Here is a 55456-nt window from a genome sequence, read left to right as displayed (position 1 = left end):
TGTGGCCGCAGACGGGATCCTGGCGGCGGTGGACGCGGACAGGGCCGAGGTTGAGGCATGTCTCGCGGGACTTGTTGCCGATGGAACGGTCCGGAAGGATGATCAGGGATATCTCCTCTCCACCGAGGGAAAGCGCGTTGCCGAAGCGGTCCTCAGAAAACATCGCGTCCTTGAGTGTTTCCTCTGCGAAATGCTTGGTATGGACACCGGGGCCGCTTCAAAAGAGGCCTGTGTCCTCGAGCACGAGATCTCTGACGAGGCCATCGACCGCCTCTCCAGGTACATCGAGCGGCCCGGCCACGGCCCGAGGCGGCATTGTGCCGGCCGTTGCCGCGAACACAGCCTGCTGGAGTTTGCCGAGGGCGATCTCCTCGAGATCACCCTGATCCGCTGCCTCAGCCGGAATCGCCGTCTGATCGACCTCGGCCTCATACCGGGCGAGCAGATCACGATCAGGCGCAAACTCTATAACGATGCCGTTGTGGTCAGGGTGAAGGGTGCGGATATCGCCCTCTCTCCTGAGATCGCATCGACCATCTTCGCGGAGCCGGTCAGATGAGGTGCGCGCTCATCGGCAACCCGAGCGTCGGCAAATCCCTGATCTTCAACCAGCTCACCGGCCTTGGCGTCGAGGTGAGCAACTACCCGGGGACGACGGTCGAACTGATGCAGGGAAAACTCTGTCACCAGGGTTCGACCCTGCAGATCGTCGATCTTCCCGGGATCTATTCGATGGACGGCGACTCGGCCGAGGAAGAACTCGTCCGGACCTACCTTCTTTCAGAACCCCCTGATGCGGTGATCGCCGTCCTTGACGCCACCAGGATGGAGCGGAACCTCTACCTCCTCCTCCAGCTCGCCGAATACGGGATCCCGATGGTCGTCGTCATCAACATGATCGACGAGGCGGCGCAGCAGGGGATCATCATCGACAGCGGGCGCCTCTCCTCGGTCCTGGGAGCGCCGGTGATCGAGACCGCCGCATCCCTGGGAAAAAACATCGGCGAGATCATCCCGACGGTCCTCTCTTCGGCGCGGCCGGCCGGGATCGCCGTCCCCTATACCCCGCAGATCGAGGCCGCTATCAGGAGCCTTGGTAAACTCTACGGCGCCACCCGCCTTCAGGCCCTTCACGCCCTTCAGGGTATCGGCAGTGCGAGCGAACTCGTCGAAGGGGCGCGAACGATCGCCGGGGAAATCGAGGCCCTCAACCACATGTCGGCCCACCAGATCATCGGCGCAAACCGGCACCTCTGTGCCCGCCGGATCGCCGCCGACGTCGTCGGGGCTCAGGAACCTGACCGGCGCTTCTCGGCCGACCGTCTGCTCACAAAGGCGATCCCCGGCATTCCTATCCTTGCCGTGGTCCTCCTCTCGATGCTGCTCACCGTCTTTATCGCCGGCTCGTTTCTGGAAGAACTCATCGTCGAGATCTTTACCCTCCTGGTGATCGAGCCGTTTCAGACCCTTTCCCTCCCGCCCCTTGCCACCGCCCTCGGGATGGCGGTCCTCCTTGCCATCGTTGCCGGCCTCGGCATCGCCTTTCCCTTTGTCCTCATCTTCTATATCCTCCTCTCCATCGTTGAGGATACCGGCTACCTGACGCGGGCGGCGTTCCTTGCCGACCGGTTGATGCACGGCCTCGGCCTCCACGGCGGCGCCATCATCCCGATGGTAATGGCCTTCGGCTGCAATGTGCCCGCGGTGATGGCGGCAAGCCAGCTCCGGACGGTGCGAGAACGGACGATCGCCGCCTTTCTGGTCACCATGGTCCCCTGCTCGGCCAGGACGGTGATCATCACCGGGATCGTGGCGGCGTTTGTCGGGTTGTGGGCGGCCCTCTCCATTTACCTGATCGTCCTCGTCCTGATCATTCTCACCGGCGTGTTTCTGGCACGGAATATCCCGGGCGGGCAGTATGGTATGATCCTGGAGATGGCGCCGTTGCGGATGCCCGATCCCGTGCTGGTCATGAAAAAATCGTGGGGGCGTATCCAGGAGTTTCTCTTTATCGCCATGCCCCTGCTGCTCGCGGGCAGCGTCGTCCTCGGCGCCCTCGACTACTACGGTGTGGTGGACGCGTTCTCCCTCATCGTCGCTCCGGTCTCCGAGGGATACCTCGGGCTCCCTGCCTATGTCACGACAGCCCTCCTCTTCGGGATCCTGCGCAAGGAGATGGCGTTTGAAACCCTGGCCGTGCTCTCCGGCACTGCCGATCTCGGTTCGGTGCTGACCGGCGTCCAGCTCTATACGTTTGCGGTGATCAGCGTGCTGTTTGTCCCCTGTATCTCGACAATCGCCGTGATACTCCGTCAGATTGGGATAAGGGTGACGCTGGCCGTCTCGGCCTACACGATTACGCTCGGCTTTTTAATAGGGGGACTCATACACTTTATCGCAGGATAAAGATGGACCCGTTCAGGACCGGCATCAGGAAGATCGATGAGAAGACGGGCGGCATTCTGCCCGGATCCAATCTCCTCCTTCTTGCGCCTCCGTTTGCCGATGCCGAACGGCTTGCCATGTACCTGGGGCAACCCGGCGACTCGGATTATACGGTCGTCATTTCCACCGATCAGGACGCGCAGGAGCTTGTGACGGCCTTTGGCCTTCCCGAGTCTGAGCGCGATCGCCTCTGGATCATCGATTGCATCACAAAGACCCTGGTCCCGGTCATCGCTGACGAAGATCAGGTGAAATATGTCGGGAGCCCGGTGGACCTGACCGGCATGGGGATCAAGTTTACGAAGATCCTCGACGGCATCCAGAGGGCGGAAGCGGCACAAAACGACCTCTCAGGCACGCCGAGAGTGCGCGTATGCATCCTTTCTCTCTCAAGTTTTCTGATCTATACCAGACTTGAGGTGATCTACCGCTTTTTCCATATCCTCTCTGCCAGGATCAGGCGGATGAACGGGATCGGCATTTATCTTCTCAATCCTGAGGGCGTCGACGAGAAGACGATCTCGACCCTGAAACAACTGATGAACGGCATGATCGAGGTGAAGGAGGATGCGGCCGATCCGACGGTGCGGATCCTCCGCTGCCAGATGATGAACGGGGAGTGCGTGCCTTCTGTCCGGTACCGCTTCTCAGGCAGCGACCTTGTGGAGGAGCCATGATCTATACCGGCATCACGGCTCTGGACGAGATGATCGGTGGGGGCGTACCGCGAGGAAAGCGGGTGCTCTTCTCCCTTGCGCCGGGTGTCGAGGGGCAGCAGTTCATGTTCAGCGCCCTGAAATGCGCGCACCGTATGGGGAAGCGCTGCCTTGTGGTCGTCCCGCACACCTCCGCCGAGGCTTTCCTCGCCGACCTCTCGGCAACACCCTATGGCATGGAGGCCGATGACCGGTTGATCTTCCTGGACTCGTTGTCGTTCGAGGAGATCGAAGCGAATTCCCGTACGCCCGAGGCCGAGTGTGCGGCCTGGAAAGAACAGATCGATACGATCTGCAGGAATGGCCCTATCAATGCGATCTTTCTCTACTGCAACCGCCTCTGTGATGAAATCGGGACGGAACATGCCCTCGCCCTCTTCTTCGGGCGGTCTCTGAAGGGGGGGGCGACGCTTTTTGTGGAGTATCTCAATCTCTATGACGAGGAGCATCTGGATGATCTGACGGCGTCCTGCCTCTTCGATCTTGTCCTCTCCATCGGCGAGGGCTATGGCAACATCCTTTTTTTCAACCATTTTATGGTCAGGCATGTGACCTGGACGTCCCTCCCGCCCCGCCAGATCCCCTATATGATCCGCGAAGACGGTTCTGTCGCGCCGCAGATCCCAAAAATCGTCGTCACCGGTCCGACTGATGCCGGGAAGACCACGTTTATCCAGACAGTCTCGGAAAACTGGGTATCTTCGGACAGGATAGGAATATCCGGGTCTGCGACAACGGTGGCGATGGATTTCGGTCATCCTCTGGTTTCCTGCCGGGGTTTCGAGATCACGCTTGTAGGGACCCCGGGGCAGGAGCACTTCGGTCCGATCATCACCCATCTGCTCACCAATGCGACCGGCGTGATCTTCGTCGTCGACGGCACGCGTGCTGAATCCCTGAGCCGGGGCCTGGATATCCTGGGAATGGTCAGGCGTATGAGGATCCCCTTTGTCGTTGCGGTGAACAAGAGAGAGCTGCCGGGCCAGATCTCAGATGCGACGCTGCGCACCCTGCTGCGCCTTTCGGAGCGCATCCCCCTCCACCACATCTCAGCCCTCAACAGGGAGGAGGCGATGGGCGTGATCGACGCTCTCATCATGCTTATTACACGTGAAACCTTTCTGGAGTAGGAGACGATGCTGACATTTATCGGGCTTGGCCTCTATGACGAGACAGATATTTCGATCAAAGGGCTCGACCGCATCAGGCGGTCTGACCATGTGTTTCTCGAATGCTACACCTCGGTGCTGACCGGGACGACGCCTGAACAGATGACCGAACTCTTCGGGAAGGAGGTCGGCATGCTCTACCGGGAGGACGTCGAAGGGCACCCTGAGACCTTTCTTGAACTGGCAAAGGAGTCCGACGTGGCGTTTCTCACGGCGGGCGACCCGATGGTATCGACCACGCATATCGACCTTCGTATCAGGGCCGCCGCAATGGGGATCAGGACAGAGATCGTCCATGGCGCCTCGATCGTGAGCGCGGTCTGCGGGCTGACCGGGCTGCAGAACTACCGTTTCGGCAAGTCCTGCTCTCTTCCGTTTCCCTATGGCAAATGGGCCCCCACGACACCGATCGAGGTAATCGAACAGAATATCGCCGACAAACTCCACACCCTCGTCTATCTTGACATCCAGCCTGACCGCTATATGCGCATCCCCGAAGCGGTCAGGATGCTCGAAGAGATGGCCGCGGCGCGGGGCGTCTCGATCCCGGTCTATGTCGGCGTGGCCAGAGCCGGGTCAGGCTCGCCCGTGGTGGCGGCCGGCACCGCCGCCGCTCTTGCCGGGGTGGACTTCGGCGGCCCCCTGCATATTCTGGTCGTGCCCGGCGACCTCCATCTGATGGAGCGCGAGTACCTCGAAACCTTCGCCGGGCTATGACGCCGCTTCTCGCCGCCCTTGCCGCCGCTCTCGATTCGATCGAGCCGCTCCCGCCTGAAGGGACTCCTCTCGGGGCGGTCTCGGCCGTCATTATGCGGATGGCCCGCTCTTATCTCTCTGATGGGATGGTTTTTTGTGAGCGGGGCGACGATGTCAACGCCCACGCAAGCGCCGCCTATGCATTCGGCTGGCTGGACGCCGGGTCATATATCGGCTTTTTTTCAGGTCTGAATGCTGAAGAGACTCGCTCCTTTGACGGTGCGATCCCGGAGGCGCAGCAGCATCGGCTCCTGGAGAAGACCGGCCGGTATGAACGCCTGCTCTGCGAGGCGACCTGCTCACTCTCGCCGGCGCCTGATCCCGAGACCCCGATGTATGCGGCGGCCGGGCATCTCCTCTTTGAGGGGCAGGGAGCCCTTGAACGCGGGAGAAGGCTCTCTGATGAGGGCAGAACCGCCGCTGCCCTCGGGTGGTTTTCCTATGGTTTTGGCTGGCTCGATGCAGGCGTGCAGGCCGGTCTTTTCTCTGTTGTCGGATCGCGGGAGATCTTTACGGTCTGATTGCCCGGCAACGCCTCTTTTTCCCGCTCTCAATCCTCAAAGGGTTTATAGTATGCTCTATAATCTTATGGAACAGAAAGTGCGTGCCGTCTGGATCAGGCATGCTCGAGGACTGCATGAAGAGGTCTCAATGGAAATGGCTCGGGGTCTCCCTCGGGTTCAGCAGTATTGTGCTCGCACTCGTCCTGTACTTTACCTTTGACGAGTCGACCATTGAGTACATCCTGAGACTCAATCCCTGGTACCTCGCCCTTGCCCTTGCCGGGCATGTTGTCGCCCTCGGCTTCTGGGCGCTGCGCCTGAAGACGATGTCCCGCTCCCTCGGGTATACCGTCGGCTTCCTCCACTGTCTCAATGCCGTCTTTGCAAACCTGCTCATCGCCGCCATCACCCCCTCGCAGGCCGGGGGCGAACCGATCAGGATCCATGAACTCTACCGTGCCGGCGTCAGACTCGGCGATGCCACCGGGGTGGTGATCATGGAGCGGATCCTGGACGGCGCCGTGCTCGTCGGCATCAGCATGATCACCATGCTCCTCCTCGGCCAGCAGTGGCAGAGCATCGCCCCGGGCATGGCGGCGTTCATATACATCTCCTGGGGTCTGATCGCCGTTCTGGTCCTGTTCTTCATATACTCGGTGAAGAAACCCGGGGTGCTCAAGGGTCTCCTCCACCGGATATCGCTCTGGCTCGACCGCAGAAAACGCCGCCGCAACGTCGAGAAACTGAACGCCCTTCTCGACCGCATCGACGCCGAGGTGGACAATTTTCATGGGAGCCTCGCCCGTTTTGTGAGCCATGGAATCGCCGGACTGATCTGGGGGACGTTCTGCACCGTGATGTTCTGGTGCATTGAGTTTGCGATCGCCTCGGTGATCCTGATGGGTCTGGGATCGCAGCCGTTCTTTGTCGAGTCGTTCATCGCCCAGATCATCATCGCCCTTTTGATGATGGTCCCCCTGACCCCGGGCGGTTCGGGGATCGCCGAGGTCCTGGCCACCTCGCTCTACGGCATTTTTGTGACCTCCTCGGTTCTCGGCGTGTTTGTGCTGCTGTGGCGGATGGTCTTTTATTATTTCAATATCGTTCTCGGGCTTGCGGCGAGCGTCGGTATCCTCAGGCGCGAGGTGGTGAGGACCGACCGTCGCCGCAACCCTTAACTCCCATGAGGATATCTCCTACCTATGGCTGCCGTGGATGCGGTTGTTCGGGGAGTCTTTTTCACCGCTGCGTCGGGAGGAGCGGTTCCTGCTGTTCTGCTCGATCTTTCCAGCGGCAGGTCGCTTCCGATTTATATCGGTCTATGGGAAGCGATCTCAATAAACAACGCACTGAATCACGATCTTCTCCCGAGGCCGGGTACGCATGACCTTTTTGTGGCCATGCTCGATTCCTTCGGGATCAGGGTGACCGGCCTCCTGATCGACGACCTGAGAGACGGCGTTTTTTACGGGCGGCTCATCTCGGTCAGGAGCGATACCGAGGAAAGCCTGGACTGCCGGCCGAGCGACGGGATCGCCATCGCTCTTCGCTCAGGCGCCCCGATCAGCGTGGACCTTGAGGTGGCCGAACAGGCAGGGGTGGATGAGGGATCCCTCCCTGACTGCGTCGATCTCGCCACCTATCTCTCCTGAAGAAAAAGGGTTATTTTCGCCGCGCCGCCAGCTCGGTGAGGATCTCCTCGAACTCGATGCCGGCCGCCCTGAGGGCGATCATGAAGTGAAAGAGGACGTCCGCGCCCTCCTCGATGGTCCGCTGGTCCACGCCGTTCTTGACGGCAAGGATAAACTCGGTCGCCTCCTCTCCGAATTTTTCGAGGGACTTGTCGATCCCTTTCCGGTGGGTGAGAACAGAACTCACGTAGGAGTCGGGGGAGGGGTGGTCGGCCCGATCATTGATGGTCGTCCAGAGTTCTTCGATCATTTCTATGTCCTTCATGCTTCGCTCGCCTCCTCGTGTGCCAGCACGACATCGCCGATTTCATGGCCAAAGAAACGTTTTACCAGTAACCTGGCCTTCTCTATAGTGCTCCCCCCTTTGCCGATAGCGATCCCGAGGTCACTTCTTTTTCCGACGACGACATTGATTTTACCTCCTGGTTCCGCCTCCAGGGATGTCAGCACCTCGGCAGGCCTGAAGATGTTTGCAATGAATGTTTTCTCGTCCTCGGCGTACTCGACCATCTCGATCCTTCTTCCCAGGACTTTCTGCATCTTTCTGATATTTTCACCCTTTTTGCCGATGGCGAGGCCCATATCGCCGGGCTTAATTACATAGATCACGCGGTCGAACCGCTCGTCGATGAGGCAGTCCACTGCTACCGATTTGGTGAGGATCCGCAGCTCCTCGATATATCTCCTCTCTTTAAAGCCGATATTTCTGTACATTTCAATATCCCTTTTTATTACGTTTAAGACGCCTTTTTTTCAGGTTTCATGTATGCGCTCGAAACGCTGTTTCATGAGCGATGTGAATATCTATGCGTTAATCTGTGGTTACTCTGTCAGGTATTCTATATAGTATGTGCAGGTTCGGAAAAAAAGGTTGGCAGGATTTCCCTACAGGTATCTCTGCACTGGCAGGACATTATGAATGAGGGTTGGATGGAGTCGAAATGGCATGGGGTCGGTGATATCCCGACGAAGGGTGAGGTTCGGCCGCCCGCCGGATACCACTGGACCGACATATATTTTTATATTATATATATATTCCGGTGCTGTTCAGGGCAGGATATGTTGTATGCCCGCGCCTCCTGGGTGGATCCTCCCGCTGTTCTCCTTCACGATGACCTCCAGGTCCTCGGTGCAGTGAGAGGGGGCAAGATAGGCGAGAGTTTTCAGCGCCGCACGGTCGGCTTCAGATATGGTGTGGAATCCTCCTATCGCCCCAAAGACCGGTCCGTGCCCTTTGACAATCTCGATGATCCTGCTGATGTGAGGGTGTGCGCAGCCCGCGACGATCAGGAAGCCCTCTGGTGTGCTGATGGCGAGGGACTGCTCGGGTATGGAACCGCCGCACGGGCCTGTCGATGCGATGCCGTCTTCTATCTCCCGCCACTCTCCGGTGACCGTTGCTCTGGCCTGTTCCCTGATGGCGGCCAGTTTCTCCTCTGAAAACCCGGCCGGGACGAAGACCTCGAGGTCGGGATTTTTTCCGAGGACGGCGGAGATTCCGCCGACGTGGTCCCAGTGGTCATGGGAGAGGACGAGCGTTTTGATCTCTGCCAGATCGATGTCGAGCGTCCTGAGGTTTGCGGCGAGCACCGCAGCGTCCCCGCCGGTGTCGAAGAGCAGCGATGCTTCGGGGATATAGCAGGAAAACCCTTTTGCAGGGGTGAGGGCCGGATCGAAGGGGATGTTGTTGTAGGTCTCGATGATCGTATACATCGAGAAGAGAAGTTCCTGGCCCTGAATAATGGTATCGTTTGAGGAAAAAAAAGGGTTCACCGGCAGAGGTAGGTGATGCTCACCGATGCCGTGACTTTCACCTCGCCGGACTCGATCGGGGTACGCGCCGCCCCGCCCATCTCCATGGTGTCGGCCTTGAGGTAACTGCTGTACATCGGGACATAGGTGCTCCCGATCGAGATGTCTTTGACGCCGGTGACGGTCACGCCTGCTGCTGCGGCGACGACGTCGGCATCGGTGCGAGCCTGTCCGACGGCTCTGGTGAGGGCTTCACCCCTGAACTGCTGCTCTTTTTCCGGGCTGAGCGTGAAGTAGAGGCTGTTTACCCTGTTTGCACCGTTTGCAACGGCAATGTCGATAATTTCTCCTGCCCTGGTGACGTCGGCGAGGGTCACCTGCAGGGTGTTGGTGACATGGTAGATCGTCTTCTGGCTGCCGAAGGGTCTGTCGCCCTCAGACGTCTCTGCCCAGATGTTGTAACCGGTGGTCTTCATGTCTTCGGCGGCGATGCCGGCCGCCTTGAGGGCGCTGTTCACGGTGTCCATGATCTGTGCGTTTACTGCCTGGGCGACCTTCGGATCGGTGTCCTGGGTCTCGACGGCAAAGGAGATTACGGCGCGGTCAGGGGTGGTGGTGATCTCGCCGGTCCCTGATGCGTGGATCAAACGCTCGTCGGTGGTGTCTGTGGCGGCACTGGCGCTCCAGACGCCTGCGGCCAGCAGCACCATCAGAGCGGCGCAGAGAATGAGTGTTCTGGTTCTCATGGTTATCATGTTGTATTCTGCTTGCACTATACAAATATCTTCTCTTGACTTCAAAATAATTCGCAGTTATTGTGGCTCTGATTGTTAATACGGGTGATTATATGCGTTTTTATTCGGTGTGCTCTCCCGATGAAGAGCGAGTGCCCTGATCGTTCTGGAGATGCGGACTACCCCGCACCTGGTGGCCCTGGTCTCCCTGCCCGATTCTGATGAAGGTACCCCGGGTTCTGCCCGGGCGAATCCCTATATTTGTGTCGGCGGCAGGAGATCTGATGGTTTTTTCTTTCGTTCCCGGGGTTTTTGCCCGTCCCGCCCTGCTGCCATACAAAAACCTTAATGATGCGGAAAATTCGAGATGTACATGGGAAATATGGCGAGAAAATCACGCTCGATGGCTGGTGCCGGTAGTGTTTCAGATCTTCTGTAATTCGTCTGAGCCCTGTCTCCTTGTTTGATCATTCCCCCTCCATCGTCAAATATCTTCTGCCGGTCACCCACTCCTCATTGATGTCCATCAGGATGGATCCTGCCAGCCTGAGGAGTGACTCTTCATTGGGAAAGGCCCCTACAACTTTGGTTCTCCGTTTCAGTTCCTTGTTGACTCTTTCCATCATGTTCGTCGTTCGGATCCGCTTTGCGTGCTCTTTCGGGAACGCCGTGTAACTCATAAGTCCCGGGATGAATCTCTCGATCGTATTGGCCGCTTTCCGATATCCTCGTTCGTTCAGATCATCTGCAAGCTGCTGAAGTCTTTCCTCGTCCCCATATGCCTCCTTCAAGGACTCAGCAACTTCTTTCTGATGTTTCCGTGGAATATTCTTTAAAACCGCCCGGGTGCAATGGACCGAGCACATCTGCCACGATGCGCCGAGGAAGGCGGCTTCCGCCGCCTTCTGGATCCCGGCATGACCATCTGAGACAACCATCTTGACACCCACCAATCCTCGTTCTTTGAGGTCTTCGAACAATCCCGACCAGAACATCTCATTTTCACAATCAGTGATTCTAGCTCCCAGGATTTCCCGGTAGCCATCCATTCGAACACCGGCGATCACCAGAAGAGCTTTGGTGATGTAGCGTGGTCCCTCTCTGACTTTGTAGTACGAAGCATCCACAAAGAGATAGGGAATCTCCTGTTCAATAGGCCTCTGAAGGAATGCATGGACCTGTTCATCGAGGTCCTTTGCTATCCTGGATACTGAAGCAGGAGAGAGTTGTTCGATGCCAAAATGAGCAACAATCTCCTGGATCCGGCGGGTTGAGACTCCCTGAAGGTAGGATTCAAAGATAGCATTCTCAAGAGCCTTCTCAACCCGGGAATAGCGTCCAAATACCTGTGTTTCGAAGGGGAACTCTCGGAATTGTGGTTTCTGGAGGATCGTTTCTCCATATCGGGTTTTTAGAGAGCGCTTCTTGTAGCCGTTTCGGTGAGCATTCCGCGCATCGGTTCGTTCATACTGCTCGGCTCCCGCCTGGTGGAGGGCTTCGAGCAGCATCACCTGGTTGAGGAACCAGGTGATGAGGGTCTTCATGCCATTCTCATTATCGGAAAGATAATCTTCGATTAACGCTAAGGGATCCATGGCCCTGTTTCTCCTTTCTGCAAATCTAGGTTGGATTCAGGGCCAAATTATTTTTACAGAAGATTCGTTACACTGTCCTGGTGCCGGTGTCTCCTCCTGCGAAACGACGGCCGGGGATGACGGCCGCATTGGGGGAGGGGAGCCTGTCCGGCGTGAGGTGTGCGAACTCTGCGGTGACCTTTATGCGGTGACCGCCGGGGAGGGTGTGATCACCGGACTCTGTCCGGCATGCCGCCGGAAGGCGGTGCGGATCTGTCCGTACTGCGAACGGCCCTATCGGACCGATGCATGGCCGCACGACTTCTGCCCCGAGTGCTATGAGGAGCAGGAGTGGCGGCAGGGCGCTGAGGGCGACGAATGCGAAGATAATTTCGACCGTCTGGACGACTACTGATCGGGCGCCTTCTTTTTTTCCTGGGGCGTGAAGACCAGCCTCAGGTTTGGAAGGATGATATATACGGTGAATGCGCCGCCCAGGCGGTGACGTTCGGGCTGGTACATACTCAGCCGCATGAACTGCCGCTTGAGTTCGTCCAGATCCTCACATACGTCAGCTCCCTCCTCGGCCGCTCTCTTTTCAAGGGCTTGTGCAGCCGGGAGCATCTGGTTTTTGAGGATGTTCTGGCGCCCCCTGATGACGCCGGTCAGAAGGATCTGCGAATATTTCCCCTGCAGGTAGCGCACGGTGAAGATCTGGGCCAGCAGAAGCGGGACCACCGGCAGGAAGATCTGGAGCAGGCTGATCCCTTCGAGGTCCATGAGTCGATTGAAGGTCATCCCGGGCAGGAGCATGGCGGCGACGACCAGGGTGCCGGCGATGGCGGCGCCGACACCGATGATCAGGAGGATCGTCACCGCCGACCTGATCCCGCCCCTGATCCCGGCGCTCACGTCATGGCGCAGGTCGATGACGCTCCTGAAAAAGCCCGGCGAGTAGGGTTTCATCCGCCAGATTGCTGCATAAAATGCGATGATCGCAAGGGACTGGACCGCCACCAGCAGGGCGACCCTGAGCCCGAACCTGCCGGTCGCCGCGCCTGCAAGGGCGATGACAATGTCGACCGAGTAGATCAGCCAGAACGCCGGGGCGAGGGGCTGGCTGTTGATGAAGAAGAGGTTCCAGAATACTTCGGCGATACCGCTGGTGTTGGAGGTGACGGTCCCCTTTAACGCTCCGATCTCCTTCAGCTTCCGGGTGTAGGCCAGAATCTCCTCCTTATTCGGGAGCGGCGACCCGCTCCAGCCGGAGGGGATGAACATCACGAACGGGTTGACCATGTAGAGGAGGAAACTCGCGACGATCCAGAAGAGGAAAAAATCCGGGAGGATGAGGGCGGGGATGAGGATCGCCATCGCCGCACCAGTGAGGACGATGCGCTCGACCATCCCGGTCTTCAGGTTTTCATTGAGGGTATTTTCATAGGTTTCAGTCTGCCCGAGCGCCTCTGTGATCATGGTGCAGAACGATCTCACCTCGCCGGTGCAGCCTGCTTGCATGCCAGAAAAGAGGCGCATGTTTCCGGATAAGTGTTTCCATCCACCTTTTCACTCATCCGGGGAGAAAGAGAGGGCTGCCGAGTTCATGCAGTAGCGCATCCCGGTCGGCGGGGGGCCGTCGTTGAAGACGTGTCCGAGATGGGCATCGCACCGGGCGCAGAGCACCTCGGTTCTGAGCATGCCAGATCCCCTGTCGGTCCGCGTCCTGATATTGAGGCCTGAGACCGGCGAGGTGAAACTGGGCCAGCCGGTGCCTGAGTCGAATTTGTCCCGCGATGAGAAGAGGTCGGTCCCGCAGCAGACGCAGCGGTAGATCCCTGCCTCATGATGGTCGTGGTATTTCCCGGTGAATGGCGGCTCGGTGCCGGCCTGCCGTGCCACCCTGTATGCCCCGGGCGAGAGGCGCCTTTTCCACTCTTCGTCGCTTTTGCGGCAGGGCTTGACCTCGATCGTCTCGCCGGTCCCGGCGATGAAGATCCTGATCTGCTCAACATGGTTCATGCGTCCCCCTCCGCGTTTTCGGGGATAAGCGTTTGCTTCACCCGCTCTTCTGCCTGCAGATCTCCACGAGGGTGATCGCAAAGGTCAGGTCTTTTCCTGCAAGGGGGTGGTTTGCATCCACGGTGACCGTCTTCCTATCGGCCTTCAGCACGGTGACAAGGGTGGACGTCCCGCCCTTCAGGCTGATGCGTGCGGTACCGCCGGGCACCGGCTCTTCAGGGAGATGGAGATCCCGACGCTTCAGCCTGAAGACGAGGTTCTTCCTGTAGGGGCCGTAGGCCCTCTCCGCGGGGAGGACGACCTTCTTTGTCTCGCCCGGGGCCATGCCGACAAGCGCCTCCTCGAAGGCCTGGTTGATCTCCCCGGCCCCGATGGTGACCTGCCGCGGCTCTTCTGGCCGGTCGAAGATGGTGCCGTCCTCAAGGGTGCCGGTGTAGATGACCGCGACGGTGTCGCCTGTTCCTGCCCGATCCATGCAGACAGGGTGCAGCGGGGAGAGACATAAAAGGTTGGGAAAAAAAGGGTTTCAGGTGGAGAGCGCGGCCTTTTCTGCTGCAGGTGCTGCACCTCTCTCTTTTCCGGTGAGGGCCAGGATTGCCGGCATGATGATGATCGCCCCGGCCAGGGAGAAGGCGACCGAGATCACGGTGAGCACCCCGAAGTTGCTGATGATCCCGAATGCCGAGAGCATCAGGGCCGAGAAACCGAAGACGGTCGTCAGCCCGGAGACGGTGATCGCCGTCCCTATCTTCTGTACGCTCTGCCTGATCGCTTCGAGCAGCGGGGCTCCGTTTGCCTGCTCTTCGTAGCACCGCTCCATGATCAGGATCGTGTACTCCGAGGCCACGCCGATGGTCATCGAACCGAGTGTGGCCGTCATCGGCGTGTAATCGATGCCGAGCACGTACATGATCAGGGCGTTCCAGCCGACGATGAGGGCGATGGGCACGAGCGGTGTTACGGCCTTTTTGATCCGGCGATAGACCAGGAAGAGGAAGCCGAAGATCATCGCAAAGCCCAGCAGGGTCATCGTCGTCTTGCCCCCCCTGATCTCCTGGATCAGGTTCGTAAACATCTCGCCCTCCCCTGTGATCGTGGCGGTGATCCCGGGCGGAGGCGCGATCCATGCGATGTCCTGCTGCATCTTCTCGATGAAGGACATCCCGACATCGTTCTCCATTGCGATCGTGGAAAACTCGATCAGCGCCATGGAGTTCCCGCTCAGGTAGCGGTCGCGCCTCGCTTCGGGTATGCGGGCGAGAGCACGGTCGACCTCCGCGTCGCTCTGCGGCATTTTTCCGTCGTTATACTGCAGGATCTCGTCCACGATGGAGTGTGAACCCGTGATGCGGTAGTCCCGCTCCTCGTATTCCTGGAACGCTCTTATCCAGGCGAGGCCGTCGATGGTGGCAACGCCGTCTCCCCGGACAAAGATCGGCGTGGACGAGGACGGCCCCATCACCCGCGTGACCTTGTCGAGGTCGACCTTGGCGGGCATGCCGGGCGGCACGAAGGTCTTCTCGTTGGTGTTCACCTTGATGAACCCGTCGACCTGCATGCCGCCGAAGGCGATGAGGGCGCACGCGATCAGCACCGGCACCGGATGACGGGCGACTTTTCCCACAAGGGCTCCGATGGCGGCATCGTAGCGCTCCACCATGCCCGGGCCGCGGCCGGCCGGCACCTCGACCGGGCGATAGTGCACGATCGTCGCGAAGGTCGGGACGATCAGGATCGCTGCGATGTAGCAGGAGAAGACGCCGATGACGCAGACCTGTCCGAAACTCCGGATCATCGGCAGGGGCGAGATCCACATCGCAATGAATCCCATGGAGGTGGCGAGCATCGCATAGAGGATCGAGGGCCCGGACTTCGTGATCGTCGTCCTGATCGCCACGGGGAGGGGCGAGGTCCGCACCTCCTCGTCAAGGCGGGAGTGGAACTGGATTGCATAGTCGATCCCGATGCCGATGAGCACCGGGAAGGCGGCGATGGTGACCATGCTGATCTTCATGCCGGCGAGTCCCATTACCCCGAAGGTGAGGATGAGCCCGGAAGCGACGATGCCCACGGAGAGGAGGCGGTAACGGACGCTGCCAAAGAGGATGCCAACAGCGATGACCATCAGGACCATCGCTGCAAGGATCAGGGTGCCCATCGATGCCCCCATCTCGTCTGACATCTGCTGGGAGAAGGCGGCGTTGCCCGTGATCTTTACCGAGACGCCGGGGGGTGCCCAGGAGTGCTCGCAGATCGATGCGATCGCATTGATGATGCCGAACTCAGAGGACTCTGAGAGGCCGGGCTCAAGGGTGATCACGCCGATGGTCATCATCTGCGACGGGACCATGGAGGAGAGCACGCTCTCAGGCACCTGTTCCCCGGCCCGGCTGATCTCTGCCCGGGATCGTGGCAGCGTCCCGCCATTCGCCCCGGTCAGGACGTCGGCGATCGTGCTGACGCTGCTCACGTAACGCTCGTTCCTGATGTCGTCCCCGAGTATGGCGAGATATTCGAGCACGTCCGGGGAGAGGACGTCATCCCCTTCCACCAGGAGCATGATGGTGCTGGACTGGAAGGTGTCGGCGTACTGGTTGAGGAGGATGGATCGGCCTGTGTCCTTATCGACATAGGTGTCGGTGCCCGTCTCCATGCTCGTCAGCGTTGTCCCGTAGAAGGCGATTATAACTGCACAGATAATTATTCCGGCAACGAGGGCAGGTCTGCGGTTGATCGCCGCTGCCACCCCTTCATACGGGGATATCATCTATTTTTCCCTCTCTTCACCTGCATCAGGGCCTCCTGCGCAGGCGGAAGGTCCAGGCGCCGTAGCCGATGCAGCCCAGAAGGGAGAGGCCCAGCAGGGCCGGGAGCAGCGGGAGATCGCCGCCTGTCTGCCTGACTTCGATGTCCACCTTCATGGTGTCGGAGACCTGCGTGTTGCCGAGGGCGTCGCGGTACCTGACCTCGGCGTCGAGGCCATAGATCTTCTCCGTCGCTCCGGCATCAACGCTCACGGTGAAGCGTGCGCTTTTGCTTTCGCCGGGTGCGATCTCCCCGAGGTATGCGGTATCGTCATCGCTCGTAAAGGGGTCTACGGCGCTGACCCTGGCCTGGGCGCTGTGCGCGGTGGCGCTGCCCGTGTTTTTGAATGTGACGTCCAGCACTGCCTTCTGGCCTGGCGCTACCGGTGCAGGCGATGCCACGACTGCGAAATCGATCTTTCCGCCGACCGGGATCCCGATCGTCACGCCGTCTGCCGTGGCGGTCTGGTGGTCGCTGTTCTCGTATTCGAGGAGGATGGTGAGCGGATAGGTCTGTGCCTCTGCGCCTTTTGAAACCGACGCCTTGAAGGTGGCCTCGGCTTCCTGACCGGGCATGAGATCTCCGATGAAGACCGAATCATCGGTCGGTATCACCGGTGACATGCCCGAGCGGGCGATCTTCAGGACGGCCGCATGTGCAGTTTCAAAGCCGTTGTTTCTCACCTTGAGATGGACAAAGCCCTCGGTGCCGACGTTGAGGGATTCGACCCCGACATCGGAGACGGCGATCGTCACGATCTCTTTCACCCTGATCTCGAGCTGGAGAGTCTCGGTCTTTTCGGCCCAGGAATAGGTGGTGAGATCGCTGCCCTGCTGATCGGTGGCGTACAGGCGGGTGTAGGTGACCTGAAGCGGAAGGGAGTATACTCCTGGCTCTGCGTCTCTTTCGACCTTGAGCACAAAGGATGCCGGTGCTGTCGCACCGCCGGCGATGTCGCCGATCATCTGGGGATCGGTCTTCACCCTGACCGGGGTATCTCCCGGTAGCAGGGCGACGCTCGTGAGCCTGGCCGTATTCGGCAGTACGTCGCCGTTGATGATCCCTGGCTGAACGATCTTGACCGTGTTGAGGCCGCTGTTCTCGATCATGACCGTGATCTGACGTTCATCCCCGGGCTCAAACTCGTTCGACCCTGCGATCGCTGCTGAGAGTTTGGGCTCGCCATAGAGGTATTTTTCACCCGCCGAGGCCGGGGTTATGATACACCCTGCGAGCAGGGCGATCGCGGTCATGAGGGTTGCCGCACGCACCGCTGTCGCTCTCCGCCTGGAGAAAAGGTTGGATATTCCGGTATTGTGTTGAATCATCGATATGCTCCGGATCTCTCGGCCGCCCCGGGGGCAGCCCGTATGATCACGGATGCGATTATAGTATTTAAATATATGTGGTATTTGTTCCCATTAGTTGTTTCAATCAATTGATTCATATGATGGACTCCCATGGTTGTTTCCGATAGGTGCAGTATTAAATATCCGGGCTGACAACGCTGTGTATATGGACGCGTATCGGGAAGAGTTCGCACGTATCAAGGATCTCCTGAAGAAAAACCCGCAGGGGATGAGTGTTACCGAGATCGCGCGCGAGCTGGATCGCAACAAGCATTCGGTGGGGCGGTACCTCGATATTCTCAATGCCCTCGGGGATGTCGAGATGCGGACCTATGGGATGGCCAAGGTGTACTCTCTTTCCTGCCGCGTTCCGTTTTCGGCCTTTCTCTCTACTCTCGGCGATGCGTTCTTTGTGCTCGATGGAGACCGGCGGATCAGCCAGGCAAACGCCATTTTTTTTGACCTGATCGGCCTTGAAAAAGGGGAGGTGATCGGCAGATCGCTCTCCTACCTTGAGGTGCCTCGTCCTGATGTACAGGAGGTGCTCGCCGTTATCGCGGAGCATATCGGTGGGGTGGAGCAGATCTTTGATGTTGCGCTCGGTACGGGTGAGGAGAGGAGGGACTTTACGGTTCGTGTCATACCGACGCTCTTCGATGACGGGAGCAATGGGTCTGCGGTGATCGCCGTCGATGTCACCGAAAAAATGCGCGCATACCGCGCCCTGGAAGAAAGCGAGAGAAAATACCGGGAACTGGTCGAAAATGCCAATTCCATCATTCTGAAGATGGATACCCGGGGAAATATCGTCTTTTTCAATGAATTTGCCGAACAGTTCTTCGGCTACCGGAAGGAAGAGGTTCTCGGCAAAAATGTGATCGGCACCATTGTGCCGCCCACCGAGGCCTCGGGGCGGGACCTGCGCGGGCTGATCCGGAGAATATGTGCGGGGAACGGCAACTATTCCTCGAACGAGAATGCCAATATCACAAAAGACGGCCATACGGTCTGGATCCGCTGGACAAATCGGTCGATCGAGGATCGCGATGGGAATCTGGTCGGTGTTCTCTCTGTCGGGAACGATATCACCGATCGCAAGATGATGGAGGAGGAGCTCGCCGCAAAGGCGTCCGAGCTCGAGAGGCGAGTGGGGGAGTTGAGGTGCCTGTTTGCGATGTCTGATCTCGTCGGGACGGACCGGCCCCTCTCTGAGGTTTTGCAGGTGGTTGTTGACCTGGTCCCCGGGGCGATGAGGTGGCCTGATCGTGCGGCGGCCCGGATCACCCTGCGGGGGAAGGTCTGCTCCACTGCCGGTTTTGACGGTTCGGGCAGCGGGATTTCCTCTCCGATCGTTGTCGGCGGTGTTCAGGAGGGCTCTGTGGAGGCTGCATATCCCGGGCATGCCCCTTCGGGTGGGGACACGCCTTTTGATGACGATGAACTCAAGTTGATCCAGACGATCGCTGACCGCCTGGGCTGGATGATCGGGTGGATGGATGCCGAGCGCGCTCTTGTGGCCGAGCGGGATTTTGCCAGTGCGGTCCTCGATACGGTCGGTGCAGCCGTGGTCGTGCTCGATCCCGAGGGAAGGATCCTGCGTCTCAACCGGGCCGGCGAGGAGATGTCCGGCCATCTCGCCGCGCAGGCGGTCGGCAAAATGTTCTGGGATCTCTTTGTCTTCCCTGAGGAGGCAGAGCGGGTGAAAGAAGTGTTTTCTGCCTCGCTCGAGGGGAGTGATCATGGCCGGGTAGGAATACGATCGGGCAGATCGTGGCATGCGGGGGATGGCACCGCCCGGTATATCGACTGGTCGCATATGGTGCTCCGCACCGCAGACGGTGCGGTCGAGTACATGATCGTCACCGGAATCGATGTCACCCGGGAGAAAACAGCAGCTGAGAACCTTCGGCGATGCCAGGCGCTCCTCGACCGTCTTCTGGAGGCGCCGGACAGCAAGGGGCTCGAGGGATGATCGTCGATCGGGCCGGTATTACAGGCGGATCAGGCGGGTTTCTTTTCGTTCTGTGTCAAGCAGGACCGCCGTGGCGATTCCGCTCAGGTATCCGCAGGCCTCGCCCGGATTGATCGCAAGCGTCCGGCCGTATCGGCCGATCAGCGGGCGGTGGGTGTGACCGGTGACAAGCACATCGAGGGTGCCTCCATCGAGGAGGGAGATATGGGGTCCGGCGTTGCTGCCATGGAGCAGCCCGAAGGTGAGGCCGCCGGCCTCGAACTCTGCGACGTCGCCTCGAATGTCCACCCGACCGGTCTCGGCAGCAGTCTTTGCAAGCAGGGCCCGGTCCCCGTCATTGTTCCCGAAAACGCCGACAACATCAGCATTAAAATCGTTCATCGCCCTGAGCGCGAAGGGGGCGACGAAGTCGCCGGCGTGAAGGATGAGTTCGACGTTCTCCCTGTTGAGCGCTCTGACGGCCCGTCTGATCATGGGCAGGCAGTCGTGGGTATCTGCGATGATGCCGACGAGCATATGTCCCCCCTATGAGCTATGGGGATGATAGGTTTTTCCCTCTCGTCCCTTTTCCCGGTCGGCGGTATCATGTCGCTTATGCTGTGTTGCATAACTCTCTCCTGTACTCTTCCTCCCTCTTTTCTCCGCCGTCTCGCTCACTTCACCATTGTAAGCAGCATATTGTAGCAGTTCATTTTCATCTTCACCTCCCGGATCATTCCCTCCTTCGAAGTCGCCCTCACCGTTTCGCCGAATATTCGTTTTCCACTGGAAAACACTCCTTCAGCCTTCCATCTCATCCCATAGTCGATATCCTGTGCCCACTCTCTATATCCCCCCAATCGTACTCGCTCCCGTACGCATTCGGCGCGATAGGGCGATCCGGTGGATCTGGTCGCTGCATCTGTTCGCGTCTTGATTCCCGATAGGATCCCGCGTTTTTCGAGCGTATTGAAGATCTCGTTCCGGTCATAGGCCCCATCTGCAAGAAGACGGCGTATGGTATGCTCCCTGCCACAGTGCTGCTGGACCTGATCCAGGAGGGGAATACACCGTGCATCATCCTGAACCGATTCGTCGGTGACCTCTAGACCAAGGATCTGATTGGTTTCGATGTCGATCATCGCATGGACCTTGATCCATCCGCGCCGGACCCTCCACTTCTCCCGCATCCATTCCCCGCGGTTGGTGACTTTGATCCCGGTGCTATCGACAGCAATGATGACATTGCGTGAGAGGATCGTTGGATCAACCCGAAGGGAGATATCAAGACGCTTGATCCGGCGGAAAAGGGTTGTATAATCTGCTGAAACAAGGGAAGGAATAAAGATAGAGAGTTTCCGGGTAAAACCCTCCATCTGGCGATAGGGCATCTGCAGGAAGACGTGAATGAAAGCCATCCAGGTGATGAAGGGTTCGGGATAGTGAAAAGGACGACCGGGCTTGCCGGTGTTCATCCGGGAAACGAGATCAGTCCAGTGGTCGATGAAATCAAGGGAGAGGTAGAATTCGCCGCGGCGAACCAGACGTTCATTATATATACTCCAATCACGAGTGTCGGTGTACGGACGGCCCCATCGTTTGTTCTTTGGCATGAGGGAATGACGGGGCCTCCGGCATATTCTATCTTTGGGTGCGGTAGTGGCACTTATGCAACACAGCAGTCGCTTAAAAATTTATTTAATCTATTGGGTGGAAAATTCCTTCCATATATGGCCCCGCATCAGAAAGGTGCAGTCCGGACATGTGGAATCCCGCTCGATGGGGGTGAAAGAACGCCGCCGAGAAGGCCCCTGTTGCCCGAAACCGGGACATCTCCCCTCGCCGATCTCCTTGATGATGGCATCTGCCTCATCGACGCCGGGGGGCGGGTCCGCTGGATCAATCGGGCGCTGGAAGAATTCTTCGGTGTTGGCAGGGACACGGTCGAGGGTATGCCGATCGCCGACTTTCTGGTGCAGGTGGTCTCGCCAGCGCTCATAGAGCCTCAGGGCGGCATTCCAAAAGATTTCCACCATGCATCTCCTCCCTCCGACCTTCTGGAGATCAGGATTGCCTCCCACCTTGAGGGCCCCCTCTGGATAGAATACTCGGGCAGGCCCTTTCCTGGAGAAGACGGTCGTGTCTGGAGGATGGATCTGTTCAGGCGGATCAACCGCTGGAAAGTTGCCGAGCATCATTTCATGGAGAGCGAAGAGCGATACCGCCTTCTCTTCAACAAAGGAAATGATGCCGTTCTTGTCTTTTCCCTCTCTGCTGATCGTGTCCCTGACCGTTTGCTCGAAGTCAATGATATTGCATGCAGCCGGTTTGGCTATACCCGGCAGGAACTCCTGGAACTCTCTCCGCTCAGCCTCGTCCCATCAGACATGATCGGTGCCGTCCTCAGGATCCTCAAAAGAGGACTTCGATCAACCCCCTCATTTTTCAAAAGATCGGTCTTCACCCCCCGATTCCTCGTTGAATTCCCGCGATTTTTACGTCACACCTCTCAATTCACTTTATTATCCCTCCTTTTTCTCTCACGAAAGATAGCTACCGCTCAAGCAGTCTGTCGTTCAATTGTCAGCAGTTGTTTCAGGTTGAATGAAAGACACGAGAAGAGACATTTGACATGCGCTCGTGCGCAGGTTGTCACCCGGACATAACCTGCACGAAATTCCGTTTTGATCACGGCAAAGGGTCGCTCCACCAGGGATCGCGTCCTGCTGATTGCCTTGTTTCTGCGTTTCTCCTTGAGGGAAAGCGGATGATTTCGGACGGCGCGGTGCATGGTCTTGTCCATGGATGCTCGGGGCTTCACGCCGAAATATCCCTTGTCCCGGTAGACCGTCTCCCCCTTCTCTGAGAGGTCGATCTGGCTGTCGTGGAGAGCAGCGGTCGTTGTTGTGATCCGTCTGATGAGTTGATGATCTTTGTCCAGGAGAATATGGAGTTTGTATCCGAAATACGATTTCGAACCCTTCTTCGTCCAGGTGCCATCGCGGCTTCGCCGCGTTTTTGCCTGGTCTCCGCGAGGGGTATCTGCACGCGCATGACCGGGATCTGAGGTGATGAAACTTGCGTCCTGGATCACGCCTCGCCGGATCGTCAATCCTTTCTGGTCGATCTGACGTTGCAACTCCCCCCAGATGGCCGTATCTTTTCCCGTTGCGATCAGGCGTTCGCGGAAGAGCCAGATCGTCGAATTATCAGGGATTTTTGTCGGGTACCCGAGAAAGTGGCGGAAAGAAAGGCGATCATATGCTTCACGTTCGAGCTGCGGATCAGAAAGACCATACCACTGCTGAAGAACGAGAAGTTTGATCATGAAGACAACATCATAGTTCGGACGGCCGCCTTTTCCCTCGTCATTTGTGTACAGATCAGAAAGGAGGGGGCGGAAGGCATCCCAGTCGATCAAAGAGGAGACTTCACCCAGGGTGTTCCCGAGTTCAGATAGTTTGGCATATTCGTCCCGAATTGCAAAATTGAAGAATGTGCTCATTGAAAAAGGATCGATCCGAGAATACATAGTACTTTCGGAGGGAGGTATTTCGAAATCCTCAAAAGTCTGAGCATCGATCGCTCTGTCGTCTATACCTCCCGCCAGATCACGAAGGGCGGTCTGATCATCCCGGTCGAGATCAACTCCTCTCTCTTCTCCATGGACGGCGAGCAGGTCGTCATCTCGATCTCCCGGGATATTTCCGAGAGAGAACGGCTTGAATCTCTCAAAAAGAATGCCTTACAACAGATAGGGCATAATATCGAGCAGTTCGCCACACTGGGCGATCATATCAGAAACCCGCTCGCCGTCATTGTGGGGCTCGCCTCCCTTGAGGAGACGGCATCGTCCGTACAGATCCTGGAGGCCGCCGGGCTGATCGACGCCCTTGTAACAGAACTCGATCGTGGCTGGATCGAGTCGGAGAACGTGCGGGCATTCCTCAGAAAACACTATGGATGAGGAGGTGCCGTCGATCTGATCAGATTAATGTTTATCACTATTCATTTCCTTTGAACCCCTATATTCCTGACATTTGACAAGAGTTATATAGTGTCATAGGGAGAACCATCTTTTATGAATTCACGGATTCTTATTGCCGCGCTTACCGGCCTCATGGTTCTTGCCATCGCCATATCCGGCTGCACCAGTAGTTCACCCTCGGGTGAGCCGACCACGACCGCTCCTGCCGAAAAGCCCCTGTACATTGTGGGTATCGACGGGGCCTATCCGCCCTACTCATGGATCGACGATAAAGGCGTCGCCACCGGCTTCGATGTCGAGTCGATCGAGTGGATTGCCGCAGAGCAGGGCTTTGAAGTGAAGGTCCAGGCGATGGACTGGGACAGCATCATACCGTCCCTGCTCCAGAAGAAGATCGACATGGTCTATTCGGGCATGACCATCACGCCCGAGCGGCTCGAGCAGGTGAACTTCTCCATGACCTACTGGATCGTCAACCAGTCTGTCGCCGTCCGCGAGGACTCGACCCTGACCCTGGACGATGTGAAGGACGGAAAGGTCGTCATGGGCACCCAGAGCGGATGCACCGCCTATGACTGGATCGAGGAGAACCTGGTCGCCACCGGCAAGCTCCCTGAAGAGAACGTAAAGGTCTATAAAAACATCCAGCTCGCGCTCACCGACCTCCAGAACGGCCGGGTCGACGCCGTGATGTACGATGTGCCGGTGATCAGGACGTCCATCGAGGGCAAGCCCTTAAAGGTGCTCGGGACCATCCCGACCGGCGAGGAGTACGGTGTCGCCGTCAGGAAGGAAGATACCGCCCTTCTGGCCGACATCAACGAGGGGCTCACCAAACTGATGGCCTCCGAGAAATGGGACGAACTGAAAGAGAAATACGAGATGGAATAGAGTGCGAGGCCGCCTGACGACCTCCCCTCTATCTATTTCAATGATCATGCACAATTTTACTGAGACGTGAATCCTGCTGACATATCACGGGCGCCCTTTCCTCTCAGGCCGGGTGGTGAGACCGGGTGACAGATACGGTCGCTCTTGTATTCCAGGCTGTACCCTATCTGTTGTCGGGCGCAGGAATTACCCTCGGGCTTGTCGTCGTCTCTCTCCTTGTCGGCCTCCTGATGGGCGTGCCGATGGCCGTGGCACAGGTCTATGGCCCGCGATCGGTCAGAGGTGTCATCGCGATCTATGTATGGATCTTCAGGGGCCTGCCGAACCTCGTTCTCCTTTTCTTATTTTACTTCGGGATCTATCCTCTTCTCGGCCTTGACGTTCCCCCGTTTCTCGTGGCGGTCACCGTGCTCGGGTTGAGGTCAGGCGCCTACCAGTCGCAGATCTTCAGGGGGGCGATCCAGTCGATCGGCGAGGGGCAGATGACGGCGGCCCGCTCCCTCGGGATGAGCACGCCCCAGGCGATCACCAGCATCGTCCTGCCGCAGGCGATGCGGATCGCCCTGCCCGGATGGTCGAACGAGTACCCGATCCTGCTGACCGACTCGGCCGTCTGTTATGCGATCGGGGTGATGGAGATCCTGACGCGCGCCGACCAGATCGTGGCGCTCACTGCCGAACCGATGACGATCTATCTTGTGGCGGCGGCGATCTTCATCCTCCTCAACTACGGTGGCGTGTGGATCTTTGCATGGATTGAAAAGAGGGTTAATATCCCGGGATTCGGAAAAGGAGCTCTGTAGGTATATGGAATCAGATGAATACATAGTACAGGTCGAAGATATCCACAAGGCGTATGGCGACCGTGAGGTGCTCCGCGGTGTCTCTTTTTCTGTGCGCAAAGGTGAGACAAAGGTGTTCATCGGCCCCTCGGGCACCGGGAAGAGCACCCTCCTGCGGTGCATCAACCAGCTGACGGTGCCAGACCAGGGCCGCGTCTTCCTGCACGGTGAGGAGGTGACGAACTCGGGTTCCCGTATCAATTATTTCCGGCAGCGCATGGGGATGGTCTTCCAGAACTTCTATCTCTTCGATCACCTGACGGCGGTGCGGAACGTCGAGGTCGCCCTGCTGAAGGTGAAGCGGATGGATCCGAAGGCCGCCCGTGAAAAGGCGCTGTATGAGTTGCGGCAGGTCGGGATGGAGGACTGGGCCGACCATTACCCTGCCGAACTCTCCGGCGGTCAGGCGCAGCGGGTCTCGATCGCCCGTGCGCTTGCGATGGACCCTGACGTGATCCTCTTCGACGAGCCGACCTCTGCGCTCGACCCCGAGCTGACGCGCGAGGTGCTCGAGGTGATGAAGAAACTCTCGAACGAGGGGATGACGATGCTGGTGGTGACGCACGAGATGGGGTTTGCCCTTTCGGCGGCGAGCGAGGTGCTGTTCATGGAGCACGGGCTGATCGTGGAGAGAGGACCGCCCTCGGAGATCCCGGCGAGCCCGGCCTTCGAGCGGACGAGGAAATTCGTGGGGAGATTCACCGAATATAGCGGAGATTCCGGAACAAAGAATGATTGAGGCATCTTTTTTTACCGAAGTCCTCCTCCCGCCCCTGATCAAAGGCGGGATCATCTCCCTGGAACTGATCGCCCTCGCCGCACCTTTTGGTCTGCTCATGGGTATTGCCATCGCCGTCGGGCGGACCTACGGCGGCAGACTGGTCTCCCAGGTCTGCAGGCTCTATGTCATATTCATAAAGGGCTGCCCCCTGCTCCTCCTCCTCTTTATCATCTACTTCGGCCTTCCCTCGCTTGGCATCGTCTTCACCCCGTTTATCGCTGCCGTTCTCGGTTTTATCCTCTGCAACGGGGCCTATAACTCTGAATATATCAGGGGCGCCCTCCTCTCGATCAAGGAGGGGCAGATGATCGCCGCCTCGGCACTCGGCATGACCCGTGCCCAGGCGATCCGGCACATTATCCTCCCGCAGGCGCTCCGCCGGGCGATTCCCGGCATTTCAAACGAGTTCATCTACCTGATCAAGTACTCCTCCCTCGCCTACATGATCACGGTGATCGAGATCACCGGGGCGGGCAAGCTCGTTGCAGCGAAGTACTTCGCCTTCTTTGAGACCTTCACGGTCATCGGCCTCTTCTACCTGGCCCTGGTCAGCATCGCCACCATCGCCCTCGGCTTCCTGGAGCGCAAACTTGCGATACCCGGACTCGTCTCGAAGTGAGCCGCCCTTGCAATCTCGTGGGGCGGCAGTTCTCCTTCCACAGGGTAGTATGCCCCTCGTTTCAGTGACCTGAAAGGGGGCTCTGCTCTTCTCGGACAGCATTCTTCCGGGGAGGTTGAAGGTTTCATGCATGCCTGCACAGGATCACGAACCCACATTCCGCACCACTTTTTTCATGAGTAGTAATTTTCATACTCCTTCCCAAGCAACCGGAGTATCTTCCACAATTCCGGGGTCATATTGGTAACAAGCACTTTTACCCCATCTATTGCCCCAAACCTCAGTTCCCTGACTCCCCGAAAGAGGAAGAAGGTCCATTTCAGGGTTGGGTTCTGGGTCTGCTTCTTCGTCTGTCCGGTCACCGTTTCGCTGGCGTTCTGCAGTTCCCTGCGCAGCCGAAACTCTGTCATCGCATAGATGAACAGGCAGAGCACCATGATCATCGCCAGTGCCTGGATCCTGGACGGCTTCTTCAGAAAGATCTCCGCCACCCTGAACGAGGGATCCTTGAGAAACCGGAACCCCCGCTCCACCGCGCCCTGCTCCTTGTAGTTCGTCAGGAGTTCATCGGGAGAGAGATCCCGGTCATTCGTCGCCAGGATAAACCTCCCGAGTTTCTGCCGCTTCTCTTCAACAGCACGGGGGTCGTGCTCAATCTCTGCAACGACCGTATAGGCCAACTCCACCGGCTCATCTGCCTTCGGCCTACCCGGTTTCTTCTCTTTCTTCCGGGTGATCGTCCTGATGTCCAGAGAGCTGAAGCAGAATTGTTGGTGCTCCTGCAGCCACTTCTCGGCGGCCATGCGGGCGTCCGGTTCGCAGGCGAACTCCCGTGCACCGAGTTTCCGCAGCGACGTTTCTGCCTGTTTCTTCTCTTTTTCCAGCCGTTTTTCAAACGTCTTCTCCTGCCGTTCCTGCATCGGTGCCGAGTGATATACCACCCACTTCTGAGGGATGCCGGCATATTCGGATGTATGCTCCGCATATTGGTAGCGCTCGTCCGCGCACGGCTGCAGGGCGAGGTCCTCTGCGGCAACAAGCTCCTTGACCTCGTTCAGGGTCGCCGGAACCCGACTGATCCAGAAGGTATGGGTGCCGAGGGTGGTGAGATTCTCGGCGGTATAGAACGCTGCGTCAGCGATATGGTAGACCTTGCCCGGATGCTGCAGGTTTTCGGTGAGCTGGGTGATGATCGCCATCAGCGTTTTCTTATCCGACTCGTTCCCGGAGAACGTCTGCACGAAGAGGGGAATGCCATGCTGATCGGTTGCCATCCCGAGAACGAACTGTTTGAGGTCCCACCGGCCGTCCTTTGGACGGCCGTAGGTGATATTCATGTCACGGGAATCGAAATCAACGTCATAGTCGCCGCTGACGCTGAACGCGGTGGTATCGACGTGGATGCAGTGCGTACCGTAATCGCTGGCAAGCAGGCACTCCGCGACGATTTGGTTGAAGAGTTCGGTCGGGCCAAATAAGGCGATCGCGTCGAGCGTCCGGCCCAGGACGTCATCGTTAAGATGCGCGGTGGTCACGCCTTCGCCAAGAAGACGTTCAATGGCGATATCCGAGAAGAATGCCGGATAGAGATAGAGGCGCCGTTCGACGAACCCGAGACCGTTGAGCACCATGGCCTTGACGATATCTCCATGGGTGAGATGATGCTGCCGCGTTTTGGGGATGGCACGGTCGATAACCGGGGCGATGCCGAGGGTGTCGAAGGCACCGGCAACGAGCCCGAGATGGCCGATCGAGATGTTGGAGCCTTCGATGAAGTCAGCAGAGGAGGGCACAGGAGAGGTTTTTCCTGAAAGTACAAGGATCTTGCGGTTTGATAATTAGGGGAAGTGGATGGGCTCCTGCGAAAGGTGGGATTAACCATTGGGATACGGACAAAAAAAGGAAATGTTTCGGCCGCACTCAGGTGAGGGCGGCAAGCCCGTTGAAGTCGATCAGGTTGCCGAAAACCGTCAGATAGTCCTTTTTGCCGTTTGAAACGTCGATGAATACCATGATCCGGTCGTTGATCCCGACATACAGAGTGTACTCGTCTGAGGTCTTGTCGGCAAACTCCCATGCCGGATAGCCTTTGATAGTCGTCGACTTCCAGGAGAAGTCGGGCGTGTCGACAACCGTCGCCGTATCCCAGATCGTCCAGTAGCCCTCGGTCATCCCGGCCGTGTCCTGAATGACGACGGTCACTGTGGTGTCGGGGTTTGTCGTCTGGGTATAGGTAACCTCGGCCCAGCTCCATGCCCCTTCACTGCTTGACATCGTCCCGCCGTTTTTATCGCCAGTTTCCCAGTTGGCCGTTGCCGAAGGGAGGTATTTTATCAGCTCGCTGTAGTGGACCGCGGAGACCGAAACGCTCGCGGGGGCGCCCCCTGCGGCGGTCGGAGTAGGGGCCTGGGTCGTTGGGGTCGCGCCCGAGTCGGAGCCAGTACAGCCTGCCATGCAGGCGATCGCAACGAGAAGCACAAAAAGCCCGGAGAGGAGGGCTGTGGATCTACTAAAGTGTTTTTCGGACATTGCTATCACGCATCCCGGCTTTTGTTAAAAAACTATTTAAATATATCTAAAATTATCCGGGACTTTTTTTAAGACCGCATCACTTTTATTCGTGAGAATGGGATGTCACCGGGATAGCATTGCGGCGAGTACGGAGGAGCAAAACCTTAATATTTCAGGAGTCGAGCGAAGACTGGGAAGAAGGATGCCGAGAGCAGAATGGAAAGGACAGGTCCTCGCCGAGAGCGGGGATGTGAGGATGGTGGAGGGAAATGTCTATTTCCCTCCGGAATCTGTACGATTTGAGTATCTGAAGGAGTCTCACACGCGGACAACATGTACCTGGAAGGGAGAGGCGCACTACTATACCGTTGTCGTGGAGGGTCAGGAAAACAGGGACGCTGCATGGCATTATCCCGATCCCAAACCGGCGGCCAGAGAAATTCGTAATTATGTGGCCTTCTGGAAGGGTGTGAAGGTGACAGACTGAGGGACAAATGAAAAGGTATTTAATTGGATGAACAGAAAAGGCGATCAGGAGAGCATACATGGAGATTGTCAAAATCCCAAAGATGGAAAAGGGGGAGTACGATACACTCATTGCCGAGGGCTATATCGCACGGATCGCCTTTCAGGGTGACAAGTATCCCTACATCGCCCCGTTCCTCTATGTCTTCGACGGCCGGTTTCTCTACTTCCTTTCCACAAAGTACGGCAGAAAGAATGAGCTCTTCAGGAAAAGTCCGTACGTCTCGGTTGAGGTGGAAAAATACACAAAAGACCTGTCATGTTACACATTTGTAACCATGCAGGGATATCTCAGGCAGGAGGAGGACTCCATCCAGAAAAAGGTCGTCCGGGAGAAATTTGTGAACATGATCAAGGAAAAGAACCTCTCGATGAATATCCTTGCAGCCCTGGGCCACAAACCCGGCGACCGGATCGAGTCGATCGCATCGGAAGAGCGCTCCAACATCTGGAAGCTGACCGGCGTCGTCGATATTGTGGCCTTAAAAAACCTGTAACCTCATTTTTTCTTTTCAAGGCGCCTCTCCATGACTGAAAGGGCACGGTCCACCGTCAGGGCGATCAGGATCGCCGGCACCGCCCCGGAGAGCAGTTTTGTGACGTTGCTCCCTGCAATCCCCTCGAGGATCAGGCCGCCAAGACCGCCGCTCCCGATGATCGCCGTTAAGACCGCCACGCTGTTTGTCAGGATCGCGGCAAACCTGATCCCGGCGAAGATCGCCGGGTAGGCGAGAGGAAACCTGATATACCGTGTGATCTGCCACCCGGTCAGGCCGATGCCCTCTGCGGCGGCGATCATCCCCCGATCGACGGTGGAAAGCCCGATCCAGGTGTTCTTGACGATCGGGAGGAGGGCCCTGAAGACGAGGACGATGAGTGCCGGGTAATACCCGATGCCGAGGAGGGGGACCACGAAAGCGACGACCGCAAGGCTCGGTATTGCCTGGACGAGGTTTGCGGCGGTCATGACCGCCGATGCCAGCGGGCGGGAGTGGAGTGAGGCGACGGCCAGGGGGACGGCGATGGCGATCGAGAGGAGGAGGGCCGAGTACGCAAGAAGGACGTGCTGGGCGGTGGCAGAGAGGACGATCGTGCTTGCTACCACCCGCCGTACCTCCGGTGAAGCATCTTTTCTATCAGCCCTGCCGCACCGTCGAGGACGACGGCCAGGAGGCTCACCCAGAGCCCTGCGAGGAGGACGATCTCGGGGATGTTGTTGAAGATCCCGGTCTGGAGCGGGACGCCAAGCCCACCGGCCCCGATCAGGCCGCCGAGGGTGACGATCCCCATCGTGAAGACGACGGCGATCCGTACGCCTCCGGCGATGAGGGGGAGGGCGAGCGGCACCCTGACCCGCAGGAGCGTCTCGCGTTCGGTCAGGCCGAGCGCCGCGGCGACCTCGAGGTGTTCGGCGCTGACGCTCGCAAGCCCGGTGTAGGCGTTCCGTGCGATGGGCAGGATTGAGTACAGGATGCACGCGATAACCGTCGGAGCGGCGCCGATGCCCACGAGCGGGATCAGGAGGGCGAGCAGTGCGAGATCAGGGAATGTCTCAAGGGTGTTGAGCGATGCAAAGACGTACCCGGAGGTGTGTTCCCGCCTGTACAGGAGCATGCCGAGGACAACCCCGATGACGACCGAGAGGGCGAGCGCCCAGGCAAACATCGAGAGGTGCTCGACCGTGCGTGCGGTGATATCGTAGCGCTGCCAGAGGGCGAGGGTGGCGGCCCAGAGGTCCATCAGATCAGCCTCATCAGCACTTCGTCGGAGAGAAACAGGCCGACCGGCTTTTTATCGTCGACGACCAGGCCGAACGAGTGCCCCGAGTGCTTCAGTTCGGCGAGCGCCGCCGACCCGGCGTCATGCGGGGAGAAGGTGAGGGGCATCGCCGCAATCTCTCCCATCGTGAGTTCTTCGTGCCGCCGGGTATATGCCTCCCTCCGCCTCACCGCCCCGACCACCTCCTCCCCGTCCGTGACGATCGCCACGCCGATGTCAGAGGCCATCATCGTCTCAAGACCGGAGTGCACCCCGGTCGCCGCGGGAAAGAGGTGGCGCCTGAGGACCGGCGTCATCAGGTCCCTGACACTGAGGGTATCGATGTGTCTGAACTTCCGGTCGGCGTCGACCATATGCGCCACGACGTCTGAAGCCGGGTTGAAGATCAGGTCTTCAGGGGTGCCGACCTGCACCAGTCTGGCATCGTGCATGATCGCGATCCGGTCTCCGAGCTTGAAGGCTTCGTCGATGTCATGGGTGACGAAGACGATCGTCCGGCCGAGGTCGGCTTTGATCCTGGAAAACTCGTCCTGCAACTGTTTCCTGAGGATCGGATCAAGGGCGCCGAACGGTTCGTCCATCAGGAGGAGGGGCGGGTCCATCGCAAGGGCCCGCGCCAGGCCGACCCGCTGCTGCTGGCCGCCGGAAAGCTCGCGCGGGAAGCGGGCGTAATAGGTCTCGGGGGGGAGGTCGACGAGGTCGAGGAGGCGTTCTACCTGCGCCCTGATCCTGCCTCTCTCCCATCCCTCGATGGTGGGGACGAGGCCGACGTTCTCGCCGACGCTCATATGGGGAAAGAGCCCGATCTGCTGGATCACGTAGCCCGTGTTCCGCCTGAGGGCGACGGGATCGATCTCACGCGTATCGGTGCCGTTGATCGTGACCCGCCCCTCGTCGGGCTCGATCAGCCGGTTGATCATCCGCAGCGTCGTCGTCTTCCCTGACCCGCTCGCCCCGATCAGGATGACCAGTTCTCCCCCCTCGATCCTGAGGTCGAGGCAGTCCACGGCGACGTCATCGCCGTAGCGTTTTGTGACCCCGGCGAGTTCGATCGCACTGATCCGGTCAAAAAGCCGTTCTGTCGCCATAAGGGGGGAGATCAGCCGGCAATCAGCCCCTCAGAGACGAGGTAGCCGCGCGCGATATCGCGGGCCTCCTTTTTCTCAACGTCGAACTGGTAGTTGAGTGAACGCATCGTCCCGGAGTCGATCCGTTCTGAAAGGACGCTGAGCGCCTCTACCGCCTTCTGATCGCCGGCGATCTTCTCGTTCGCCACGACGATGGCGTGGTACGGCGGAAAGGCGGAGCGGTCGTCGTCAAGGATCCTGAGGTTGTAGAGGTCGACCCTGGTATCGGTGGTGTACGGCGTGATCGCGTCCACCTCCCCGCTTTTGATCACCTCGTACATCAGGGTCGGGGACATCTGCCGCACCCTGCCGAAACTGAAGTTATAGACCCGCCCCAGCTGCGGCAGGCCGTCTTCGCGGTCTGGAAAGACGTAGTCGGTCCCGAGGTCCATCGCCGCTGCATGGGGCGCAAGGTCGGAGATCGCCGTCACGTTCAGTTCAGCCGCCCAGGCCTCGGGGACGGCGATGGTGTAGTCGTCTCTGAACCCGACCCCGTACAGGACGGTGATCGCCTCGCCGGCAAGCCCCTCTTCCACCTTCAGATAGACTTCGTCAGGGTCCCAGACGGTCATGGGCGGGAGTTTGAGGAGCTGCGAATACGCCGTCCCGGTGTACTCCACATAGACGTCCACCTGCCCCTTCTTTATCCCCTCAAAGAGGGTGGCGTCGTTGAGGTTCGCCTTCACCTCGGCCGCATACCCCTCCTCTTCGAGGAGGAGGGCGATCATCTCGGCAAGGATATACTGCTCGTTGAACGTCTTTCCCCCGACCACGACGGTCTGTCCTGAGGTCCCGGTGCACCCGGAGGCGCAGAGTGCAACGGTGATCAGCACGACCCAGAAAACGGGTAACCATTTCATATACTTCCCCCGGAGAGGGATGCCGTTCATGAATGTTAAAGGTTATTCTCCGGCAAGGCGGCGGGCCGCGGCGAGCATCGCCCTGATCGCCTCCTCCCCTGCATACCCCTCGCCCCTCAGGCGCACGATTCCCTGCTGGTCGAGGAGGAAGGCCGATGCCGTTGAATGGTCTGCTATTCCCAGGGCGTCCATGATGGTGCGGGCGCTCCCGTAGACCGTGACCACCGATCCATGCACTGCAGGCGGGATGCCGGCCCGCATGCCCGCATCGATCATGCCCGAGAGAAAAAACCCGATCTTCCGGTCGATCACCGGGACTTCGTACCATGCATACCCCTCCAGCCCTGCAAAGGCATCCCTGAACGGGGAGATCCAGGAGTCCACCATCGGCTGCGCCGAGCGCTCCATGGCGACGACGACGAGCGTCACCTTCCCGGAGAGATCGTCCGGGAATTTCACCTCATTTCCTGCGAGGGACCGCCCGCTGATCGCCGGAAAACGCTGATTGACGAGGGCGGCAGATATCTGCGCCATGCATACCGATAAACCGCACCCTATATCTCTCTGGCGGTGGCTGCTGAGGGAAACTATTTATGATATTCTCATGAATAGAGGATCTATTATGCCGGAATTTACCAACCCGTTCTCCGGGAACGCATATGGCAGGAAACTGACCGACATGGAACTTGTGCGGGCAATCAGGTTCCAGATCGCCGCTGAATACGAAGCGGTCCAGATCTACCAGCAGCTCGCCGAGTCGATCGACAACGAGCTCGCAAAGGAAGTCCTCTACGACATCGCAGAGGAGGAACTCGTCCATGCCGGAGAGTTCCTCAGGCTCCTGAAGGAACTCTACCCCGAAGAGGAGAAGTTCTACCAGGAAGGCGCAAAGGAAGTCGAAGAAGAGATTGAAAAACTGAAAAAATAATCTTTCCCATCACTTTTTTTCTACGCCCGGCGGGCGTAGTGCTCGATCTCGCCGTATGTGACGAGTGTTCCTTCCTCGATCACCGAGACCGCACCGTGGCCGCCGCAGATCAGGCAGCGCCTGCCGGTGCCGGCAAGGGCGGCGTCCACGCCGGCGGCAATCTCCTGGAGGGCGCGGCGCTCCTGCTTTGCCACCCCGGAGTCGACGTTGACTGAGGTGACCAGGAAATCGGCAAGAGAGTTGTATTTCTTCCGCGCCTCGGTGAGGCTGCCGAAGTTGATCACGGTGTCGCTGGTCATGAGCAGACCGGCCTCAGGGCAGAAGAGATAGACCAGGCCCTGAATATGCCCGCCCAGGGCCTCCAGCACCTCAAAGGTCAGGCCCCCGAACGAGAAGCGGCCGAGGACCGGGAAGATCCCCCGCCTCTCCCCTGAAGGCCGGTCGAAGAGAGTGTAGTTCTCAGGCGGGTTGAACCTGGAGAAGAGATTGATGATCGTGGTGTAGACCGCTTCAAGGATGGAAGACTCGGACGGCGACCCGGTGGCGCGGTTCTGGCTCCTGATGATCGCCTCGGTCCCCCGGTGCATGAAGGCCGGGATGTCATAGAACCCGCCGGCACCGCAGTGGTCGGCGTCGGCGTGGGTGATGACGATCCGCTTCAGTCTGGTGCCGTCGCCGATGCCGTAGTTGCGGAACATCTCGATCACGTCGGGATAGTAGATGCCGTAGCCGGTGTCCACCATCATCGCCTCGTCCGGCGTCTCGAAGAGGAAGATGTTCCCGCCGCCGGGGAGCTGGAAGCAGAAGAGGGTCACCCCGGGCGTGACCTCGATTTTCTGGATGTCGGCGTAGAAACCCTCGCCCGAGGTCCGGTTCAGCGTCTCCCCGACCTCGATGATGCTTGCAAAGACCTGCAGGGGGTCTTCGCCCCGGTTTGTCAGTTCCTGGACGATGTGGTTGATCTCCTGGAGGAGGGTGAGGAGGAAGGGGTCTTCGGCCGACCCGATCATCGTTCTGAGGCGCTGGGCAAAGCAGATGTAAAAAACCGTCTCGTCGAGGGTGTTGCCGGTGGTGTCGTAGTCCAGGATCTCGAGGGGGTAGCGCGACTTCAGGGCGTTGAGGAGGGCCTCGACCTTCCCGCTCTCTTCGAGGCTGAGGCTGACCGTGAGGCGGTCGGGGTGTTTTCCCGCGTCGTCGAAGTCGATATGGGCGATGTTCGCCCCGGCCTCTGTCGTCAGGGCGAGAAAGTCCGAGAGCGCTCCCGGCGTGTGCGGGAGGTGGGCGTGGAACTTGAGGAAACTGATCGCGGGGAGGCCGGTCTGGAGGTAGCCGATGGCCGAGAGTTCGTACTGCACGGCGATATAGTCCTGGGGCAGGGCCGTGACCTCAAAGAAGACCGTCGAGGGGTCGATGCACCGGCTGAACTGGATCCGGTTGATATTGCCGCCATAGCGCTTGATGATCTCTGCCGCACGCTGGAGGGAGCCCGGGCGGTCGGGCATGCGTGCAATAAAGGAGTATTTCTCTTCCTGTGACTCCATAGGCGGTTTAGCGTTGGACAGACGCCCTCATATAGTTCGTGATGGTTCAGGCAGGGACGAGGACGTAGAGGGCGAACCCCATGTACTCGCGGCCGTAGCCCGCATACTCGTCCTGGATCCGGTGGAGGTACTCCCGCACCTCGTCGGTCCCGGGATCGTCCGGGTGCTCCTCGAGCCACTGGAGGAGCCCGCCCCAGTTCGAGGACTCGTAGGCGTCCCAGTCCTCGGGCGACGCCCTGAAGGCGCCCCTGACCTCGAACCCGGCCTCTCGCGCCGCGGAGAAGATCTCGTACTCGGTGAGCACCTCTGGCCACTCGCGCGAGAACGATGGCGGGACCGACTCTTTTGCCCAGTAGCGTTCGCCGATGACGATCCTTCCCGCAGGAGCGAGCCATGCTGCCATGGCGGCGAGGGCCGCAGAAAAGCCGCCCCAGATATGGGACGAACCCACGCAGGCTGCAAGGTCGTACAGACGATCGGGCGTCTCATCCAGGAGATCGGCGCAGGAGATCTCGATCTCTCCGGCGAGGCCGGCGTTTCTGAGGCTCTCTTCTGCCCGCTCGCAGGCGTCCTCCCTGATATCGATGCCGCGGCCAGCGATCCCGAACCGCTCTCCCCAGAGGGCGAGGACGGCGGCATAGCCGCACCCGAACTCGATCACCTCCTCCCCGGCGGTGAGGCAGGCCATCTCCCCGGCCATGACCACCTTCTCAGGCGTCGTCGGGTTCATGATCGCCCTGTTTCTGGTGGAGATCGAGATGAGATCGAAGTAGTCCATGTGAAGAAGAAAGGATGGGGGCGGATATAGGTCATTCGAGTGAAAGAGGAAAATTGACGGGGGGCCACCCCGTCAGAGTCTGTTCGACTTGGTGCTCTTCTTGACCGGCGCATTCTCCTTTGCGGCCGGGGCAGCCTTTCCCGCGGGTGAGGCTTTCTTCTGGTTTTCTTTCGACATAGAAGGTTCACCTCCTTTCCTGATCGGATGATCTCTGGGTCTGCAGGTCAGGGCATAAATCTATCTCTGATATCTCGAAGATCCAGGGAGTATGCCGGAATCCGGAGGATTTAAGGAGGATTTATGGGCCGGTCTGGGGGGCCGGCGCACCGCCCCTTCAGGGTTCGATCTCGATCCCGATCGGGCAGTGGTCTGAGCCCATGACATCGGGGAGGATGAAGGCATCTTTTACCGCCGGGGCGAGGTTGCGGCTCACGAAGAAGTAGTCGATCCGCCACCCGACGTTCCGGTCGCGGGCCCGGGTCTTGAGGTCCCAGTAGGTGTAGTGCCCCCCTTCCCCGGTGAAGAGGCGGAAGGTGTCGACGAGCCCGCTCTCGGTCCAGAGGTCGAGGGCGGCGCGCTCTTCCGGGAGGAACCCGGAAATTTTTGCGTTCTCTTTCGGGCGGGCGAGGTCGATCGCCTGGTGGGCGGTGTTCACGTCGCCGCAGACCACGACCGATTGCCCCTCCTCGATCATGACCCGGACAGAGGAGAGGAAGGCGTCGTAGAACGCCATCTTGTATGCAAGCCTCTCCCCTGATGACTTGCCGTTCGGGAAGTAGATGTCAAAGAGGGTGAACGCCGGGTACTCGGCGATGATGATGCGTCCCTCGTCCCCGAACCGCCCCCCGAAGTCTCTTGTGATAGAAAGGGGCTCTTCGCGGCTGAAGAGGGCGACGCCGCTGTAGCCTTTACGCTTGGCCGAGGAGAAGTAGGCGTGATAGCCCGGAGGGGACTGGATCTCCGGCGGGATCTGCTCCTCCTGCGCCTTTGTCTCCTGGATGCAGAGGATGTCAGGTGATTCCCGACCGAACCATTCGCAGAACCCTTTCTTGTGGACCGATCTGATCCCGTTCACGTTCCAGGAGAGGAGCCTCATCAGAAAGAGTGGGGGCAGGAGGGTAAAAAAAGGAGGGGTTTAGAGTTTGACGCCGCGTTTTCTGAGTTCCTCGGACTTCTTCCGGGAGCACTCCTCGCACCGAAACTCCGGCTCCCTATCGTCGGTCTTGTCGTAGTTCGGCGTCTTTACCAGGCGGTATCCCCGGCAGACCTTACCGCAGTCGACGCAGGCGATGTTGTCCTTTACTTCCCACTGGGCGTCGAGCACTTTCGAGGTGAAGATGAAGCGGTCGACCCAGAAGAAGATGAGACCGCCGATGAGGTTGGCAATGATGGTGGCGATGAGGGCATCCATGGTGGCGAGAATGATGAGCACGCCGGCGAGGATGGGGGTGGAGAGCTGCCACCTGACCAGGTAGAGCCCGTAGCGCTTGAAATTTACATCCATATATCACTATAAAATTTCAGAGCCGGGATGATAAACGTGAGGATGGGGGTAGGCCGCCACCTTCATCTCCCTGGAGTGCGATCTCTCACTACTGCAATGGAACCGGAAAAAGAACTCTGCATTGAGCGGCCGGCGATCTACGTCGGCCTCACCGCGGGGCGCGGCCGCGGCGTCTTTGCCGCACGGGCGTATGCGCCGGGCGAGGAGATCGAGGTCTGCCCGGTGATCGTCTGCGGCGGGGCTGAGGCGGCGACCCTCCTGGACCGGACCGAACTCTTCAACTACTATTTTGCCTGGGGAGAGGGGGACGATGGGTGCGCGATCGCCCTCGGGTTCGGGTCGCTCTACAACCACTCTTACCGTCCAAACGCCGACCACGTGCGCAATTTTGCCGCGGGGACGGTCATGGTCACGGCGTGCCGCCCGATCGCGGCAGGCGAGGAGATCACGATCAACTATATGGGGGAGATCGACTGCAGGGACCCGGTCTGGTTCGAGATGAGAGAAAAAGCGTGAGTGTTTATGCCACGACCTCGGCCGTGACGATCGCAACCTCGGTGCGCGGCCGGTCCTGGCGGCCGGTCGGCACCTTGCCGATGGCATCGACGACGTCCATGCCCGCGATCACCCTGCCGAAGACCGGGTGCTGGCGGTCGAGGTAGTTGTTGTCCACCAGGTTGATGAAGAACTGGGAGCCGCCGGTGTTCGGGCCGGCGTTCGCCATCGAGATCGTGCCGCGGTCGTTCCGGTTGGAGGAGGAGAACTCGTCCCTGATCGCATAGCCGGGTCCGCCCGTGCCGGTGCCGGTCGGGTCGCCGCCCTGGATCATGAAATTCGGGATGACGCGGTGGAAGATGACGCCGTTGTAAAAGCCGTCCTTCACGAGTTTTTCAAAGTTTCCTGCGGTGACCGGCATGTCGCCGTAGAGCTGGATGGTGACGTCTCCCATGGTGGTATGGAGGACGACCTTTGTTCCTTCTGGGTGTGTGTCCATGATGGATCCTCATGATCCAATAGACGGTTTCCATAATAGTCCTTCCCGGCCGCGGGTTTTTTGTGGGGGGCCGACAGAGAGGGCAGGGTATGGGTATGAGCGGCGAAGAGGCCGACCGGCGGGCGGCCGAGCGGGAGATGATGGTGGCGGCGTTCCTCAAGAACCTCAGCCACGAGCGCCCCGAGTACCGCTGGGGTGCTGCCGACGCCCTCGGCAGGATCGGCGACGAGCGTGCGGTCGAGCCCCTGATCGCGGCGATGAAGGACCCCGACCCCCGTGTCAGAAAAAAAGCAGCATGGGCGCTCGGTCAGATCGGCGACATACGGGGCCAGCGCCCCCTGCTGGAGGCGATCCGGGACGAGGACGACGATGTCAGGGAGATCGCCTCTGAGGCGTACGATATCCTGAAAAAGAAGGTCTTCGGGGGCGGATAACGAGGACAGGATCCGACGAAAGAAACTCCTTTTAGCATGGCGGTGGACTTCATACAGAATGATCGAGAAGATGACCCCGGCCATGCGGCAGTTCTATTCGATGAAGGAGAAACATCCGGACTGCATCATTTTTTTCCGCATGGGCGACTTTTACGAGACGTTCGGCGATGACGCAGGGGTCGTCTCACGGGAGCTCGATATCGTGCTGACGGCACGCGGCAAGGACCGGGAGGGCGAGAGGATGCCCCTCGCCGGCGTCCCGTACCATGCGGCCGAGACCTATATCGCGCGCCTGGTCTCGAAGGGCTACCGGGTCGCCGTCTGCGAGCAGATCGAGGACCCGAAGAAGGCGAAGGGGATCGTCAAGCGCGACGTGGTCAGGGTGATCACGCCGGGCACGGTGATCGACGCCTCGATGATCGCCTCGCCGGGAGCGCGCTACCTGATGGCCCTCTGCCCTGACGGTCCGAAATTCGGGCTCGCATTCCTGGACATCTCAACCGGAGAATTTTTCGTGGAGGAGTGCGCCGGCGACCGGGACTTCTCCGCCGTCCTCTCTGAGGTGGAGCGCTACCGCCCGCAGGAGTGCATCGTCGGCCCGGCCCTGCCTGACGGCCTGGAGGGGCGCCTTGCCGACCTGGAGGTGCTCGTCACCCGGTTCCGCGAGGACGCCTTCGCCGAAAACGCCGCCAAAGACCTCCTCCTCGGCCACTTCGGGGCGCTCTCCCTCGACGGCTACGGGTGCGCCGGACTCGACGCTGCCGTCAGGGCTGCCGGGGCCGCCCTCGCCTATGCGACCGAGACGCAGTACTCGGCCCTCTCCCATATCACGGGCCTATCAGTCAGGGCGCCGGCCGACCGGATGATGCTGGATGCGATCACCCTGCGAAACCTCGAGATCACCGAGACGATCCGGGGTGAGGGGAAGGAGGGCACCCTCCTCCATGTCCTCGACCGCACCAGGACGGCGATGGGGAGCCGGACCCTCCGCAGCCACCTCGTCAACCCCCTCATCTCGGCGGCGCGGATCGACGCCCGCCTCGACGCCGTCGACTACCTCTGCCGGAATACGGCGGTGCGCACCGACCTGCGGGATCTCCTCAGGCAATGCGCCGACATCGAGCGGATCGCCGGCAGGATCGCCTACGGCAACGCAACCCCGCGCGACCTGGTCACCCTCGCCGCCTCGCTCGGGTGCGTCGCCGGGATCAGGGGCCTCTTCCCCGAAGAGGCGCCCGCCGAGATCACGGACGCCCTCGGCCGCCTCGGCGACTTTGCCGGGGTGATCGACCTCATCGACCGGGCGATCGCCGAGGATCCCCCGGCCAGCCTGAAGAACGGCGGAGCGATCAGGGAGGGCTACAGCGCCGAACTCGACGACCTGCACCGGCTCTCCGGCTCAGGGCGGACGTGGATCGCCGAGTTCCAGCAGACAGAGCGGGAGCGGACCGGGATCAAGTCGCTGAAGGTGAAGTACAACCGCGTCTTCGGCTACACCATCGAGATCACGAAGCCGAACCTCCACCTGGTGCCTGACGATTACGACCGCCGGCAGACGACGGCCAACGGCGAGCGGTTCACGACGCCGGCCCTGAAAGAGAAGGAGGCCCTCATCGCCAGCGCCGACGAGCGTCTCCTCTCCCTTGAGGCCGAACTCTTCGCCGGCCTCCTCGGCACGCTCGCCGCTTCGGTCGCCGCCTTCCAGGAGACCGCACGGGCGGTGGGCGTCCTCGACCTCCACGCCGCCCTCGCCGACGTCGCCCTCAGGAACGCCTACGTCCGCCCCGAACTCTACGACGGCCTCAAGACGGTCATCAGGGACGGGCGCCACCCGGTCGTCGAGGAGAAGACCGCCGGGACGTTCATCCCCAACGACACCCTCCTCGATAGCGAGGGCGACCAGATCCTCATCATCACCGGGGCGAACATGGCCGGCAAGTCCACCTATATGCGGGCCGTCGCCCTGATCACCGTCATGGCCCAGATGGGGAGTTTCGTGCCGGCCTCCTATGCCTCGATCGGCCTCGTGGACCGCGTCTTCACCCGCGTCGGGGCCTCGGACGACCTCTCGAGCGGGCGGAGCACCTTCATGGTCGAGATGCAGGAACTCGCCAACATCCTCAACAACGTCACCGAGCAAAGCCTCGTGGTCCTGGACGAGATCGGGCGGGGGACCAGCACGATCGACGGGTATTCGATCGCAAAGGCCGTGCTCGAGTACCTCCACGGCAGCAGGGGCAAAGGGCCCAGGACCCTGTTCGCCACGCACTTCCACCAGTTAATCGACGTGGAGGGCTCGTTGAAGCGCGTGAAAAATTACCATTTCGCCGTCAAGGAGACCGGGTCGGACGTGGTGTTCCTCAGAAAGATCATCCCAGGCGCCACCGACAAGAGTTACGGCATCCATGTCGCCCGCCTCGCGGGCGTGCCGGCGAAGGTGACCCAGCGGGCCGAGAAGATCCTGCAGGAGACCGCCGACGCCGTATCGTCTCCCGACGCGAAGGGGCGGCGCTACACCCAGATGCTCCTGATCAGCGACAGCCCGGTGACGCGGCAAAGCCCGGTCGTCGAGGAACTCAAGAAACTCGACCCCGACACCCTGACGCCGCGGACCGCCCTCGAGAAGATCTATGACCTCAAACGGATTGCAGGGGAGGAGGGGCGATGAACGGGACGACGATCCAGGTGCTGGACGAGCGGACGGTGAACCAGATCGCCGCCGGCGAGGTGGTGGAGCGCCCGGCCTCGGTGGTGAAGGAGCTTGTGGAGAACGCGATCGACGCCGGCGCCCGCCTGGTCCGGGTGGAGGTGACCTCGGAGAGAAACCACGTCACCGCCGTCAGGGTGGTCGACGACGGCGCCGGGATGGGGCGGGCCGACGCCGTCCTCGCCTTTAAAGAGCACGCCACCAGCAAGATTAGCCGGATCGACGACCTCGACCGGGTGCTCACCCTGGGCTTCAGGGGGGAGGCCCTGCCGAGCATCGCCTCGGTCTCAGACGTCACCCTGGTCACGCGGCGGCGGGGCGGCGGCGAGATCGCCGGGACGAGGGTGGCGATCCGGGGCGGGAACGCTCCAGAGGTCGCGGAGGTCGGGGCGCCCGAGGGGACGAGCGTGGAGGTGCGCGACCTCTTCTTCAACACCCCGGCGCGGCGGAAGTTCCTCAAGTCCCTCCACACCGAACTCGCCCATATCCACGGGGTGATCGAGAGGACGGCCCTCGCCCGCCCGGAGATCTCGTTCCGCCTCCTGCACAACGGCCGGGAGCGGATCGCCACCCATGCCACCGATGACCTGAAGGAAACGGTCGCCTCCCTCTTCGGGACGGCCGTGGCAAAGGATCTCGTCCCGGTCTCCCTCAAAACCCCTCTCGTCCAGGTCGCCGGCTATATCTCGACGCCGGCGCTCTCGCGGGCCGACCCGTACCAGGTCTTCCTCTCCATCAACGCCCGCCCCATCTCCTCCCTCCAGATCGTGCGGGCGATCAAGGAGGGATACGGCACCCTCCTCCCGAAGGACCGCTTCCCGGTCGCCTTCCTCAGCATCGGGATCAACGGCGACCTCGTCGACGTCAACGTACACCCGACGAAAAAACTCGTGCGGCTCAGCCACGAGAAGGAGATCTACGGGGCGATCGCCGGCGCCGTCCGCACCGCCCTCGGCGGGAAGGACCTCAGCGCCGCCGGCGCAAAGCCCGTCTTCCCGGTCTTCTCCCTCCCTGCACAGCCGCCCCGGATCCCGGCCGCCGGCGTGGCCGAGAGCCGCGCCCCGTTCACCCTCACCGACCGGCGGCTGCGGCAGAGCGAACTGCCCCTCGCGGGCGCCGAGCGAAACCTCCTCCCGGAGATCGAGGTGATCGGCCAGCTGGATGCGATGTACATCGTCGGCTCGGCAGAGGGGCGCTCCCTGGTCGTCATCGACCAGCACGCTGCCCACGAGCGCGTCCTCTATGAGCAGGCGCAGGAAAAGGCCGGCCCGGGATCGCAGGAGCTGATCGTCCCGGTGCTGGTCACCTTCTCGCCGCAGGAGTCCGAACTGGCGCGGGAGGCCCTCCCGGCCCTTGCAGAGGAGGGCTTTGTCCTCGAAGAGTTCGGCCCCTCGACCTATGCGGTGAACGCCATCCCGGTGGTGCTCGGGAAACTCGAGGAGCCCGAGGTGATCAGGGACCTGGTCTCCGCCCTGGTCAGGGAGAGCCCGGCCGACCCGGTGGGGAAGCGGGAGGCGGTGCTCAGAAGGGTCGCCTGCCGGGGGGCGATCAAGGCGGGCGACCGCCTCTCCCCCGAACAGATGCGCCGCCTCCTTGACCAGCTCGCCCGGACGAAAAACCCCTATACCTGCCCGCACGGGCGCCCGACGATCGTCACCTTCTCCCCTGACGAACTGGCGGCGATGTTCCGGCGGACGTGAGGGGGGCCCACCGGCATCAGGGCACCGATCGACCGCCTTCCCCGCTCTGGGGCTCTGCCCCGCTGAGCAGATTGGACCGGGAAGGCAGCACAGGAGCTGGAATGGCCACTCCCATCTCTCCTCCCAATCGCAATCGGCAGGGGGTCCGGGGGGCTGCAGGCCCCCGGTATCAGGGCAGCGATCCTCTTTTTCGATCGCAGAGCACCGACCGACCGCCTTCCCCACGCTGCCTGCCGGGGACTCTGCCCCCGGACCCCCGCATGCGATTGGGGTGGGAAGGCCAGGGCGAAGTCCAGAAGAGGAGGTCTGCCGTCCTGCACCAATCGCAATGGGCGGGGGGCCCGGGGGGCTGCAGGCCCCCCGCCACCGGCATGCCGATCCTCCTTCCCGAACACAGCGCACCGATCGACCGCCTTCCCCGCGCTGCCGCCCTGGGGCTCTGCCCCGCTGAGCGGATTGGGCCGGGAAGGCAGCAGAGGAATCCGAATGGATCACTGCCATCTCCCCCGATCACAGGTCTGCGGGGCAGCAGGCCGATCAAAATTGTCCCCTGGCGCAAGAGGCCCCGAAAAAAAAGAGTATCAGGAGATGGTCAGCGTCCCGGCGACCCGCAGGTTCCCGCCCTCGAGGTAGGTGACGACCGCCTTCGACCCCGGGAGGTACACCAGTTCCTTCTCCATCTCCAGGGTGACCTGACCGCCAGACGCCGAGACGACCCGGGAGGGCTCGAACTGCATCCAGTGTCCGATATGGAGGACCATGCCCTCGGTGATCGGGGCCTTCCAGAAGGGCACCAGGTCGAGGCGGCCGCTGATCGCCGTCGTGCTCCGCAGCGAGGAGTCGTTGGAGAGCACATAGCCGCGGCTGAGTTCCTCCGCCTCGACGCTCTTGAGGGCGAGGCCCACCCGGTCGCCGGTATCCGCATCCTCGAAATCGTCGTCGTGCTTCTGGATGGACCTGACGAGGGCGGTCTTTCCGATCGGGTGCACCTTCAGGCTGTCATGCTTCTTGAGGTGTCCATCGGCCACACAGCCCAGGATGACGGTCCCGATCCCGCGCACATTGAAGAAATGGTCGATCGGGACGATGCAGGTCTTCTTCCGGTCGGCGAGCGAGCGCTCGATGCCGATCTGGTGGGCGGCGTCGAGGAGGCGATCGCGCAGGGCGATTGCATCGTCCTCCATGCACTCGTAGCCCTCCAGCACGGTGCCCTTCAGGAGGGGCCTGATCTGGTCGGGCGAGATATAGTTCCTGAGGACCAGGTAGCCCCGGCCGATCCCTGCGGCCTGAAGCATCAGGAGGCACTCGCCGAAGGTCGCGTTGAGGGCGTCCACGACGACGATCGCCGCGTCGGCCAGCGATGCGGCATAGAAGAGCGGGGCCAGGCGCTCGGGGTATCGGGTCGGCTCGATAAAGGTGACCGTGTCTGCGCCTTTTTTCAGGTTGTAAAAGGTGATGTCGGTGCTCGTCCCCATCTTGCCGAGGTCCTTTGCATACCCTGCGGGGCCCATTACCGCCACAGTGAGGTTTGCCATAGTGGTTATCTATTGGCGGAAGAGCGGGATAATGCTTCTTCAGTGCGGTGCGGACGATAGATGTTTATAGGGACTCTCCAGATCAGGGATACAGGAATGGCCCGGCGGCTGAGTGAAGCAGAAGGGTATGCGCTTCTTGCGAAATACGGCATTCGAGTGCCGAAGCACGAGATTCCAGCGAGCCGGGCCGATGCCGGGGCGATCGCGGAGAGGATCGGCTACCCGGTCGTGCTCAAGGTCGTCTCCCCGGATATCGTCCACAAATCCGATGTTGGCGGGGTGATAACCGGGATAAAGGGCCGGAACGAGGCCGAAAATGCTTACGACGCTATCCTCGCCTCGGTTGCCGCCGCAGCGCCGGGCGCCGGGATCGACGGCGTGATCGTCGAGGAGGAACTCCCGCAGGGCCTCGAGTTCATCGTCGGCGGGACGACCGACCCGGCCTTCGGCAGGGTGATCGCCGTCGGCGCCGGCGGAGTGCTCGTCGAACTCCTGGGCGACACCACCTTCGCCCTCGCCCCGGTCTCGGGAGAGCGAATCAGGGAGATGGTCCGAGGCCTGAAGGCCTACCCCCTGGTCCGCGGCTACCGCGGGAGCCCCCCCCTCGACGAGGAGGCCCTGGTGGAGGCGGTGCTGGCGGCATCCCGCCTCTTTACGGGGGAAGAGATCGGGGAGTTCGACATCAACCCCCTGATCCTCTACGAGGAAGGGGCCTGCGCCGTCGATGCCCGGTTCATCGCCGGTGAGACGCCCGAGGTCCCGCGTGAGGAGCGGGCCCCCTTTACCCTCCCGGCGCCCGGCGGCATCGCCATCGTCGGGGCGTCCTCCGACCCGGCAAAGATCGGGTATGCGATTCTGCGAAACCTCCTCCACTTCAGGGGCCAGGTCTTCCCGGTTAACCCGAAGTACGCGAGGGTCATCGGCGTTCCCGCATACCCCTCGGTCAGGGAGATCCCGGGTGAGGTGGAGATGGCGGTGATCGCCGTCCCGGCACCCCTCGTCCCCGGAATCGTCGAGGAGTGCGGGGAGCGCGGGATCGGTCTCGCCGTCATCGTCTCGGCGGGCTTCAGGGAGACGGGCGACGAAGGGCGGAGGCTCGAGGAGGAGGTGATCAGGGCTGCACGGGCGCACGGCGTCCGGGTGCTCGGCCCCAACTGCCTCGGGCTCATGCTCCCCCACCTCGGCATCAACGCCACCTTCGATCCTATCTCGCCAAAACCCGGGCATATCGGGTTCCTCTCCCAGAGCGGGGCGGTGATCACCACGGTGGCAGACTGGAGCGTCCAGGCCGGCGTGGGGTTCTCGGCGGTCGTCAGCGTCGGGAACCAGGCAGACCTCGGCTTCCCCGACCTCCTCCAGGCGGTCGCCGGCGACCCGGCGACGCGGGCGGTGATCCTGTACGTCGAGGAGATCAGGGACGGCAGGCGTTTTTATGAAGCGGCGCGAGAGGTGACCGCACGCCTCCCGGTGATCGCCGTCAAGTCCGGGGCGTCGGAGAGGGGAAAGGCGGCCGCCTCCTCCCATACCGGGTCCCTCGCGGGCTCGCATGCGGTCTATGCGGCGGCGTTTCGGGAGGCCGGCGTGATCCTGGCTGAGTCGCTCGAAGAGGCCTTCCAGGTCGGCGAACTCCTCGCCTCAGAGGGGTATCCGGGCGGGGACCGGTGCGTCGTGATCTCCGGGGCCGGCGGGTTTGCCGTGCTCGCATCCGACTATGCGGAAAAATACGGCGTCTCGCTCCCCACGCTCCCCGACGAGATCTGCCGCGACCTCGATGCCTTCCTCCCGCCGCTCTGGAACCGCGCAAACCCGATGGACATCATCGGCGACGGCGGGGCCGGGCGCTACGCGAAGGTCTTCGACGTCATGATCGAGCACCAGGAGGCATGGGACATCGCCGTCGTCGTCACCGTCCCCTCGGCCGTCCTCAATCCCGTGGAGATCGCCCACGAGATCGTCAGGTTCTCGAAGAAAACCGGGAAGATGGTGGTCCCCTCCCTCCTGGGCGGGGAGAGCATGGCGGCGGCGGTGCGGATCCTCAAGGACAACTGCCTCCCCAACTTCCCCGAGATCGAGGACGCCTTCAGGGCGATCGGGAGCGCCCTGACCATACCCGGGGGGAAGAGAGAGAAAACTCCGGCATGCGACGGAGAAGAGGAGGAAAGATGACCGGCGCGGTGATGAAGCGATCCCAGAAAGCAGGCCTCCCGCCGGGATCGCTCGTCTACGTCGGCGACGAGGCGGCCGCCCGGACGACGATCGATGTGATCGACTACACCCAGGAGCAGATCGATGAAATATCGGTCCTCAATGCCGGGGATCTCGCCGCATACCGCGACCGCGACACAGTCACCTGGATCAATGTCACGGGCCTCCACGAGGTCGGCGTCATCGAGAAAACCGGCGAGATCTTCGGACTCCACCCCCTCATCCTGGAGGACATCTTAAACACCGAACAGCGGCCGAAGATGGAGGAATACGACGAGACGATCTACGTCGTCATGAAGATGATCGGCTATCTCGAGGACGGAAAGGTGGTGGACGAGCAGATCAGCCTTGTCCTCGGCGATCGTTATGTGATCTCGTTCCAGGAAAGGCCCGGTGACGTCTTCGATCCGGTGTGCGAGCGGATCCGGTCGCCGAAATGGCGGGCACGGCAACGCGGTGCCGATTACCTCGCCTACGCCCTCATCGACACCATCGTCGACGAATATTTTCATGTTATAGAGAGGTTCGGCGAGCGGATCGAGGCGGTCGACGACCTGATCATCGCCGATCCCGATCCGAAGACGATCCGCTCCATCAGGGAACTCAGGCGGGAACTGATCTTTCTCAGAAAAAGCGTCTGGCCGATGAGAGAAGTTATTTCCGGGCTTGAAAGGAGCGATTCTACCCTGATTACGCACCAGACCCGCCTGTACCTCAGGGACGTGTATGACCATACCATCCAGGTGATCGACACCCTCGAGACCTACCGGGACATGGCGGCCGGCATGCTCGACATCTACCTCTCCAGCGCGAGCAACCGGATGAACGAGGTGATGAAGGTGCTCACGATCATCGCCACCATCTTCATCCCGCTCAGCTTCATCGCCGGTGTCTTCGGCATGAACTTTCAGCATATGCCCGAACTGGAATGGGGCTACGGCTACCCCGCCTCCCTTGCCCTGATGGCCGGGGTTGCCCTTGTGCTGCTCATCTATTTCAGGCGAAAACGATGGATCTGAGGTGAAAAGAGGGATCATGAAGAAAATACTGATCAATGCGCGAAAGGAGGACTACGAAAATCTTCTCCCCCTCTTCGAAGGGGTCTACCATGTGATCGTCCACGAGGACGACGTCTACCAGGTCAAACTCTTCGTGCCAGACAGCGACCTCGACGCCTTCATTGAGCGGATAAAACCCGTGATCGACCTGCGCTACCGGGAAAACCTCATCGAGGTTCTCTCCCCTGATTTTGTCATCTCGCCGTACCTGAAGAGGGCCGAGGAGAAGACGAAAGCCCCTGAAAAGACGCCTATAGAGGAACTCCTCGACACCACAAAACCCTACCAGAAGTTCGATGCCGGAAAGGTGGTTCTCACCTCGATCGCCGGCATCATCGCCCTCACCGGCCTCTTCCTCAACAACGTGGCGATCATCATCGGCGCCATGCTCCTCTCCCCTATACTCGGACCCATCTACGGGTTTGCGATCAACATGGCGATCGGGAAGGTGCGCGACGGTATGCGGAGCATCGGCGTTCTTGCAGGGCTGCTCGCCTGTGTCTTCGCCCTCTCTGCCCTGACCACGTTCGCCCTCAACCTCGTCACGCCCCTCGCCATCACCTCGGAGATCCTCTCCCGGACCGAGGTGAGCCCGATCTACATCTTCATGGCAGTCCTGCTGGGGTTCGCATCGGTGCTCGCCCTCGCGCGCGGGATGTCCGACCTGATCGCCGGCGTCGCCATCGCCGCCGCCCTCCTCCCGCCGACGGCGGTGATGGGGATCGCCCTTGCCATGATGCACCCCTACCTCCTCCCCTCGACGGTGCTCGTCCTGGAGAACGTCATCGGGATGATGGCCGGGGCGCTGATCGCGACCCTCACCCTCAGGATAGGCCCGCGGGAGTATTACGAGCAGGTCGCCGCCCGCCGGTTCATTACGAGAACGGTGCTCTTGATCGTCGTCCTTGCCGCCCTCCTCCTCGCCATCAGCATGTTTCTTGCCCCTTCGATCTGAGGGGAGCCTGGGGGTCAGGTGCTTCCCCTGGACCCCCTGCCGCTTGCGATTGAGGGGAGGATGGCAGAGATCCTCTTCTGGTTCTCGCCCTGGCCTTCCCGGTCCAATCGCATGCGGGGGTCCGGGGGTGCAACCCCTGGCGGGCAGCGTGAGGAAGGCGGTCGATCGTCGCCCTGCGATCGGAAAGGAGGATCGGTGCCTCGATGCCGGGGCGCCTGCCACCCCATAAACCTGCAATTGGGGCAGGGACGGGCGAACCACCCCGGTAGTGTTTCAGATCTTCTGTAATTCGTCTGAGCCCTGTCTCCTTGTTTGATCATTCCCCCTCCATCGTCAAATATCTTCTGCCGGTCACCCACTCCTCATTGATGTCCATCAGGATGGATCCTGCCAGCCTGAGGAGTGACTCTTCATTGGGAAAGGCCCCTACAACTTTGGTTCTCCGTTTCAGTTCCTTGTTGACTCTTTCCATCATGTTCGTCGTTCGGATCCGCTTTGCGTGCTCTTTCGGGAACGCCGTGTAACTCATAAGTCCCGGGATGAATCTCTCGATCGTATTGGCCGCTTTCCGATATCCTCGTTCGTTCAGATCATCTGCAAGCTGCTGAAGTCTTTCCTCGTCCCCATATGCCTCCTTCAAGGACTCAGCAACTTCTTTCTGATGTTTCCGTGGAATATTCTTTAAAACCGCCCGGGTGCAATGGACCGAGCACATCTGCCACGATGCGCCGAGGAAGGCGGCTTCCGCCGCCTTCTGGATCCCGGCATGACCATCTGAGACAACCATCTTGACACCCACCAATCCTCGTTCTTTGAGGTCTTCGAACAATCCCGACCAGAACATCTCATTTTCACAATCAGTGATTCTGGCTCCCAGGATTTCCCGGTAGCCATCCATTCGAACACCGGCGATCACCAGAAGAGCTTTGGTGATGTACCGTGGTCCCTCTCTGACTTTGTAGTACGAAGCATCCACAAAGAGATAGGGAATCTCCTGTTCAATCGGCCTCTGAAGGAATGCATGGACCTGTTCATCGAGGTCCTTTGCTATCCTGGATACTGAAGCAGGAGAGAGTTGTTCGATGCCAAAATGAGCAACAATCTCCTGGATCCGGCGGGTTGAGACTCCCTGAAGGTAGGATTCAAAGATAGCATTCTCAAGAGCCTTCTCAACCCGGGAATAGCGTCCAAATACCTGTGTTTCGAAGGGAAATTCTCGGAACTGCGGTTTCTGGAGGATCGTTTCTCCATATCGGGTTTTCAGAGATCGCTTCTTGTAGCCGTTTCGGTGAGCCTTCCGCGCATCGGTTCGTTCATACTGCTCGGCTCCCGCCTGGTGGAGGGCTTCGAGCAGCATCACCTGGTTGAGGAACCAGGTGATGAGGGTCTTCATGCCATTCTCATTATCGGAAAGATAATCTTCGATTAACGCTAAGGGATCCATGGCCCTGTTTCTCCTTTGTCCAAATCTAGGTTGGATTCAGGGCCAAATTATTTTTACAGAAGATTCGTTACACTGTCACCACCCCGGCATGCCCATCCCGCATTTTTCATCGACCGGTGCTCCGCCCTCCCCGTCCTCGCATGTCCGGGTCAATCGTGCGCGGGGTCCGGGGGTGCAACCCCCGGGCAGAGCCAGACTTCGCGATTATGTAAGAGTTCCAGAAAACCGATTAGACCCCTGCCGGGGACCTGCCACCCCACAGAACTGCGATCGGGGGAGATGGCGGTGATCCATTCGGACTCCTTGTGCTGCCGTCCCGGTCCAATCGTATGCGGGGGTCCGGGGGCAGAGCCCCCGGCAGGCAGCGTAGGGAAGGCGGTTGATCGGTGCGCTGCGATCGAAAAAGAGGATCGCCGCCCTGATACCGGGGGGCCTGCAGCCCCCCGGACCCCCTGCCGATTGCGATTGGAGCAGGACAGCAGACCTCCTCTTCTGGACTTCGCCCTGGCCTTCCCACCCCAATCGCATACAGGGGTCCGGGGGCAGAGTCCCGGGGCGCAAAGATAAGAGAAGGCGACCGGATCACGCTCGCACCCGGAAATGGTGAGAACTTCTACACGGCCAAAAAAAGAGGGGGAAGGGCCTTCAGCTGATGTCCACCCGCTCGCCGGTGGCCATGTAATGGATCTTCTCGGCCATGGCGCAGCAGTGGTCGCCGCAGCGTTCGAGATAGCGGGCGATCATCACGTAGTCCATGCACCGGCTGATATTGCGCGGGTCTTCCATCATGTAGGTGATCCCCTCCCTGAAGACCGAGTAGCGGAGATCGTCGACACGGTCGTCCCTTTCAGAGAAATCCGAGATCCGGGCGACATTTCCCGACCGGTAGGCCTCCAGGGTGTCGTCGATCATCGAGAAGACGAGCTCTGCCATATGGGGGAGGTTGAGCATCCGGCCGAGGTGGCCCGAGGCGGCGAAGTCAGGGACGAGGATGGCAACATCTTTCCCGTATCTCCCGATCCGGTAGAAGGCCGTGTTCATCTTGAGGGTGCAGATGATCGTCCGCAGGTCCTGCGCCATCGGCTGATAGCGGGCGATGAGGGTAAGTAACCGTTCGTCGAAATAATCCGACCGTTCGGAGAGGTATTTTTTCCTGGTGTTGACATCGGCCGCAAGGTCGACGTTGCTCGTCTTCAGGGCTTCAAAGGCGTCCTTCAGCATCAGGGTCGAGAAGGCGCTGTATTCACAAAACTCGCGTCTCAGTTCCCTCAGTTCTTCATGAAATTTCTCGCTCATCTGGTCACCTTCAGCCGAACCGGCCGGTCACATAGTTCTCGGTCAACTGTTCGCGGGGCGCCTCGAAGATCTGGTCGGTCTCGCCGAACTCGATCAGTTTCCCCAGATACATAAACCCGGTGTAATCGCTCGCGCGCGCCGCCTGCTGCATGTTGTGCGTCACCATGATCACGGTATAATGTTTCTTGAGTTCTTCGACGAGGTCCTCGATCTTTGCAGTGGCGATCGGGTCGAGGGCCGAGCAGGGCTCGTCCATCAGGATCACCTCGGGCTCGACGGCCAGGGTCCGGGCGATGCAGAGGCGCTGCTGCTGCCCGCCCGAGAGCCCGAGCGCCGAGGCGTGGAGGCGGTCCTTCACCTCGTCCCAGAGGGCGGCGTCTTTCAGGCTCTTCTCCACGATCACATCGAGGGTTTTTTTGTCCCTGATGCCATGGACCCGCGGGCCGTAGGCGACGTTCTCGTAGATCGATTTCGGGAAGGGGTTGGGTTTCTGGAAGACCATCCCGATGCGTTTTCTGATCTCGACGACGTCGGTTCTGGGAGAGACGATATCCTCACCGTCGAAGAGGATCTCCCCCTCGACCCGCACGTTGTCGACGAGGTCGTTCATCCGGTTCAGGCACCGGATCAGGGTGGACTTCCCGCACCCGGACGGCCCGATCAGGGCGGTCACCCGGTTGCGCGCGAAGGAGATGTCGATCTCCTGGAGGGCGTGGTTATCCCCGTAATAGAGGTTGAGGCCTTTTGTGCTGATGATGGCTGCTTCTGTCGTCATATTCACCACCTGATGTTCTTCTGGTAGCGGCTCCTGATACCGATGGCGACGGCGTAGATCGCCACCACCAGGATGAGGAGCACAAGCGCGGTGCCGTACTGGTTTTTCGTCGCTCCCGGGACGTTTGTCGCCAGGACAAAGAGGTGATAGGGGAGGGCCATCACCGGTTCGGAGACCGAGGTCGGGAGGAACCGTTTGGAGAATACTGCTGCTGTAAAGAGGATCGGCGCTGTCTCGCCTGCGGCCCGGCCGATGGAGAGGATTGTCCCGGTGAGGATGCCCGGAACGGCCGGCGGGAGAACGACCCGGCTGATCGTCTGCCATTTCGTCGCCCCGAGGGCGAGGCTTCCCTCCCTAACCGAGACCGGGACGCTCTTCAACGCCTCCTCGGTCGTCCTGATGATCGTCGGGAGGATCATGAGCCCGAGGGTGATCATGCCGGCGAGGAGGGAGACGCCGAAGTTGAGGAAGATTACCAGGAAGGCAAAGCCGAAGAGACCGAAGACGATTGAGGGCATGCCGTTGAGGAGGTCGATCCCGGTCCTGATGATGTCGGTGATCCGGTTGCCCCCCCGCGTGTATTCGGAGAGGTAGATCGCCGCCCCGATGCCGATGGGCAGGGCAAAGGCGATCGCCCCGCCGACGAGGTAGAGCGTGCCGACGATGGCCGGGAAGATCCCGCCGGCCCGGCCGAGGTCGCGGGGCGGCTGGGTGAGAAACTCCCAGGTCAGCGCCGGGAGGCCGTTGACGATGATGTAGAGGAGGATGATTCCAAGGACACAGAGGACGGCGGCGATCGCCCCCCAGAGAAGGGAGAAGGCGATCTTCTGCGAGACCTTCGGGGAGACACGGTCTTTTGCAACGAGCAGCACCGCCAGGGATGCGAGGACGGCGAGGGCCGTGATGGGCGGGAAGAGGACAAACACAAGGACGGCTGCCATGAGCGCCAGACCTGCGCGGACCGCCATGCCGCTGTTTGCAGGCAGGAGGGGTGTGCGTCCGGAGCCCTCAGCGCCATGCGTCGACCTGATGTGTTTGAGGATAGCAACGGCCGCGAGGTTCACGATCAGGGTGATGGCGAGGAGGACGACGGCGACGGCGAAGAGGGCGCTGTAATGCATGCTCCCGACGGCGACCTCTCCCATCTCGATGCCCAGGGTGCCGGTGAGGGTTCTGACCGGGGAGAGGACGTTGGTGATGGGATCGGGGATGACGGCTGCATTGCCGCAGACCATGATCACGGCCATCGTCTCGCCGATCGCACGGCCCATGCCGAGAATGACCGCTGCCGTGATCCCGGAGATTGCCGAGGGGACAAGCACGCGGCTGATCGTCTGCCAGTGGGTGGCGCCGAGGGCGAGCGACCCCTCCTTGAACATCCGGGGGACCATGTTCAGGGCGTCCTCAGAGACCGAGATGATCGTCGGGAGGGCCATGATCCCGAGCAGGATCGAGCCTGCAAGCCAGCTCTCGCCGGAAGGAACGTCAAAGGTGACGCGGAGCCAGTCGGTCAGGATGATCAGCCCGAAAAAGCCGTAGACCACCGACGGGATTCCGGCCAGCAGTTCGATCGCCGGTTTTGCTGCGGCCTTCACCTTCGGCGGCGCCAGCTCCGAGAGATAGACGGCGCTCGCAAGCCCGAGCGGGACGGCGATCGCCATTGCCCCCAGGGTGACGAGAAGGGTGCCGACGATGAGGGAGAAGACGCCGTACGACGGTGTTGCCCCGGTCGGGTTCCAGGTGCTCTCGGTGATCAGGTCCAGGACGCCGACGGTCTGGAAGAGGGGGATGGAATCCCTTACCAGGAAGAATATGATGAAAAATACGCTGAGAACGGCAAACGAAGCGGTCGCGAACCAGAGGCTCCGGATGAGTATGTCCTTCTGCCTGCGCATACAGAATCCAGACGGAGAACTCTCAGATGATAATGCCCGAATCTCTTCTGACATCATTGTTCACCACAGGAAAGAGGGAAAAATGGTTGTCTGAAGGCCGGGTGTGGAGACCGGCCGGTTCAGATGCTCTCCGGATGCCTCCTGATTCGACTCTTCAGGCTGAGACAAAGCCTTCCTCTTCAACGATCTTCTGGCCGGCAGGGCTCAGGATGTAGTCGAGGTAGTCCTTCGAGAGGCCGGATGCCTCGCCCTTCGTGAACATGTTGAGGGTTCGGGCGATCGGGTAGTCGCCGCTGGTGACGGTCTCGATCGACGGTTCG

General features: G+C 60.2%; 56 protein-coding genes and 1 pseudogene (2 of these 57 cut by a window edge). 26 read left to right on the top strand and 31 right to left on the bottom strand.

The annotated features are described in order from the left end of the window. From HWN36_RS01065 to HWN36_RS01030, 8 genes are all read left to right on the top strand, one after another. Nucleotides 1–559 carry the 3' portion of a metal-dependent transcriptional regulator gene (locus HWN36_RS01065; protein ID WP_176787483.1) on the top strand. The gene continues 68 nt to the left of window position 1, outside the view, so only the last 559 of its 627 coding nucleotides appear in the window; its start codon lies off the left edge, out of view; it ends in the stop codon at nt 557–559. Then, nucleotides 556–2406: a ferrous iron transport protein B gene (gene feoB / locus HWN36_RS01060; RefSeq protein ID WP_176787482.1), complete on the top strand. Its 1851-nt coding sequence runs from the start codon at nt 556–558 to the stop codon at nt 2404–2406. Before HWN36_RS01065 ends, feoB begins: the two co-directional genes overlap by 4 nt. Before the next feature lie 2 nt (nt 2407–2408). Next, nucleotides 2409–3122, top strand: a complete 714-nt coding sequence (locus HWN36_RS01055) for a DUF7504 family protein (RefSeq protein ID WP_176787481.1) — start codon at nt 2409–2411, stop codon at nt 3120–3122. Then, nucleotides 3119–4291, top strand: a complete 1173-nt coding sequence (locus HWN36_RS01050; protein WP_176787480.1) for a GTP-binding protein — start codon at nt 3119–3121, stop codon at nt 4289–4291. The genes HWN36_RS01055 and HWN36_RS01050 overlap by 4 nt, the downstream gene beginning before the upstream one ends. Nucleotides 4292–4297: 6 nt before the next feature. Continuing rightward, nucleotides 4298–5047, top strand: coding sequence for a diphthine synthase (dph5, locus tag HWN36_RS01045; protein WP_176787479.1), 750 nt, complete (start codon nt 4298–4300; stop codon nt 5045–5047). Next, entirely contained in the window at nt 5044–5607 is a 564-nt protein-coding gene (locus HWN36_RS01040) for a DUF357 domain-containing protein (RefSeq protein WP_176787478.1), read from the top strand. Before dph5 ends, HWN36_RS01040 begins: the two co-directional genes overlap by 4 nt. Nucleotides 5608–5723: 116 nt before the next feature. Beyond that, nucleotides 5724–6767 carry a lysylphosphatidylglycerol synthase transmembrane domain-containing protein gene (locus tag HWN36_RS01035; protein WP_176787477.1) on the top strand — a complete coding sequence of 348 codons (1044 nt, stop codon included), beginning with the start codon at nt 5724–5726 and terminating at the stop codon, nt 6765–6767. A gap of 24 nt (nt 6768–6791) precedes the next feature. Beyond that, nucleotides 6792–7241, top strand: coding sequence for a bifunctional nuclease family protein (locus HWN36_RS01030; protein WP_176787476.1), 450 nt, complete (start codon nt 6792–6794; stop codon nt 7239–7241). A gap of 10 nt (nt 7242–7251) precedes the next feature. Here the strand turns inward: HWN36_RS01030 and hisE are convergent, their stop codons facing one another. The 5 genes from hisE to HWN36_RS01005 form a co-directional block, all read right to left on the bottom strand. Then, nucleotides 7252–7545: a phosphoribosyl-ATP diphosphatase gene (hisE, locus tag HWN36_RS01025; protein WP_004037966.1), complete on the bottom strand. Its 294-nt coding sequence runs from the start codon at nt 7543–7545 to the stop codon at nt 7252–7254. Continuing rightward, nucleotides 7542–7994 carry a NusA-like transcription termination signal-binding factor gene (locus HWN36_RS01020; RefSeq protein WP_176787475.1) on the bottom strand — a complete coding sequence of 151 codons (453 nt, stop codon included), beginning with the start codon at nt 7992–7994 and terminating at the stop codon, nt 7542–7544. Before HWN36_RS01020 ends, hisE begins: the two co-directional genes overlap by 4 nt. A 333-nt stretch (nt 7995–8327) precedes the next feature. Next, complete coding sequence (locus tag HWN36_RS01015) at nt 8328–8993, bottom strand: MBL fold metallo-hydrolase (RefSeq protein WP_176787474.1); 666 nt, start codon at nt 8991–8993, stop codon at nt 8328–8330. Between the two features lie 56 nt (nt 8994–9049). Then, nucleotides 9050–9778, bottom strand: coding sequence for an SIMPL domain-containing protein (locus tag HWN36_RS01010; RefSeq protein ID WP_176789537.1), 729 nt, complete (start codon nt 9776–9778; stop codon nt 9050–9052). A gap of 455 nt (nt 9779–10233) precedes the next feature. Next, nucleotides 10234–11361 (bottom strand): IS256 family transposase, encoded by a 1128-nt coding sequence (locus HWN36_RS01005; RefSeq protein WP_176787473.1) that lies wholly within the window; start codon nt 11359–11361, stop codon nt 10234–10236. A gap of 187 nt (nt 11362–11548) precedes the next feature. On the opposite strand from HWN36_RS01005, the gene HWN36_RS01000 reads away from it, so the two are divergent. Next, nucleotides 11549–11755 (top strand): hypothetical protein, encoded by a 207-nt coding sequence (locus HWN36_RS01000; protein WP_176787472.1) that lies wholly within the window; start codon nt 11549–11551, stop codon nt 11753–11755. Here HWN36_RS01000 and HWN36_RS00995 read toward each other — a convergent pair. Genes HWN36_RS00995 through HWN36_RS12205 form a run of 5 tightly spaced genes read right to left on the bottom strand, consistent with a single transcriptional unit; the run spans nt 11749 to nt 17435 of the window. Continuing rightward, on the bottom strand, nt 11749–12858 hold the full coding sequence (locus HWN36_RS00995) for a hypothetical protein (protein WP_176787471.1): 1110 nt from the start codon (nt 12856–12858) through the stop codon (nt 11749–11751). The genes HWN36_RS01000 and HWN36_RS00995 overlap by 7 nt on opposite strands. A 48-nt stretch (nt 12859–12906) precedes the next feature. Then, nucleotides 12907–13359, bottom strand: a complete 453-nt coding sequence (gene msrB / locus HWN36_RS00990) for a peptide-methionine (R)-S-oxide reductase MsrB (protein ID WP_176787470.1) — start codon at nt 13357–13359, stop codon at nt 12907–12909. Nucleotides 13360–13396: 37 nt separating this feature from the next. After that, nucleotides 13397–13834 (bottom strand): FKBP-type peptidyl-prolyl cis-trans isomerase, encoded by a 438-nt coding sequence (locus tag HWN36_RS00985; protein ID WP_176787469.1) that lies wholly within the window; start codon nt 13832–13834, stop codon nt 13397–13399. A 51-nt stretch (nt 13835–13885) separates the two neighbouring features. After that, nucleotides 13886–16126 carry an efflux RND transporter permease subunit gene (locus HWN36_RS00980; protein WP_176787468.1) on the bottom strand — a complete coding sequence of 747 codons (2241 nt, stop codon included), beginning with the start codon at nt 16124–16126 and terminating at the stop codon, nt 13886–13888. Between the two features lie 25 nt (nt 16127–16151). Continuing rightward, a complete protein-coding gene (locus HWN36_RS12205) occupies nt 16152–17435 on the bottom strand; it encodes an NEW3 domain-containing protein (RefSeq protein ID WP_176787467.1) in 1284 nt (427 codons plus the stop codon). Between the two features lie 244 nt (nt 17436–17679). Here HWN36_RS12205 and HWN36_RS00970 point away from each other — a divergent pair, with 244 nt between their 5' ends. Further along, nucleotides 17680–19485 (top strand): PAS domain S-box protein, encoded by a 1806-nt coding sequence (locus HWN36_RS00970; RefSeq protein WP_176787466.1) that lies wholly within the window; start codon nt 17680–17682, stop codon nt 19483–19485. Nucleotides 19486–19503: 18 nt separating this feature from the next. Here the strand turns inward: HWN36_RS00970 and HWN36_RS00965 are convergent, their stop codons facing one another. Both HWN36_RS00965 and HWN36_RS00960 read right to left on the bottom strand, forming a co-directional pair. Continuing rightward, the gene (locus tag HWN36_RS00965; protein ID WP_176787465.1) at nt 19504–20001 is read right to left on the bottom strand and encodes a metallophosphoesterase; all 498 of its coding nucleotides are present in this window, start codon (nt 19999–20001) and stop codon (nt 19504–19506) included. Nucleotides 20002–20138: 137 nt separating this feature from the next. Continuing rightward, nucleotides 20139–21016: pseudogene (locus HWN36_RS00960) on the bottom strand (IS5 family transposase). A 178-nt stretch (nt 21017–21194) separates the two neighbouring features. Here HWN36_RS00960 and HWN36_RS00955 point away from each other — a divergent pair. Beyond that, nucleotides 21195–22130 carry a PAS domain-containing protein gene (locus HWN36_RS00955; RefSeq protein ID WP_176787463.1) on the top strand — a complete coding sequence of 312 codons (936 nt, stop codon included), beginning with the start codon at nt 21195–21197 and terminating at the stop codon, nt 22128–22130. Here the strand turns inward: HWN36_RS00955 and HWN36_RS00950 are convergent. After that, complete coding sequence (locus HWN36_RS00950) at nt 22025–22969, bottom strand: IS5 family transposase (RefSeq protein WP_176787338.1); 945 nt, start codon at nt 22967–22969, stop codon at nt 22025–22027. The genes HWN36_RS00955 and HWN36_RS00950 overlap by 106 nt on opposite strands. 159 nt (nt 22970–23128) lie before the next feature. Between HWN36_RS00950 and HWN36_RS00945 the strand changes: the two genes are divergently transcribed. The 5 genes from HWN36_RS00945 (at nt 23129) to HWN36_RS00925 (ending at nt 26585) form a co-directional block, all read left to right on the top strand. Continuing rightward, nucleotides 23129–23431 carry a hypothetical protein gene (locus HWN36_RS00945; RefSeq protein ID WP_176787462.1) on the top strand — a complete coding sequence of 101 codons (303 nt, stop codon included), beginning with the start codon at nt 23129–23131 and terminating at the stop codon, nt 23429–23431. Nucleotides 23432–23545: 114 nt separating this feature from the next. Next, on the top strand, nt 23546–24343 hold the full coding sequence (locus tag HWN36_RS00940) for an ABC transporter substrate-binding protein (protein WP_176787461.1): 798 nt from the start codon (nt 23546–23548) through the stop codon (nt 24341–24343). Nucleotides 24344–24468: 125 nt separating this feature from the next. Then, nucleotides 24469–25146 carry an ABC transporter permease subunit gene (locus HWN36_RS00935; protein WP_176787460.1) on the top strand — a complete coding sequence of 226 codons (678 nt, stop codon included), beginning with the start codon at nt 24469–24471 and terminating at the stop codon, nt 25144–25146. A gap of 4 nt (nt 25147–25150) precedes the next feature. After that, nucleotides 25151–25924, top strand: a complete 774-nt coding sequence (locus tag HWN36_RS00930) for an amino acid ABC transporter ATP-binding protein (protein ID WP_218133166.1) — start codon at nt 25151–25153, stop codon at nt 25922–25924. Then, a complete protein-coding gene (locus tag HWN36_RS00925) occupies nt 25917–26585 on the top strand; it encodes an amino acid ABC transporter permease (RefSeq protein ID WP_176787459.1) in 669 nt (222 codons plus the stop codon). The genes HWN36_RS00930 and HWN36_RS00925 overlap by 8 nt, the downstream gene beginning before the upstream one ends. A 173-nt stretch (nt 26586–26758) precedes the next feature. Here the strand turns inward: HWN36_RS00925 and HWN36_RS00920 are convergent, their stop codons facing one another. Next, nucleotides 26759–28357 (bottom strand): IS1634 family transposase, encoded by a 1599-nt coding sequence (locus HWN36_RS00920; RefSeq protein ID WP_176789535.1) that lies wholly within the window; start codon nt 28355–28357, stop codon nt 26759–26761. A gap of 148 nt (nt 28358–28505) precedes the next feature. After that, entirely contained in the window at nt 28506–29114 is a 609-nt protein-coding gene (locus HWN36_RS00915; protein ID WP_176787458.1) for a hypothetical protein, read from the bottom strand. Nucleotides 29115–29298: 184 nt separating this feature from the next. Between HWN36_RS00915 and HWN36_RS00910 the strand changes: the two genes are divergently transcribed. Further along, nucleotides 29299–29583 carry a DUF427 domain-containing protein gene (locus HWN36_RS00910; protein ID WP_176787457.1) on the top strand — a complete coding sequence of 95 codons (285 nt, stop codon included), beginning with the start codon at nt 29299–29301 and terminating at the stop codon, nt 29581–29583. Nucleotides 29584–29641: 58 nt separating this feature from the next. Continuing rightward, nucleotides 29642–30118 (top strand): pyridoxamine 5'-phosphate oxidase family protein, encoded by a 477-nt coding sequence (locus tag HWN36_RS00905; RefSeq protein WP_176787456.1) that lies wholly within the window; start codon nt 29642–29644, stop codon nt 30116–30118. A 2-nt stretch (nt 30119–30120) separates the two neighbouring features. Here the strand turns inward: HWN36_RS00905 and HWN36_RS00900 are convergent, their stop codons facing one another. Genes HWN36_RS00900 through HWN36_RS00880 form a run of 5 tightly spaced genes read right to left on the bottom strand, consistent with a single transcriptional unit; the run spans nt 30121 to nt 33921 of the window. Then, nucleotides 30121–30726: an ABC transporter permease subunit gene (locus HWN36_RS00900; protein WP_176787455.1), complete on the bottom strand. Its 606-nt coding sequence runs from the start codon at nt 30724–30726 to the stop codon at nt 30121–30123. Then, entirely contained in the window at nt 30720–31361 is a 642-nt protein-coding gene (locus HWN36_RS00895; RefSeq protein ID WP_176787454.1) for an ABC transporter permease, read from the bottom strand. The genes HWN36_RS00900 and HWN36_RS00895 overlap by 7 nt, the downstream gene beginning before the upstream one ends. Next, entirely contained in the window at nt 31361–32488 is a 1128-nt protein-coding gene (locus HWN36_RS00890; RefSeq protein WP_176787453.1) for an ABC transporter ATP-binding protein, read from the bottom strand. The genes HWN36_RS00895 and HWN36_RS00890 overlap by 1 nt, the downstream gene beginning before the upstream one ends. Nucleotides 32489–32499: 11 nt before the next feature. Next, entirely contained in the window at nt 32500–33387 is an 888-nt protein-coding gene (locus tag HWN36_RS00885) for a glycine betaine ABC transporter substrate-binding protein (RefSeq protein WP_176787452.1), read from the bottom strand. A 42-nt stretch (nt 33388–33429) separates the two neighbouring features. Further along, entirely contained in the window at nt 33430–33921 is a 492-nt protein-coding gene (locus HWN36_RS00880; protein WP_176787451.1) for a hypothetical protein, read from the bottom strand. 88 nt (nt 33922–34009) lie between these two features. On the opposite strand from HWN36_RS00880, the gene HWN36_RS00875 reads away from it, so the two are divergent. Next, on the top strand, nt 34010–34315 hold the full coding sequence (locus HWN36_RS00875; RefSeq protein WP_176787450.1) for a ferritin family protein: 306 nt from the start codon (nt 34010–34012) through the stop codon (nt 34313–34315). 20 nt (nt 34316–34335) lie between these two features. On the opposite strand, the gene HWN36_RS00870 is transcribed toward HWN36_RS00875, so the two are convergent. From HWN36_RS00870 to HWN36_RS00855, 4 genes are all read right to left on the bottom strand, one after another. After that, nucleotides 34336–35856: an MBL fold metallo-hydrolase gene (locus tag HWN36_RS00870; RefSeq protein ID WP_176787449.1), complete on the bottom strand. Its 1521-nt coding sequence runs from the start codon at nt 35854–35856 to the stop codon at nt 34336–34338. Nucleotides 35857–35902: 46 nt separating this feature from the next. Beyond that, nucleotides 35903–36634 (bottom strand): SAM-dependent methyltransferase, encoded by a 732-nt coding sequence (locus HWN36_RS00865; protein ID WP_176787448.1) that lies wholly within the window; start codon nt 36632–36634, stop codon nt 35903–35905. A gap of 334 nt (nt 36635–36968) precedes the next feature. Continuing rightward, nucleotides 36969–37730, bottom strand: coding sequence for an exodeoxyribonuclease III (locus tag HWN36_RS00860; protein WP_176787447.1), 762 nt, complete (start codon nt 37728–37730; stop codon nt 36969–36971). 39 nt (nt 37731–37769) lie between these two features. Then, a complete protein-coding gene (locus HWN36_RS00855) occupies nt 37770–38138 on the bottom strand; it encodes a hypothetical protein (RefSeq protein WP_176787446.1) in 369 nt (122 codons plus the stop codon). Between the two features lie 96 nt (nt 38139–38234). Here HWN36_RS00855 and HWN36_RS00850 point away from each other — a divergent pair, with 96 nt between their 5' ends. Beyond that, nucleotides 38235–38654, top strand: a complete 420-nt coding sequence (locus HWN36_RS00850) for an SET domain-containing protein (RefSeq protein WP_246269803.1) — start codon at nt 38235–38237, stop codon at nt 38652–38654. Nucleotides 38655–38658: 4 nt separating this feature from the next. On the opposite strand, the gene HWN36_RS00845 is transcribed toward HWN36_RS00850, so the two are convergent. Further along, nucleotides 38659–39132 (bottom strand): peptidylprolyl isomerase, encoded by a 474-nt coding sequence (locus HWN36_RS00845; protein WP_176787444.1) that lies wholly within the window; start codon nt 39130–39132, stop codon nt 38659–38661. Nucleotides 39133–39227: 95 nt separating this feature from the next. On the opposite strand from HWN36_RS00845, the gene HWN36_RS00840 reads away from it, so the two are divergent. Genes HWN36_RS00840 through mutL form a run of 3 tightly spaced genes read left to right on the top strand, consistent with a single transcriptional unit; the run spans nt 39228 to nt 43973 of the window. Continuing rightward, nucleotides 39228–39566: a HEAT repeat domain-containing protein gene (locus tag HWN36_RS00840; protein WP_246269802.1), complete on the top strand. Its 339-nt coding sequence runs from the start codon at nt 39228–39230 to the stop codon at nt 39564–39566. Between the two features lie 58 nt (nt 39567–39624). Next, complete coding sequence (gene mutS, locus HWN36_RS00835) at nt 39625–42234, top strand: DNA mismatch repair protein MutS (RefSeq protein ID WP_176787443.1); 2610 nt, start codon at nt 39625–39627, stop codon at nt 42232–42234. Continuing rightward, entirely contained in the window at nt 42231–43973 is a 1743-nt protein-coding gene (mutL, locus tag HWN36_RS00830) for a DNA mismatch repair endonuclease MutL (protein ID WP_176787442.1), read from the top strand. The genes mutS and mutL overlap by 4 nt, the downstream gene beginning before the upstream one ends. 581 nt (nt 43974–44554) lie before the next feature. Here the strand turns inward: mutL and HWN36_RS00825 are convergent. Then, nucleotides 44555–45508, bottom strand: coding sequence for an EF-Tu/IF-2/RF-3 family GTPase (locus tag HWN36_RS00825; protein ID WP_176787441.1), 954 nt, complete (start codon nt 45506–45508; stop codon nt 44555–44557). Nucleotides 45509–45604: 96 nt separating this feature from the next. On the opposite strand from HWN36_RS00825, the gene HWN36_RS00820 reads away from it, so the two are divergent. The 3 genes from HWN36_RS00820 to HWN36_RS00810 are packed head-to-tail and all read left to right on the top strand — an operon-like array spanning nt 45605 to nt 49726. Beyond that, nucleotides 45605–47674: an acetate--CoA ligase family protein gene (locus HWN36_RS00820; RefSeq protein WP_176787440.1), complete on the top strand. Its 2070-nt coding sequence runs from the start codon at nt 45605–45607 to the stop codon at nt 47672–47674. After that, nucleotides 47671–48732, top strand: coding sequence for a magnesium/cobalt transporter CorA (gene corA / locus HWN36_RS00815; protein WP_176787439.1), 1062 nt, complete (start codon nt 47671–47673; stop codon nt 48730–48732). Before HWN36_RS00820 ends, corA begins: the two co-directional genes overlap by 4 nt. A gap of 16 nt (nt 48733–48748) precedes the next feature. Further along, the gene (locus tag HWN36_RS00810; protein WP_176787438.1) at nt 48749–49726 is read left to right on the top strand and encodes a TIGR00341 family protein; all 978 of its coding nucleotides are present in this window, start codon (nt 48749–48751) and stop codon (nt 49724–49726) included. A gap of 316 nt (nt 49727–50042) precedes the next feature. On the opposite strand, the gene HWN36_RS00805 is transcribed toward HWN36_RS00810, so the two are convergent. The 5 genes from HWN36_RS00805 to HWN36_RS00785 form a co-directional block, all read right to left on the bottom strand. After that, a complete protein-coding gene (locus HWN36_RS00805) occupies nt 50043–51170 on the bottom strand; it encodes an IS256 family transposase (RefSeq protein WP_176787304.1) in 1128 nt (375 codons plus the stop codon). 645 nt (nt 51171–51815) lie between these two features. Next, entirely contained in the window at nt 51816–52466 is a 651-nt protein-coding gene (gene phoU, locus HWN36_RS00800; RefSeq protein ID WP_176787437.1) for a phosphate signaling complex protein PhoU, read from the bottom strand. Between the two features lie 10 nt (nt 52467–52476). Continuing rightward, a complete protein-coding gene (pstB, locus tag HWN36_RS00795; protein ID WP_176787436.1) occupies nt 52477–53241 on the bottom strand; it encodes a phosphate ABC transporter ATP-binding protein PstB in 765 nt (254 codons plus the stop codon). Between the two features lie 2 nt (nt 53242–53243). After that, nucleotides 53244–55136 (bottom strand): phosphate ABC transporter permease subunit PstC, encoded by a 1893-nt coding sequence (pstC, locus tag HWN36_RS00790; protein ID WP_176787435.1) that lies wholly within the window; start codon nt 55134–55136, stop codon nt 53244–53246. Between the two features lie 154 nt (nt 55137–55290). Then, nucleotides 55291–55456: the final stretch of a phosphate ABC transporter substrate-binding protein gene (locus HWN36_RS00785; RefSeq protein WP_176789533.1), read on the bottom strand. 665 nt of this gene lie beyond the right edge of the window; 166 of the gene's 831 nt are visible here — the last part of the coding sequence; its start codon lies beyond the right edge, outside the window — the gene reads right to left on this strand; its stop codon occupies nt 55291–55293.

The organism is Methanofollis tationis (genome assembly GCF_013377755.1).
In the GTDB taxonomy this organism is placed as follows: Archaea; Halobacteriota; Methanomicrobia; order Methanomicrobiales; family Methanofollaceae; genus Methanofollis; species Methanofollis tationis.
Note: the sequence above shows the minus strand (reverse complement) of the source record. Positions and strands in the feature narration are given on the sequence as shown.

Coding starts and splice junctions, on each gene's coding strand:
- hisE (WP_004037966.1), bottom strand. CDS start 7,545: ATGAAGGACATAGAAATGATCGAAGAACTCTGGACGACCATCAATGAT.
- corA (WP_176787439.1), top strand. CDS start 47,671: ATGACCGGCGCGGTGATGAAGCGATCCCAGAAAGCAGGCCTCCCGCCG.
- HWN36_RS00870 (WP_176787449.1), bottom strand. CDS start 35,856: ATGGAGTCACAGGAAGAGAAATACTCCTTTATTGCACGCATGCCCGAC.
- HWN36_RS00875 (WP_176787450.1), top strand. CDS start 34,010: ATGCCGGAATTTACCAACCCGTTCTCCGGGAACGCATATGGCAGGAAA.
- HWN36_RS01020 (WP_176787475.1), bottom strand. CDS start 7,994: ATGTACAGAAATATCGGCTTTAAAGAGAGGAGATATATCGAGGAGCTG.
- mutS (WP_176787443.1), top strand. CDS start 39,625: ATGATCGAGAAGATGACCCCGGCCATGCGGCAGTTCTATTCGATGAAG.
- HWN36_RS00825 (WP_176787441.1), bottom strand. CDS start 45,508: ATGGCAAACCTCACTGTGGCGGTAATGGGCCCCGCAGGGTATGCAAAG.
- HWN36_RS00950 (WP_176787338.1), bottom strand. CDS start 22,969: ATGAGCACATTCTTCAATTTTGCAATTCGGGACGAATATGCCAAACTA.
- HWN36_RS01030 (WP_176787476.1), top strand. CDS start 6,792: ATGGCTGCCGTGGATGCGGTTGTTCGGGGAGTCTTTTTCACCGCTGCG.
- HWN36_RS00805 (WP_176787304.1), bottom strand. CDS start 51,170: ATGGATCCCTTAGCGTTAATCGAAGATTATCTTTCCGATAATGAGAAT.
- HWN36_RS01035 (WP_176787477.1), top strand. CDS start 5,724: ATGAAGAGGTCTCAATGGAAATGGCTCGGGGTCTCCCTCGGGTTCAGC.
- HWN36_RS00840 (WP_246269802.1), top strand. CDS start 39,228: ATGAGCGGCGAAGAGGCCGACCGGCGGGCGGCCGAGCGGGAGATGATG.
- HWN36_RS00810 (WP_176787438.1), top strand. CDS start 48,749: ATGAAGAAAATACTGATCAATGCGCGAAAGGAGGACTACGAAAATCTT.
- feoB (WP_176787482.1), top strand. CDS start 556: ATGAGGTGCGCGCTCATCGGCAACCCGAGCGTCGGCAAATCCCTGATC.
- HWN36_RS00965 (WP_176787465.1), bottom strand. CDS start 20,001: ATGCTCGTCGGCATCATCGCAGATACCCACGACTGCCTGCCCATGATC.
- HWN36_RS00995 (WP_176787471.1), bottom strand. CDS start 12,858: ATGCAAGCAGGCTGCACCGGCGAGGTGAGATCGTTCTGCACCATGATC.
- HWN36_RS00895 (WP_176787454.1), bottom strand. CDS start 31,361: ATGGACCTCTGGGCCGCCACCCTCGCCCTCTGGCAGCGCTACGATATC.
- HWN36_RS00865 (WP_176787448.1), bottom strand. CDS start 36,634: ATGGACTACTTCGATCTCATCTCGATCTCCACCAGAAACAGGGCGATC.
- msrB (WP_176787470.1), bottom strand. CDS start 13,359: ATGAACCATGTTGAGCAGATCAGGATCTTCATCGCCGGGACCGGCGAG.
- mutL (WP_176787442.1), top strand. CDS start 42,231: ATGAACGGGACGACGATCCAGGTGCTGGACGAGCGGACGGTGAACCAG.
- HWN36_RS00955 (WP_176787463.1), top strand. CDS start 21,195: ATGGCCCCGCATCAGAAAGGTGCAGTCCGGACATGTGGAATCCCGCTC.
- HWN36_RS00860 (WP_176787447.1), bottom strand. CDS start 37,730: ATGAGGCTCCTCTCCTGGAACGTGAACGGGATCAGATCGGTCCACAAG.
- HWN36_RS01010 (WP_176789537.1), bottom strand. CDS start 9,778: ATGAGAACCAGAACACTCATTCTCTGCGCCGCTCTGATGGTGCTGCTG.
- HWN36_RS00885 (WP_176787452.1), bottom strand. CDS start 33,387: ATGAAATGGTTACCCGTTTTCTGGGTCGTGCTGATCACCGTTGCACTC.
- HWN36_RS01005 (WP_176787473.1), bottom strand. CDS start 11,361: ATGGATCCCTTAGCGTTAATCGAAGATTATCTTTCCGATAATGAGAAT.
- HWN36_RS00925 (WP_176787459.1), top strand. CDS start 25,917: ATGATTGAGGCATCTTTTTTTACCGAAGTCCTCCTCCCGCCCCTGATC.
- HWN36_RS00970 (WP_176787466.1), top strand. CDS start 17,680: ATGGACGCGTATCGGGAAGAGTTCGCACGTATCAAGGATCTCCTGAAG.
- HWN36_RS01055 (WP_176787481.1), top strand. CDS start 2,409: ATGGACCCGTTCAGGACCGGCATCAGGAAGATCGATGAGAAGACGGGC.
- HWN36_RS00940 (WP_176787461.1), top strand. CDS start 23,546: ATGAATTCACGGATTCTTATTGCCGCGCTTACCGGCCTCATGGTTCTT.
- HWN36_RS00820 (WP_176787440.1), top strand. CDS start 45,605: ATGGCCCGGCGGCTGAGTGAAGCAGAAGGGTATGCGCTTCTTGCGAAA.
- HWN36_RS00915 (WP_176787458.1), bottom strand. CDS start 29,114: ATGTCCGAAAAACACTTTAGTAGATCCACAGCCCTCCTCTCCGGGCTT.
- HWN36_RS00910 (WP_176787457.1), top strand. CDS start 29,299: ATGCCGAGAGCAGAATGGAAAGGACAGGTCCTCGCCGAGAGCGGGGAT.
- HWN36_RS00985 (WP_176787469.1), bottom strand. CDS start 13,834: ATGGATCGGGCAGGAACAGGCGACACCGTCGCGGTCATCTACACCGGC.
- HWN36_RS00850 (WP_246269803.1), top strand. CDS start 38,235: ATGGAACCGGAAAAAGAACTCTGCATTGAGCGGCCGGCGATCTACGTC.
- HWN36_RS00855 (WP_176787446.1), bottom strand. CDS start 38,138: ATGGATGTAAATTTCAAGCGCTACGGGCTCTACCTGGTCAGGTGGCAG.
- phoU (WP_176787437.1), bottom strand. CDS start 52,466: ATGAGCGAGAAATTTCATGAAGAACTGAGGGAACTGAGACGCGAGTTT.
- pstB (WP_176787436.1), bottom strand. CDS start 53,241: ATGACGACAGAAGCAGCCATCATCAGCACAAAAGGCCTCAACCTCTAT.
- HWN36_RS00880 (WP_176787451.1), bottom strand. CDS start 33,921: ATGGCGCAGATATCTGCCGCCCTCGTCAATCAGCGTTTTCCGGCGATC.
- HWN36_RS01015 (WP_176787474.1), bottom strand. CDS start 8,993: ATGTATACGATCATCGAGACCTACAACAACATCCCCTTCGATCCGGCC.
- HWN36_RS00890 (WP_176787453.1), bottom strand. CDS start 32,488: ATGGCGACAGAACGGCTTTTTGACCGGATCAGTGCGATCGAACTCGCC.
- HWN36_RS00930 (WP_218133166.1), top strand. CDS start 25,151: ATGGAATCAGATGAATACATAGTACAGGTCGAAGATATCCACAAGGCG.
- dph5 (WP_176787479.1), top strand. CDS start 4,298: ATGCTGACATTTATCGGGCTTGGCCTCTATGACGAGACAGATATTTCG.
- HWN36_RS00845 (WP_176787444.1), bottom strand. CDS start 39,132: ATGGACACACACCCAGAAGGAACAAAGGTCGTCCTCCATACCACCATG.
- HWN36_RS00945 (WP_176787462.1), top strand. CDS start 23,129: ATGGACGGCGAGCAGGTCGTCATCTCGATCTCCCGGGATATTTCCGAG.
- HWN36_RS00905 (WP_176787456.1), top strand. CDS start 29,642: ATGGAGATTGTCAAAATCCCAAAGATGGAAAAGGGGGAGTACGATACA.
- HWN36_RS01050 (WP_176787480.1), top strand. CDS start 3,119: ATGATCTATACCGGCATCACGGCTCTGGACGAGATGATCGGTGGGGGC.
- pstC (WP_176787435.1), bottom strand. CDS start 55,136: ATGCGCAGGCAGAAGGACATACTCATCCGGAGCCTCTGGTTCGCGACC.
- HWN36_RS01040 (WP_176787478.1), top strand. CDS start 5,044: ATGACGCCGCTTCTCGCCGCCCTTGCCGCCGCTCTCGATTCGATCGAG.
- HWN36_RS00980 (WP_176787468.1), bottom strand. CDS start 16,126: ATGATATCCCCGTATGAAGGGGTGGCAGCGGCGATCAACCGCAGACCT.